Genomic DNA, 57,671 nt, shown 5'->3' with positions numbered 1-57,671 from the left:
GGCAGACATTAAGACGATATCCACTACTTCCTGCTGGATTACTTCCCGGATCTGGTCCCGGTATTCAGCCAGTGTTTTGTATTTGAGTTCCTGGTCATGACGTTCGGGTGACAAGCCAGGGGCACCAATTCCAAACGCCATGTCGGCGTCTTTTGCATCCGCGATAATAAACTCTTTGGAACCAGTAGGGTCCGCGTGAATCGACTGCAGCTTCCTGTCGAGTGATTTTTCCATCAGACAATCATTTCAATACTAAACGCAACTAAACTGAAGATAACAAAACTCAAGGTGTAAATTCTGACTCAATTCCCGCCCAGTACCTTATCAACGGTTTCCCGCAGTACTTTTCCGGACTGGGTGAGTGCCAGCTGTTCTTTCGGCCAGAGTTCGATTTCCAGATGCTGCATCACACCCGATCGCCCCATGACGGTCGGAACGGAAATACAGACATCCCGTAAACCGAAGGCACCATTCTGCAGCGAAGAGACTGGCAGGATACGACGCTGATCAAGGGCGATACAGTGCACGACATCCGCGATGCTCACACCAACCGCAAAACCGGCTCCCCCCTTTTTCTTGATGACTTCGGCTCCGCTGCCACGAGTTTTCTTTTCGACTTCGGCAATCAGGCTGGGGTTACAACCTGGAAATTTTTCGAGTGGCAATCCACCAATTTGTGCGGCAGACCAGATGGGTACCATGCTGTCGCCGTGCTCACCCAGAATCAGAGTCGAGACCTGTGTCGGAGGCACATCCAACCGGGCAGCCAGCATGCTGCGGAGGCGGGTGGTATCAAGTACGGTACCCAGGCCAATCACCTGTTGTGGAGGCAGTCCGAGTTCTTTCATTGCCAGGTAGGTCAGCACGTCCACCGGGTTGGAGACGACAAACACAATCGCGCCCGGTTTGGTTCCGACACGCTTCACATCTTCCAGAATGTTTTTGAACAGAGCCACGTTCCGGTTGATCAGATCCAGGCGGCTTTCATCTGGTTTACGTCGCAGACCGGCAGTGATCACGATCACGTCGCTGTCTTTCACGAGTTCAGTTCCGCCGGCATAGATTTTCTGATCGGCGGTTAAGGAACTGCCGTGCAGCAGGTCCAGCGCCTGGCCTTCAACCAGATCCTGATTGACGTCTACCAGGGCGATTTCCCGGACGATGCCTCCGGCCTGTAATGCAAAGGCGGCACAAGAGCCCACGAGCCCGCCACCACCGATAATACTGACATTCATGTTGATATCTTTTCTATATGATGATGTGATGCGTGTTTTATAAAATCAGGGTTCTGGGAATTATTTACCCAGAGCCGACATGACTTGATCGGTAATCGCTTTGATCAACTGATCAGAGTCTCCGTTATTGGTTGCAGGAGTTGCCTGCGTCGAAGGTTTCGACAGGTACCCGGGATAGCTGGGAGCCGGTTCGAAGGATTTCTGCTGAGGAATTCCCTCTTTATAACCATCACGAAATGCGCTGTTTCCACACAGGTCACAGTCTTCGACATGGAAACGAGGATCGTCAAATCCGAGCTTCTTCTTCAGGTCAAGCAGTTCCCGGGTTTCGTTTTCGGTGAAGTAAGTCACGCGACCCAGTTGTTTGGAGAGCAGCAGGATATTGCAGTAGGCATCCAGGATCTCTGTTTTCCAATAGGCATCTTCCAGTGATTTTCCAAAGGTCACGGTGCCGTGTCCTGTCAGGATGATCGTGTTCGTGCCCCCTTTGAGGAACGGCACTACTGTGTCAGCGAACTTCTGTCCGCCCGGTGTTTCATAAGGCGCCATGGGAACTTCACCCATGAAGACTTCCACTTCAGGCAGTACGCACTGAGGAATGGGCTCGCGGGCAACAGCGAAGGCGGTCGCGTGAGGAGGATGGCAGTGCACAACGGCTTTGACATCTGGACGTTCTTTCATGATTGCGAGGTGCAACAGAATTTCACTGGTGCGTTTGCGGGTACCGGCAATCTGGTTTCCATCAAGGTCGACAGCACAGATGTCGTCTGGCTTCATGAAGCCTTTGCAGATCATGGTAGGAGAGCAGAGCACTTCGTTTTCGCCGACGCGAATGGAAATGTTTCCGTCGTTGGCTGCTGCGAAGCCCTTGTTGTAAACGCGACGTCCGATTTCGCAGATTTCTTCTTTCAGCTTCCGATCATGAATTCCACTGTTCCATTGATTTGACATGGTTTTAGCTCCAAACGTTAAAAAAAATGTGATTTCAGTGAGGGGATTTAATTTCAGACTTGTCTCAGTAAACTTCAACCTGATCGAGTATCGCTGACACATACGCGTCAATCGGTTTCACATCAGGATGAAAGGGAGCGGCTGCTTCTGCTCCTTCGCTGACTGCAATCTGGCAGCCCGGTGAAGCACCCAGCTCATCGTAAATGACAAAGGGTTCCGTTTTTTTCTTCTTTTTTGAATTCAGCTCATCACTCTTCAAAGGAATCGCGACCAGCCAGCGGGCACCATCCAGACTGGGATGCTTGCGAGACAAGGTCACTTTTCCGATGACTTCTGCGATTTTCATAATTCTGTACTTTCAGCAGGTTAGTTGATTTCCCGGGGAATGCCTGCCTTGACGAATGTTTTGATCAGGTTTCTCAGTTCGATAAACGATTTCTGTTTGGGATTTACGCAAATCAGGTTAGGCCCCATCTGCGAGATTACATCTCTTAAGTGATTGACGTCCTGTACTGCTGCCGCACGGACCTTCTGATTTCGATTGGCCAGGCAGGCTGCTTTTTCTGCCGCGGAGGCAAACAGGACAACTCCTGCAGCATCGGCACGACACAGGCTGCTGATCGCATCTTTCACAGCGTGATCCAGTGAGGTACTTAATTCCTGTGACCAGCGTGAGCCAGTCTGTTGTTCGATGTCAGTCAGAGCATTTTCAACGGCTGACGAAGGGGTGAGCACGATTGCCCGCCACTTCGTTCCCTGCCTTGTAGAAGCAGCAACTGTCGAAGCCCGATGCACGCTGATCTGGTTCTGACGTATATAATCTTTCGCAGTGGGTGTCAGGATGGCTCCCGCGGCGATGCCGACCGAAGTTTGTCCTTTCACCTTTGCCGATAACAGATCCGCCGTGATGACTTTTTCTGTTAACACGACTGAAGCATCAGGCGAGGCTGTACCAGCGTGCTGTGCGACCTGTCCCTGGCGGGAGAGGGTCGACAGTACATTGGCGACAACCTGGTTGACTAATTCTTCAGAAAACTGCATGACTCGGTAATTCACTCTGATTCTGTATTGTTTATTCGCGATCAATGACGCCCATGGTGGCCCAGCGAATGGGAGTATTATTGGTTCCTACCATATCCCGGACAGCTGCACCGTCGGAAGTCAGCAGGACGATATCCCCTTTGCCACATCCCAGGCGGTCGATGACCAGTTCAGGAAATCCATCTGCGTTGCCTTTGATGTCCAGAGTCTGGACCAGCAATAATCGCCAGCCGGCAAGACTGGGGTGTTTTGCCGTTGCGGTTGCTCGTCCTATGACCTGTCCTGTCAACATGTGAATTTCATTCCTGCAGCGGAACTCCGCTTAATTGTCTGTTTAATTAAATAACCCGTAAGTGTCCCACGGTGGTGGAACGACGGAAACGTGTGAATGTCATTGGGTTGGTGACTCCTTCACCTGTCGGAGTGGCGATGCTGAATGATGCATAACCTTCTCCCCCGTTCCCCAGGGCGGCACCACAGGGACCATTCTGTACAAACAGAGTGGTGTCCATGATACGTCCCATTTTTGTAATCGTTTCGATGTTGCGAGAATGGATCATGCTGGTATGACGGAATCCATGTTCGAATTCTTTGGCCAGTTCAATCCCATGATCTGCATTGCGACAGCGAACAAAAGGCACGAATGGCATCATCTGCTCTTCAGGCACGAACGGGTTGTTTGTATCGGTTTCGCCGTAAAGTAATTCAGTTCCTGCCGGCACGCTGACGCCGATCATCCCAGCGAGCACGGCGGCATCTTTGCCGATCAAGTCGCGGTTGAGGATCGCGTGTCCGCCCGGTTCTTTGGGAGGAGCGAAGGCCAGCGAGGTGAGTTGTTCGACCTGCTGTGCGTTCAGCTGGAATCCACCATGACGCCCCATGGCTGACATCAACTGGTCAAAAATACTTTCAACGGCGAAGACTTCTTTCTCGCCGATGCAGAGCAGGTTGTTATCGTAGGCAGCCCCGATGATGATCGATTTTGCGGCGTTTTCGATGTCTGCGGTTTCGTCGACGACGACAGGCGGGTTCCCCGGGCCGGCAACAATCGCCCGTTTTTTAGCAGCCAGAGCGGCGCGGGCGACACCCGGTCCGCCGGTCACAACGAGCAGTGGAATACCGCGGTGATTGAAGATTTCATCTGCAGTTTCCAGGGTAGGAGTCTCGACGATCGTGACCAGGTTCTGCAGGCCAGTTGCCTGATAGATAGCCCGGTTGAAGCGGCGAACCCCTTCGCAGGCGATTTTTGCTCCGCCGGGGTGCGGGTTGACGACCAGCGTATTGCCGGCTGCGACCATGTTGATGAAGTTACAGGCCAGGGTCGGCAGGGAGTGTGTCACCGGGGTGATCGCACCGATGACGCCGAACGGGGCGTATTCGGTAAGGCTGACACCGTAGTCACCGGAGACGGCTTCCGTTTTGAGGAATTCCATGCCGGGAATGCTTTTGATCAGATGCAGTTTTTCGATTTTGTGATCGAGGCGACCGATTTTGGTCTCTTCCATTTCCATACGACCAAGTTCATCAGCCTGGCTGGTACAGATCTGTCTAACGATTTCCAGAGCCTTGGCCCGGTCAGCCAGTGTGGCGTTCAGCAGCTGCTTCTGTCCGGCAGTGGCAGCAGCGACGGCCTGATCGACACTGCGGAATACACCCCAGTCTCCGTCCGTTTGAGTGGTGGCGGAAGCGGAACCATAACCGCCTTTGTTATTGAGCTGTGATAACACTTCCTGTACGACACTACGAATGGCTTCTTCAGTCGCCTGCATAATTTATTTCTCCCCGAGTCATCTGGCATTGGACTCACAAGCTCAATGCTGCTGACTCAGTCTGTAAAATTCAGTTTTGGTGTTCCAGGTTATAGTTTTCCATCTGGTTGCGAATCCATCCGTCCAGTTTTGATTTCGTGGGCATTGAAGCAATCATGACCAGCAGCAGGATCGATACCGGGATGAAAGCCAGTTTCTGGTTTTCAACCATTACAGCAACAAGATTGATCATTGCGGCACCTTCCAGTAAGGCCAGCCCGATAATCATTCGCACCATAAAGATCTGATAAAATGTTCCCAGCATCTGTTCTTCATCCTGATTTCCCTCTTCTCTCGCTTCCTGCATTGCCTGTGTGAACTGATTCCGGGCAATCATGTTGGGAATAATCATTCGCAGCACCAGCATCAGGGCTGCGAGGCCCATTCCCAGATAAGTGATGACTGGTAATCCTTTCCCCGGTTCTTCCTTCAGTCCGATAAAAGTCACAATCATGCCGAATGTCACCACACCCATGATCAATGCGAGCCAGATGACGGTCATCATCATCTGTCGCTGTTGCAGAGTGATTTGTGGCAATTCGCGTGACATGCTGTGTTTCCGGGACAGAACGAAATTCAATCCGTCGAGTTAAATATTTCTTTAGGACCAATGTGAACCTGATCGACAATGCCGATAATGGCTGCATCGATGGGCAGTGATTTCGTCTCAGGTGTGAAACGGGCCGATGACCCCTGCACACACAATACGACTTCCCCCTGCCCTGCTCCCACAGTATCGACGACGATAAACGATCGTCCGGTGGGAGTCAGATCACTCTGGTCTTTTTCGTTGACGCGCAACGGTTCGACAATGAGCAGCTTCTGACCGATCATTGTTTCGACTTTTTGAGACGAAACAACACTACCGGTTATGCGTCCTATAAACATCGAACCAACTCCTGTAAAATCCTCTAAAGGATAACTGTATTTCTCCGGACGTTACGAACGCCCTTCGATGACTTCGACGGTCTGCCTGCCTACTACAATCTCTTCATTCGTAGGCACAACCCAGATTTGTACTTTGCTGTCGTCCGCCTGGATCTGTGCCTCGTTAGAGGCTGTTTTGTTCTTTTCAGAATCCAGACGAATTCCCGCCCACTCCAGGTTGCTGCAGACTTTTTCTCTTAAGCTGACACTGTTCTCACCGATTCCACCCGTGAAAACAATCGCATCCACGCCTCCCAGTACCGTCATGTAAGCTCCCAGGTATTGACGGATGGCTGAGTGGAACACGCCCAAAGCGAGTTGTGCCCGTTTGTGTCCGCTGGCGGCCGCTTCTTCCAGATCGCGACAGTCACCACTCAATCCGCTCATGCCCAGTAAGCCGCCTTTGCTCGACAGGTCTTCCAGAAGTTCCGCCAGGGATTTCCCGGTGGCCTTGATCAGAACCGGTAGAGCAAACGGGTCAAAATCACCCACACGGTTATTGTGAGGCAATCCTGTCTGAGGGCTCATTCCCAGACTGTTGGCTTTGGAGACTCCACCCTCGATGGCACATAAAGAACTGCTGCCTCCCAGGTGGCAGGAAATCACCTTCAGATCATCTTTACCTGTGAGCTCGGCCATACGAGAGCCGATATACCGGTGACTGGCGCCATGAAACCCCCAACGCTGGACTTCGTATTCTTCCTGCCATTCATGGGGAATGGCATAAGCACGATTTTCAGGAGGAATGGTTTCATGGAAGGCGGTTTCCAATGCGGCAACCAGCGGGATTTCAGGGAACGCCTGACGCAGTTGTCGCATTGCCCGGGCATAGGGAGGGTTATGAGCAGGTGCAATATCTGCCAGCGCCTCCATTTTGGTCAGCAATGTTTCATCGACCAGACGAATGCCACTCATGTTTCCGGCAAAGACTGCTTTGAAACCAATGCCGGCCACTTCGTCTGCTGAATCAAGACAACCCCAGTCGGAGTTGGTCAATTGCGACAGACATAAGTTGACGGCAGCTGCATGGTCGGGCACATTCTGTTCGTGCTCTTCCCGATGCGCACCAATTTCGACGAAACAATGACTCTGTTCCTCACCAATTCGATCAATGCCCCCGCGGGCAAGCTGCACTTCGGCGGGCATATCGAACAGGCGATATTTGAAACTGGTGGAACCTAAATTGGCAACAAGTACTTTCATTGCAGGAATCCATTCTGTGACTTAAAGACTGGTGTTTCGACTTCCATTTCCCCGCTGCTCACACGTTGAGTGACGGGAAGAACCAACAGTACGCATCTTACATAAAGTGTGACATCAGGCTTTCGGAGGGGCGTGCGATCACATGAGCGCCAACCAGTTCTCCGATTTGAGAAGCGGCGGCGGCACCAGCGTCAACTGCTGCGCGAACCGAACCGATATCTCCCTGGATCACGGTTGTGATGTAGGCACCACCAATCTGAATCTGGTCAACCAGAGTCACGTTGGCAGCTTTCAGCATGGCGTCGGAAGCTTCGATTTGAGCAACCAGACCTTTTGTTTCAATTAAACCAATGGCTTCAGAACTCATTTTGTCCTCGATTTTTTTAGTTGTGATGGGTTGGGCTGCATTACTCTGAGCTGCATACCAGTTGAACGTCAACTGGTTATGTTCATCGTCGTTACGATCATGTTCAGGAATGTCAGCCGTCAATGTTCATAACCCGATTATGATTTCTTGGCAGCAGTCTTGGGCAGTACGCTGGCGAGTTCTTCGTGAGGACGCGGGATGACCTGAACGCTCACGACTTCTCCAACTTTGCTGGCAGCAGCTGCACCGGCGTCAACGGCTGCTTTCACAGCTGCAACATCGCCGACGACAAAACCTGTGACCAGGCCACTACCAACTTTTTCCCAGCCAATCATCTGTACGTTGGCCGCTTTCAACATTGCATCGGCGGCTTCAATCAGGCTGATCAGCCCTTTTGTTTCCACCATTCCCAGGGCTTCCATTGCTTTCGCCATGAGTCAGTTCTCCTTTTAGAGAGTGTTAAGAAAAAAAACAGTTCGTTGTTTCTGCAGAATCCTAAATCAGGTTCTGCGACAGGTATTTAAGATATCATCTGTTCGAGTTTGCAGATGAATCGGTTGCCGATCATTGTCAGATCAGCTGTGTTTGCATTTGCAGCCTTCAGGTACATAGAGTTTCACTGAAGTGGCATGGTCGAGGTCGACGGCGTTCCCTTCATCGGTGTCGATGTGGACTTCGAGTTTGACTTCAGGGTTTTCGCGGACGACAACGTCTTCCAGGACCGTCGTGCAGCCTGCAGATTCAATTCGCAGATGCAGGTTATCGCCGTTAGAGCAGCCGTAATAAGCACAGTCGGCGGGTGACATGTGCACGTGACGGGCGGCACGAATCACGCCGAATTCCAGTTCAACAACGCCTTTCGGGCCCATCAGAACGCAGCCGGGGGTGCCTTTGAGGTCGCCACTGATGCGAATGGGAACATCGAGTCCCAGCGAGATGGTGTCGGTAAAAGCAAGTTCGACTTGAGTGTCACCACGGCAGGGACCCAGGACACGCACGTTAGGAATCATCCGGCGGCGGGGGCCAACAACGGCAACCGTCTGAGTCGCTGCGAAGTAACCATCCTGGTACAGGTCTTTCTGAACTTCGAGCTGGGCACCTTTCCCGAACAGGACTTCCAGGTGCTCCTGTGAAAGATGGATGTGTCGGGCTGAGATATTGACGACCAGCGGGTTGGGAGCAGTCTGTGGTGTGGATGCCGTCCCTCCTGTTTGCTGAGACAAAGCCTGACGAACCAGTTGTTCTACCTGCGAGCGTGAGATGGAATTGGTAAGTTGTGTCATAATATCGGATCTCAATTTTTATGATTTGGTAATGACTTCAGAAAGGGATGAATTATGTTTCGACGACTGTAAGTTCGATGCCTGCTTTGTGAATGACGTCTTTCCACTCTTCGGTAATGCCGTCATCCACGACGATGTGGTCGACCCTGTCCAGTGGACACAGATAAGCGAGAGCCGAGTGTCCGAATTTGGTACTGTCTGTCACCACAATCACTTCTTCTGCTGCTTCAAACATTTGCTGTTCTGTTTCGACTAACAGCATGTTGCTGTTATAGAGTCCGTCTTCTGTGATTCCCCCGACGCTGATAATCAGTCGTCGGACATGGACACTTTTCAGTGATTCCACTGCGGTCTTCCCTAATGCGACCCCTGTTTTAGGAAACAGGAATCCTCCGATCAGCATCAGGTCAATCTGTGGCTGATTGACCAGCAGATTGGCGATCGGGAGTGAATTAGTGACGACCTGTAACTGTTTGCCCGCCAGTTGTCGGGCGACTTCCAGAGTAGTTGTGCCTCCATCCATCAGCACGGCCTCTCCCGGAGAGATCATGTTGGCCACTGCTTGAGCAACCTGCCTTTTTTGCCTGGATGACATAAAAGACCTGTCTTCAAAAGTGGCTAAGGATTCTCCACTATAAGCAGCCCCACCTCGGGTCCGCCTGATCTGACCGATTCCGTCAAGATACTCCAAATCCCTTCGAATGGTAGATTCAGAAGCGCCCACAGAATCCATCAAATCCACAAGGGACACAAAACCCTTGTTTTCTACTATCTTTAATATGCTTTCCCGTCTTTCGTCAAGCAACATTGACATGCAAACTCCTCCTGAGACGATATAGTTCCCTGTAGAATATGCCTCACAAAGCGCTGGCTATCAATCAATATATCCAAAATACCATCAGAAACTTTCAAAAACAATCAAAATCTGTCAGTTGTTTTGGATTTTCCTAAAGACTTCATCTTACCTAAAGAGAATATTCACTTTAGGGCGGAATTCATTAAAGTCTTCCCAGAGTATCTGTCTTGTTTCCTGACCAGGCTGCATCAAATCCGGAAAAATCCAGGAAGCAGTCAATCTGTGGTACCTGAAGTGAGCCGGTTCCGAAAATAACATTTGTTCTGAATCCCCGGATTATCGCTGTTGATCTGAATGTCTGTCCTCGAATTCAGGCGTTTGCAGGCAGGTTTGAACGCATTTTCTTCCGATGAAGTTTTAAGTAACAGCGTTCGTGCGCGCCAGGATGGTGTGCAGATTGGGCCATTCATGGAGGACCAGGATGAAAATCGGATTTCCTGTCACAGTCGGGTTACTCACCGCTTTGATCAGCGGGTGTGCTTCCAGTCCCGATCGACAGATCACCGAACTGGGTGAGTCGAAGCCAGTATCGATTGCACTTTGCGATCCCTCTCCGGTCAAAGTTAAAAGAGATGATTCTTCTCAACTCCCTGCCTCAACTGACCCTGAAACAAAGTTGGTTGCACACGAGCAGGCGGAAGAACTTCCATTCGCGGAATACGATATCCCTCTGGTCCCTGTTTCGGGTGCCTTAGAAGCTCACCCGCAAACTTTTTATAGTTTGAGTGATCTGGAATCACTGGCTCAGGCGAATAATCCCACATTGATTCAATCAGCAGCTCAAGTTGAAGCCTCTCGAGGTGCTGCTTATCAGGCGGGGCTCTACCCGAATCCGGTGGTTGGTTATGCCAGCGATCAGATTGGCATTGATGGAACGGCAGGAGAGTTACAGGGGGCCTTCGTCTCGCAGGAATTCGTGACAGGAGGCAAACTGAAACTGAGTCGGGCCAAGTGGACGCAGCAGATCTGTATTGCCGAAACGAATCTTTCGGCTCAGTATACTCGGGTGCTCAATGATGTCCGCATTCATTTCTATCGTACTCTGGCTGCACAGCAGATGCTGTCGGTTCACCATCAGTTGCTGGCAAATGCTCGGGATAATCTGCAGACTCATAAAGAGATGCTCAACCTGGGGCAGACTAATCAGGCGGGGTTGTTACAGGCAGAGGTCGACTTGCATCGCGCCCGGCTGAAGCAGATGGCGGCGGAGAATAATCTGGAACAGGAGTGGCGCGACCTGGTCGCGATGGTGGGAACTCCAGAGCTGCAGTGTACCATACTCAAGGGGTCGCTGGAACCAGCGACTGAAGTGTATGACTGGAGTTCAGCCATGCATCAACTTCTGGAAAACAGTCCGGAGATCGTAGCTGCCTGGGAACGGGTGCAGCACGATGAGATTACCGTGGAACGTGAACGTGTCCAGCCGATTCCGAACATTCTGGTGAATGTGGACTTCGGTCACAATTTTGAGACCAATAACAATGTTGCAGGAGTCACCGCCGGTCTGCCTCTGCCTGTATTTGACCGCAATCAGGGGACCGTTGATCAGGCGCTGGCTGATTTGAATCAGTCGCGTGCCAATGTAAAGCGTCTCGAGTTATCATTAATGAGTAAGCTGTCAGATAAGTACCGAGATTATCGAACGGCGCGGCAGCATGTGGAAACCTACCGGAGTGAAATGCTGCCTAAAGCAAAAGAGGCATATGATCTGCTGCATGAAAGTTATAAGCGCAGGCGTGCCCCCTGGCCCGAAGTGCTGATGGCTCAAAAGATCTATTACGATCTGCAGGCAGAGTACATCATGAGCCAGTTACAGTATCATGAAAGTGAGATTGCGATTCGAGGTATGTTGCTGACGGGGGGGCTGGAAGTTCCGTCAGCTCCGATGTCCGGCGGGCACATCGATGCGGTACCGAAACCGCGTTAAGCAAAGCATGATTCCCGAAACGCAGAAACTGAAATCAAGGAAAGGTCTACCAATGGGTTCACCCAACGATCGTCGGGATTTTCTGAAGCATGGAGCAGCAGCGACAGCCGGTTTGTTTGCTGCGAGTGCTACTATGGCCAAAGCAGCAGAATCTGCGGATACCGGTAACAGTCGGGCAGAAGGCGAAGCATTTCCGCGCATGCATCCGGGGCTGGGAGGACCGATTGGCAGCCCCACGGACCGGGGAAAGCTGGTGCCCGGATTGAGGGAAGCGGGACAGGCACCCGTGAATGTGATCGCACCGGATCTGAAAACGACCTGGGGTAAAATCGTGAACGGAGCGCGCGAATTCCATCTGCACGCGATGCCGGTCCGACGGGAAGTGCTGCCGGGAATCTGGATGGACGCTTATGGGTTTAACGGCCAGTTTCCCGGGCCGGTCCTGGAAATGTATCAGGGGGAGCGAATCCGGATCGTGTTTCGTAACGATCTGCCCGAGCCGACCACCCTGCATTCACACGGTCTGGAACTTCCGATCAGTTTTGACGGGATACCGGCTGTGACTCAGGATCTGGTCAAGCCGGGCCATACGTTTGTGTATGAATATGATGTGCATCAGGAAGGCAGCTATTTTCTGCATCCGCATGTGGCAATGCAGGAAGCGATCGGCATGGTAGTGCCCTTTATTATTCATCCCAAAGTCGCCTATGAGCCGACCGTCGACCGTGATTTCGTATTGATGACTCAGCAGTTTGCCATGCTGCCCAATGCTCATATTCCCAATACGATGTCGATGGACTGGAATTTTCTCACGATCAATGGTCGTTGTGGTCCCTATACCACTCCCCTGGTCTGTAAACTGGGTGAGCGGATTCGGATTCGCTTTCTGAACTTCAGTACGCTGCATCAGCATCCGATGCATTTGCACGGGCATACTTTCTGGGTGACGGGAACGGAGGGGGGACGAATTCCAGAGTCGGCCTGGATTCCAGGAAATACGGTGATTGTAGGTGTGGCGCAGTCGCGGGATGTGGAACTGATAGCGAACAATCCCGGTGACTGGGTACTGCATTGTCATATGTTTCATCACATGATGAATCATATGGTTTCACAGGTCGGGCCGATCATTCGTCAGAAAAAAGATGACCCTGGATTTAAGGTTCCCGGTTATCCGCAGATGATGAAAGGCATGTCGGATATGAAAGTGCTTCCAGAGGGTGAGGAACTGCCTTTTGATGATTATTCGATGCCGATGACCACAGAAGACATGCGGAAGATCAATGGACGTCGTGAAGTTCAGGGAATGCGGGAAGGCTGGTTCAAAGGAGTGAAAGGGCTGTTTACGGTGATGCGTGTGCTGCCTCCCCATCTGTACGATAAGGTCATGAAGACGGACGAACCGATTCCGCCTAACTCCAGCACGCCACTCAATCCACCGCCAGGCAGTCAGAAGCTTTGATTCAGGTTCGCTATTCAATCCTGAATAACGGTCCGCCGTTCGACGACTGTAATTTTACCGGCAGCGAACAGGCGAATCATTTCCGGATAGAGTTCGCATTCTGCCTGGAAGACATTGGCGGCGACCTGGTCGGGAGTGTCGGTTCCTGATACGGGAACGGTTTTCTGGCCGATAATCGGGCCGTGGTCATACTCGTTGTCGGCGAAGTGGACGGTACAGCCACTGACCTTGACGCCCCGCGCCACGACGGCTTCGTGTACCTTGTGACCGTAAAAGCCATGTCCGCAGAAAGCGGGGATGAGAGCCGGGTGGATATTCATCACGCGGTATTGAAAGTCTTCCGGAATATGAATCAGGGAAAGATAACCAGCCAGGGTCACCAGATCGGCACCAACTTCGCGACAGAGGCCGAAAATGGTTGTACTGAATTCGCTGATATCCTGAAAGTCCCGGCGGCGAACGACCTCGCAGCGCAGGCCGGCGGCTTTTGCCTTAGAGACTCCTCCACAGTCAGGTCGGCTGGCAATGACCAGTGGAACTTCAATATCGAGTTCACCAGCGTCTCGTTTCGCCAGGAAATTGGTGAGTGTCGTGCCGCCTCCCGAGATGAGCACGGCCAGTTTCAGGGGGCGTTTCGGTGAAGATTCGGTCGTGTGATCCACGTTCATACTGTTAGAACAATACTTTTAAATTATAAAACGAATGGGACTGTCAAGTACCTGAATCGTCTTGGGGTTTCGATTCAGAAGTTTTGGTTTCCGGTGTTTTATTTTCCGGCTGTGTTTTTTCCGCTGGCTTTTCCAACTGGTTGAAATCAACCTGGTCCTGAGTTTTCTGGAGTCGTCTTTCGCGGAATCGCTTGTCGCGCTGACTGGTTTTCCACATGGCGATTGCAATACCGGCAATCAGGATGACCAGTGTACCGGCCAGAATTTGCGAAAACAACCGGCTCCCCCGTTCGTCGACTGTCCGAGGGTTCCATTCCAGTTGTTTTGCCAGAATCAGGGGGGCGACGCGCGACGTATCTTGTGCGTTGTAGACGTACATCTTAAACAGATAGCCGGTTACTGTAACGTGGTCGATGACGTCGGTTCCTTCCGGCAATCCGTTTTTTAAGGCGGGAGGAACTTCCGTGCAAATGACGACTGTGGGATTTTGTTGTGAATCATCGGTAAACAGCCAGGCTTCATAGAGAGTTTTAATCCCATACTGGTTGTCATCTGCTGCCGGATAATGGATCAGTTTGCGGACACGACCTGTCAATGTGACGAGTCGGCCTTTGTAGCGATCACTGTTTTTGAAAAGATCCAGGAAGACAGGAATCTCCTTTTCGGGATGATCGCGGAATGATTTGAGTTCGGAACGGCGCTGTTGCAGGTTGAATTCGGCCGCCTGTTTCTGATCTTTCAGGCTGGTCTCGCGCAGGTGCTTGAGGACGTAATAATAGAGGGCCTTCTCATCATCCATAACGCCACCAAAGACTTTATCTTTGACTTCATTGAATAGCGAAGGAGCCAGTTGATCGGGAAATGGTCTGAAGGGATCTGACTGGGGTTCATCTGCCGATACGGTCAGTGGGGCTGTGACAGCCAGGCATAGAGTGGCTCCCAAAATTCTGATGTAAGACAGCATATCCTGCTCCCAGGGTTTCACTTCTTTAAGTTCTTTAATATAACAGTATTATGGCAATTGCCTGCTGAACCTATTTTGTCGAGAGTCCATCGATTTGTCGAGGTTAAAAATAAATAGCAGCGAGCTGAGATGCTGAGCGTAATTCCTTATTTGACAAGAGGTTTTGGCGTCTCAAAGCCGGGAGAGAGCATTGACACAAAACAGAGGATCTCTATAATTCCCTTCAATCGCAGACAGACTAAATGCTGCCGATTGCTTGAATTATTATTGAGTAGAGCGATCCCCCATTCAGAAAGTTATGTCATTGCAGGGTAGTCGAGAAGATTTTCTCTGCTTTTTTTCAAGGTATATACTGAATCCAATTGTTACGGAGACAACCAGTAATGGCTGAAAATGTTTTGGAATTTACTGATGCGAACTTCCAGTCTGAAGTATTGGAAGCATCTGAACCTGTCCTGGTCGATTTCTGGGCTCCCTGGTGTGGTCCCTGCAAAATGATGATGCCCACCATTGAGGAAATCGCCAGTGATTATTCAGGCCGCGTTCGCGTCGGAAAATTGAATACAGACGAGAATCCTGGTATTGCATCGGCCAGTAGTATCAATGCAATCCCGACAGTAATGCTTTACAAGAATGGTGAAGTGGTCGAAAAGTTTGTAGGTGTGACACCAAAAGAACGTTTTGCTGCTTCGCTGGACAGCCAGCTATAAGCACGAGTCTTATAAGCTGTGTGATATAGATTCAGAGTGGGCAGAGGAGTTGTTGATACTCCTTCTCTGCCCTTTTTGTCATAAGTATATTCGCGTTATTCCGGATTGGATGTTGCATTCAGGAATTGGATTCCACAGCTTCAATCTCGATTTGAGTAACGTCGCGAGACGCTTTTCAGGGAAAGGAATCCCGGCATGAGCGAAGAAACCCGGCCCGACCAGAAATCTCAGGCACCCTCATCGTTTTCAGGTATAAAACGTCCTGCCAGTGACACAGCCGACTCACTTCCGTTGAGCAGTCCTCCGGGAGTAGAACGCCGCGCGGATGCGCCCCATTCATTCACTGAACCGGGAAGCCTGCCAGAGAGCTCTTTCTTCAGTGATCAGAAACAGAAGGAGTTGGAAGAAAGCCTTTCGCATGCAGCGCAGGCGGCAGAGATCCAGACTCAGGGAGCTGCAGAAGCGGGCGCTTCACTAACCGGTGCCGAGTTGCTGTCCCAGGCAGGGGAAATCGCAAATTATCTGAAGTCCCAGTTTTCCGAGATCAGTCGCCGCGAACAGACTGTCACCAGTCAATTGAATGAAATCGACAATGAGCGTCGCAAAATTCGCATGTGGGTGGGACAGATTGAGGAGCAGTATGACGAACGGGAAGCCAGCGTTCGCGAAAAAGAAACGGAACTGATTCGCAAAGCTGTGGAGTGTGAAAAGCTGGCGAAGACCGTGCAGCGGGAACAGGAAAAAGTATTCGCAGCCCAGGATTCTCTGGAGCAGGAACGCGCAGAAATGCGAGACCAGATCCTGCGGGAATTTGCGGAACAGCGGGAATCGCTGGAGCGACAGCGACTGGATCTGATCAACGAACAGAAACGGATTCGTGAGCAGGTCCTCGAATCGCTGTCTGAGCAGCGCAATGAACTGGAACACGACCGCGCTGAGTGGCAGGGAGTCAAACAGACAGAACTGAACCATTTGAAACGGGAGCGTGAAGTTCATGAAGAGGCGGTACGGAAAGTCGAAACAGAACTGACTTCACGGAAAGAAAAATTCGAACTGGAGCTGAAAACCAGACAGTCAGACTGGGATTCGAAACGCCAGGCGGAACTGGAGGCTTTGGAATCCCGCAAGCGGGACTTTGTGATCAGTTCCGAAGAGATTGAGCATCAGCTCAAAATCCAGCGGGAAGACCTGCAGCGCGAATACGGTGCGCGTGAAGAAGAATTTGATCAGAAGCGGACCTTGATCGAGAACCGGATCAAATTTCAGGAAAACCACCTGCTGCGTCTGCGAAAGCAGATTGAAAAAGAACAGCATGAATTCCAGCGCCAGCAACAGATTCAACAACAGCAGCATGAGCAGAACGAGCGGATTCACATTCTGCGGATGAAGCAGCTGGATCGGTTCCGTGATCTGTTGCAGCAGCGCGAACAATCGTTGACCAAGGAACGCGCACTGCATGCGGAACTGCGTCGCTCTGTTGAACGCTACGAACAGAACCAGAAGCAGAGAATGTCAGGCGAGTACGAAGTCTGGCAGAAAGAGCGGGATGCCCAGAAAGCAGAACTGCGACGGCAGCATGACATGCTGGCTTTGCATGCAGAAAATCTGGAACGCCGCCGCGAACGGCTGGATACGTTGCGGGCAGAAGTCGAAGAGACGCATCGTGGTACCCTGGAAATGAGACTGGCCCTGGAAGAAGGCTGGGCGCAGTTGACACAGGTAGAAGGTGATGAGGCAGCCCGCGAACGGCTGGAAAAGGCCAGGGAGGCACTCGCTGCCCACTATCGACAGTTGCGTGAGTCGCTGTCTGTCGAACGTCAGGAACTGGATCATTCCCAGGAACTCTTTCATCGTCATCGTGATGAATTCCGACAGGAGCGCCAGGATCTTTCTGAATGGGTGGCAGAACGCGACGAGCAACTGCGTCAGCGCAGCGAACAATTGCGATTTGAAGCGGAGCAGCTGGCAGTTCGCGATGCGGCCTGGGGGCAGAAGCGGGAAATCTGGTTGCAGGAGAAAGTATCTGCTGAAGAAATTATCCGCAATTTACTGGAGCAACTGACCGAATTGTCTGTAGGCCAGGGAGCAGCAATTCAGCTGGCAGCAAAAAAGAACCAACAGCCACAGGGGCGGGACGCAACGGTAAAGCCTGCTGAGATTGCATCAAAAGAAACAGATTCCAGGAGCATTGAAGAGATTCTGGACCCGCGGGATTAACGCAGATCTTTCCAGGCATCCCAGCAGAGGAACAGTACCAGTCCTGCGGAAATCAGGAACATGATGTCCATCATGGTGCTGCCCCGGAAGGGGATTCCCATTGCAATGTCTACCAGGGCGAGTAATGCCACGATTCCGGATACGGCCATTGAGCCCATGATCATTTTTTTGGGTGCATCCGCCATGGCGATTCCCGTTCCTCTCTACTCATGCTGAAGCTGTATGATTTATGGATGTCTGTCTGAGCTGTACTTTCAGAAAATAAATCAGACCCCGAGTGAGCTCTGTTTTTGTTTTTCTAGAGCGCCTCACATTTAACCGTAGCGTCTGTCAATTTAATCTACGCAGCCCAAATGGACCTGGAGACGCTACCGCAAAACTGGCCACAGTCTAAGTATAGCTTAAGGTCTGGTGTAATTTCCAGTCGATTCTTGTGTCAGAGTTTCTATAGTGAACTCGAATCTTACCCGCGACTGGAACGGGACCGATAAAACCGCTACAAAGCCGATATTCAGCAGCTCAGGAGAGCGAACAGAGTTCGATAATATGGCCATCGGGGTCATTGACGAACGTCTGTGTAGCCCCATCCGGTCTGGACTTGGGAGGGGAGACGATGGGAATCCCCTGTTCTACGGCTTTCTCGTATGCCTGTTTAGCATCGTCCACCTGAAAAGCAAAATGGTGTGTCCGCGTATTCTGCTCGGGGTTGGCATTACCTGCCCGACCCGACTGATCGTGTTCAAGGATCAGGTGGATCTGCTGATTTCCAATCTGAAACCAGTGTCCGTCGAAAGTAAACGCGGGCCGGGGAACATGATCCATGCCTAGAAAATCGACATAGAACTGGCGGGAAGCTTCCAGATCCTTGACAACCAGTGTGATATGATCAAATGACTGGACCTTCAGATTATCAGTAAGGGCAGAATCACTCATGTGTTGCATTTTCTCCCGTATCGAAGTGAATCAGGATGCGGCGGAAGCCATGATCGGTTCGCCGACACTCCAGTTGGCACCATCACGGACGATGTGTCTGTAGAGTGTATCGCGTTCTACAGGGATGCGTCCTGCTTCTTCAATGAGTCGGTGTAACTGCTCGACAGTCAGACCTTCGGGTGTTTTGGCGCCGGCGTCATGGTAAATCAGTTCATGGACGACGGTACCATCCAGATCGTCTGCACCGAAGCTCAAAGCGGTTTGCGCCGTCTTTTCTCCCAGCATGATCCAGTAAGCTTTGATGTGATCAAAGTTGTCGAGCATGATCCGGGACAAGGCGATCACTTTCAGGTCCATCAGGCCGGATGGTTTTTTGATTTCTGACATCCCCGTATTTTCGGGATGAAATGCCAGTGGGATGAATGTCTGGAATCCACCTGTTTCATCCTGCAGTTCCCGAAGGCGGCAGAGATGATCGACGCGGTGTTTTGCCTGCTCGTAGTGTCCATACAGAATGGTCGCATTACTGCGGAGACCCAGGTTATGTGCTTCGCGATGAATTTCGAACCAGCTTTCGGCGTCCGCCTTGTGTTCGCAGATCTGTTCGCGGACTTCGGGATGAAAGATTTCCGCGCCGCCACCCGGCATACTGGAGAGACCGGCTTCCATCATCTGTTCAAGAACCCAGCGGACCGGCTTTTTGGTCATGAAGCTGAACCAGTTGATTTCCACGGGAGTCCAGGCTTTGATGTGCAGTTCAGGGTATTCCTCGTGGATGATGCGAACTACATCAAGATACCACTCAAATTTCTTCTGATGATGCAGACCGCCAACCACGTGAATTTCAGTAGCACCGGTGCTGCGTGCTTCCTGAACCCGTTCGCGGATCATGTCATCGGTGAAGGTGTAACCGCGGGGAGATTTGAGATCCGCCCGGAATGCACAGAACTTGCAGCGATAAACACAAACATTCGTGGGATTCAAATGAATGTTGGTATTATAAAACGCAAAATTGCTGTTTTTGCGTTCGCGTATCCGATTGGCCAGATCACCCAGCGTCAGAATGTCGACTTTCTCATCGAGGAAAACGCCTTCATCAAAGGTGATGCGTTCTCCCGCGTCGACTTTGCGGGTAATGAGCTCCAACTGTTCCTGTTCGTTTTGATTCAGATTCATCAGACTGACTGTTGATTCTTTTCGTTGTTGGGATATCAGATTAAGTCTCTGGTGGTCAGGAAGACCACTCAATGAAAGATTGCTTCTATTATTGCGTTTCAGAGCCTCTTATGCGAGCCAGACGTCAATCAATCCCACAAAGAACAATCCAATACTGATCACGGCGTTCACATGAAAAAAGGCGAGATTAACACGTCCCAGATCATCCGGATTCACCAGTAGATGCTCATAAACCAGAAGTCCGGCTACGGCCAATACCGCGATTAAAAAGGGGATTCCCAAGGCAGCAACATACCAGAGGCTGAACAGACAGACGATCGTCATGAAATGACTGAACATAGCGAATCGCAGCGCTTTTCTGATCCCCCAGCGGGAGGGGATACTGGACAGTCTGGTTTCCTGATCGAAATGAACATCCTGACATGCGTAGATGATGTCAAATCCACCGACCCAGAAAAAGACAACCGCTCCCAGCAGCAGCGGTTCCAGGGACAGACTGCCGCGAATGGCGATCCAGGCAGCGATTGGGGAGAGCATCAGAGCGGTAGAGAGCCAGTAATGGCAGAAGATCGTGAAGCGTTTCGCATAGGAATATCCCAGCAGAAACAACAGGACGGGAATCGAAAGATAGAGTGGCCAGCGATTGGGCAGAAACAGGAGTGTCGAGGCGATAAATGCCAGCGAAGTCAGGATCGTAAACATTGTGACGGTACGGACACTGATCAGACCGGCGGGAAGATGACGGCCTTGAGTACGTGGATTTTGCGCATCGATCTCACGGTCAACGAGCCTGTTGAATGCCATGGCTGCGGAACGGGCGAACAACATACAGAGCAGAATTCCCACCAGTTCCTGCCAGCGAACCTGCTGTCCGCGCCAGGCCAGAACCGCTGATAAGAGGGCAAACGGGAGAGCAAAAATCGTATGGCTGAAACGAATCAGTTCCAGCAGAAGGCGCAGTCGGGCCAGCATTACATTGATCCGGTAAACAGTGGGAAAAGATCCTGCCGGGCAGGATTGAAGCACGCAATTGGATGCTGTATCTTAGCGGATGGGGAGATGACACCCAACCCAGAGCCTGCTGAAACTGTCAGTGCTCCAGAGGAAATCGGGATCAGACCAGAGGCTACCTGGTCGGAAAGGTGTTCAGGGAAGCCACATAATTCAAAAAGCGTTCATCGACGCCGGGAATATTACGGGGGAGCCGGGCACTTAGGACTTCCGGTTTCTCGTTGCTTTTCAGCTCCGCCAGATATTCAAGCAGCGTATCTCTGGTTTCCGGAGTGCTGTTCAGCATGAAATGAACCCAGGCCCAGGCTTCCTGGTAATCGACCCGCTGCATCTGTGATACTTTTTCCAGCTGTTCCAGCCGTTTCATATCGGGTTTCCAGCCATTATTCAGCGCTGCGGAGAGTCGTGATGCATGGTCTCGATTGATCTGACCGGGGGTATTACCGGCGACTTCAAAATATTCGGCAAGACCTTCATCGAGCCAGAGGGGGACGGTCTTCAGACTGGCATGTAAGAGACCGTGCGTGAATTCATGTCGCAGGTCTTCCTGGATACGATCTCCCCAGAATGTGTAGACGGCGAGTTCCTTCGGTGTACCAACAAAGTAAGCGCGTCGTGGTGGCAATCCCGGATAGGTTAAATCGAGGTAATTGCGGTATTCTTCCTGGTTCGAAAACAGATAAACGGTGACCTGTTCGCTGTTCAGAGGAATATTCAGCGTCTCAGCAACATCTTCGCGCAGTTTAATCAGATCCTGAAAGAGCTCGTGGTCCTGTCCCAGTTTAAAATCACTGAGCACAATGAGCTGCTCCGCACTGACACTATGCCGGGCAGGTAGATGGACGGTCTGATTTTTGGCAACCGAGCGACAACCGGAAGAAAGCAACAGGCAGCCCAACACACAGACATTCAAAACGGCTGCTTTGAATGCGACACGCGACATCATGTCTGAAGTCTTGTCCTGACTGACGGGGTTTTCTGGTTTCACGATTGGTTGTGTTATCTCATGTGGCAATGAAAGAAGTTACTGGAAGGTCAAGCAGATTATTTGTAGCGATGATCAGGAGTCGCCTGTCGGGCAGCTGAACGTTTTTTATCTGAGCTCTGAAACAGTCCGTCGAAGATACTGCCATTCGATGCAGATTGGATGATGAGATTTCCTTTTCCATTCTGGATCAACGACTGCGCAAGTTGGGGATGGCTTTTCCAGGTGGCTGCCCGCCATTTGCGGATGTCAGCGTAGGTATCCTGCAAACCCACTTGTGATTTGGGGATAAAGAGCCAGCCTTCCCTGGATTGGACAATATGATATTCAAAGGCAGCATACATGCCTCCTGCTCCTATGAGCATGAAGATCAGTGCCGCGATGATTCGGCGCATCTTAATCACTTCCTTGTGTTTCTTAAAACTGCTTCGCCTCAGTTCAGGGGCGGAATCATCTCAGAATCCGTAAAACGCGGCAAGAGTGAACTGTCTGTTTTCGGTAAAATGTATGTACGTTAGTCACTCTCTGGTGGTGGGTTTCCAAAGACATCACCGGGCCGGATCTGTTTTCCACACAAAAACTGACTGATTTCCATGGCACGTTTTCCCTGGGGCTGGATTTGTCTGATTTCCAGCAGACCGTCCCCCGTGCAGAGAACGACACGTTTTGTGCTGCTGAAAACGACTGTCCCCGGCGTGAATTCCCGCGATTGAGGTTCGATTTCCAGCGATTCCAGAGCTTCTTTTGAGAGTTTTTCGACATCCAGAATCAGTAATCTGAGTGGTTCATGACCAGATTGCAGCAGAAATGAAAAGGGGCTCGGCCAGGGTTGCATGGCGCGCACGTGGCAGGCAATCTGCTCGGCTGTCTGATTCCAGTCGATGGCACCTTCCTGTTTGTCGAGCGTGGGGGCAAATGTGGCGGCAGCATGATCCTGCGGGGTTTCTACCAGAGTTCCCTGTTCGATCTGGTCGAGGACATCCATCGCCAGGGGCGCAGCCAGTTCAGCCAGTCGATCCTGTAACATACCGGTCGTTTCTTTCGGATCGATGGGAGTTTCCACCATCGCTGCGACAGGACCGGAATCGAGAGCACGTTCAATCCGAAAGAGGGAGACGCCGGTCATCGTCTCGCCATTTCGAATCGCATAAAGAATGGGGGCAGCACCGCGATAGGCCGGGAGCAGAGATGCGTGCAGATTGAACGCACCCAGGCGGGGCAGATCGAGGAGTTTTTGTGAGAGGATCTGTCCATAAGCGGCGACAAGCAGGACATCTGCTTTCAACTGGCTGAGTTCTTTCAGGGATTCAGGTGTATTAATTTTCGCAGGCTGAAAAACGGGTATGCCATGTTCCAGCGCGAGTTCTTTCATCGGGTTTTTATGGCGGTGATGCCCTCGCCCTGTGCGATCAGGCTGCGTATACAGTCCGAGGACCTCGTGTTGAGAATCAATGAGTGCCTGAAAGGCGGGGATGGCGAAAGTGCCGGTACCCATCATGACCACTTTTAATGCCACTGTGGTGTCTCCTCATAGCGGACCGGTAAGCAATAGAAAGGGAAGCAAAAAGTTATGCTGGACCCACAGTTGAACTGTAAACTGAATGCGCGATAATCTACAGGCAGACGATGGTTTTTCAGCCCAGTTCCTGTTCGAGTTGCGCCAGTTGATTGCGAATTTCTTCATCAGGCGGGTACTCACCCGTCTCCTGTTTGTGACGAAATTCTGATTCGAAATCGGCAATCAGTACGTCGATTTCATTGCGTTTGGCTTCTACCATCCGGTCAGGGAACATGATGCCTTCAATATGATCGTGTTCGTGTTGCACGGCGCGGGCGGCGAGATCATCCAGTGTGATTTCAAACAGCTGTCCGTTCAGATCATAGGCTTCGACTGTGATTTCTTCCGACCGTTTCACATCACCATAAACCTGAGGCAGGCTCAAGCAGCCTTCTTCCCCTTCCGCAGTTCCTTTACGCTTCGTGATCTCGGGATTAATGAACACGAATTCTTCTTCCGGTTCATTGGGGTCCGAAGTGAGATTGATCACGAACAGGCGATAGGGCAGCGCGACCTGATTGGCGGCCAGGCCGATTCCCCGTGCTTCGTACATAAGATCAAACATATTCCGTACAATATCACGCAACTCGGGTGTGATACTTTTAACGGGTTTGGATTTCCAGCGAAGGGCCGGATGCGGATAATTAACGATTTGCAAAGCAGGCATAATAACAGATACCCGGTGGGGTATGATACACAGACGAAGTTCCAGAAACCAAAAGACCCTCAATCTGCTCGCAGGGAATGCGCAGCATGAAAGACGGATCACATTAGTACCTGTATATCAAGGCTGAACTGTAGATACAATCCATATCTCTGCGAACAACAGGTTTGTTGCAGTATTTTGTTCCACCCGGACCGTGTCCCCTACAGGGCGCACTTTCACCTGCCTGTCGGCCTGAACCAGGCCGAGATGATAGAGCGCCCGGGAGTAGTGAATTCCCGGGAGCTGTTAATACATTGGCAGTGGATCCAGTGGTGCGTAGGCCGTTGTAGGCACAGATCCCTGAATTACAGGAGCACTGGCTGTTGACTGATAGGTATCGTAAGTATTGTACGCTCCCTGTGGTGCATAGGTGGGGGCACCAACACCGCAGTTACCGGTTGAACAGCCACCGCCACCACCACTAAAGGGGGCCATTGTGGGGCCGTAATTACAGCTGCCACATGAGCCATATCTTCCGCACTGGCAACCTGTTGTCAGGGCGATCAACGCGAGACCCAGCATCGTAATTCCGAAACGTTTCATGAGTTCAATCCTTTTCTTCTACAAAATAGCGAGTGAAAAATTCAATCGCTGAAATCAAGCTTTCATGGGGAAAATCAGTTTTTACGAAGCAGCAGCAGCTGCAAAATTATTGAAGTCAAATGGAATCAGGCTGGAAGAGACTCCCGCCCAATGTGCAGTAAATCCGCCGGGATGGCGTTCGGGGTTGTTGGCGAACGCGGTAACATCATCTCTGATCTCATTCACACCCCGATATAAGGCAACCGTGGCTGAATGCTGGCTTCTCCAGATCTGCAGCCCGGGGCTGAATCCTTCGAAGTTTCCTGAGATAATGGTTTCCCAGCCGGTGGAAAGTCGATTGATACTGACAGAGAATTCACTTCTCAGTTTCCACCAGCGAAAGAATGTATCGAGTGAAGTTATCCAGACCAGCGACATCTGTTTACGGTCCAGTTGAATGTCCTGGAATAACTGACTGAGTTCTTCGCGTGACGAAACAGACGACAGCGAAACCGGTAATCCCTGGCGATATCTGCTGATCAGTTCCACACGCAGTTTTCTCTGAGTTTCCGGATTTGATTCGGCCTGCCATTCCGCTTCTGATTTGCAATGCAGCAAATCCAGCGACACAGGTAAGGGGCTCATCACATTAGAGAATTCGCGAAAATCATTTCCGAGTGCGGATTCATCATAACAGATCACACCCTGGTAGGGATAAGGATAATCTCCCAGGCGGATCCAGGCGCCTCCCGACTGTTGAATGCGTGTTTTCAGTTGAACCACAAACTGTGAGTTGAACTGTTCTACTCCGGAGTTGGCTTTTTTAGCCAGTTCCGGAATGGTGCGGCCAATGCCTGTCTTATTATTGAATTCTGCCAGATCAATGATGGGGATCCTGCAGCGAGAGAGAATCTGCAGTTCCTGTTCATTGAAGCATTTCTGAGAACCAACCAGCAGAAGATTCCAGCGGGATGACTGATACCCTGTCAGATAAGTCAGATCGTCCTGAAGTTCTGTCACCGGCAGTCCCATTTCGCGCAGTCCTTTTACGACAGGAGTCGAAACTCCAGCCAGCAGGATCGGATAATCCGGTAAGTGACGCGAGACGGACATGGTTTCAATAGTCTTTACAAGAAATGATATGGGGTGCTGAGTAAATTCGTTTCCTCGAAAACAAATCACTGCGGTATCAACTCGAAGTGTCAGGTGTGAATCAATTGATGGGTAATCAGTGTGGGAGGTGAGTGACCAGCCTATAGAACAGGCGCAGAGATCACTAATGTGAGGCGGGAAGATATTGCTTTTCCAGATTCAGGTCAATACGAAAGAATGAAATGAAATCAAAAAGCGTCAAACCTTTAATCTTTTTTCCATTTTCAATCTGTTTTTTGAAAAAATATTGATTCGCTGCAATCAAAAACAGGGCAGAATTATCTTCTGAAAGAGTCAGCCAAGTCACCTGGATTCTTGAAAGGGGTAACGTTTTCTGCACGCGAAACGTCAAAATGAAACAGGAGAAAACAGTTCAACGGGCACCATGAATTTCTCTTTAAAATTGGGGTTGGTGAAAATCAGGAATGCCAACTATAATCCGCCTCTCGCGAAACAAATGGATTGGTTTGCGGGAACAACTTTTGTAGAACTACTGAGATGTCAAATGGTTTCGTTCTGAGCAAGAGTTTACAGAACGAAGACTTTTACTGACTGATATAACAACAACGTCTAAGCATGGAGGCGCGGCGTGGAAACAGTTCTGGTTATTGGACTTGAAACGGTTGCCGGAGCAAATATTGCAACCTGTTTATCCAGTCGATATCGGGTTGTCGGATTAACTTCAGCTTCACCAGTTTCCATCCAGGGATGTGAAACTCATACTTATCAGGAAGACGATGTCGAAACAGCCGAGCACTGGCTGTCGATGGTTCGTCCCAACTGGGTTGTCTATTGTGGCGTTGCCGCGAATTCCGCCTGGACTGTTGATCCTGAAAAATTTTCAACAAAAGATCCTGTGCTCGCAGTGCGTAACTGGGTGAATGCTGCTGAACTGCATTCGTCCCGCTTCACACATATCTCTTCTGATGCCGTCTTTACAGGGCCCTGGATGTTCCATGAAGAGGACTGTCAGGGGCTGTGTGAAAGTCGACAGGCAGAAGTACTGCGGGCCATTGAACGTGAAGTCAGTCTGTGTGATAACTCACTGATTATTCGCACCAACGTGTTTGGCTGGACTCCTGCCGCTTATGGTCAGGGACAGATTGAAAGCCTGGTACAGTCGCTGGAAAACGGGTCATTTTCCGAGCAGGACTGCTATCGGCATGCCACGCCTTTACTGGCAACGGATCTGGCAGCGATCATCGAACACGCTTATCAGGAACGATTGACGGGGACCTTCCATGTGGCGGGTGGAGAACGAATCAGTCCGATCGAATTTGTGCAGCGGCTGGCTGCCACATTTGGTCTGACGGTGCCGGTACTCCCCCGTGCTACTGTACTCAATGAACGCACGACAGGTTTTGCGAACGGCGAAACTTCACTGCATACACGTAAAATTCGTCGGTCACTCAGCATTTCGATGCCGATGCTGGATGATGGATTACAGCGACTGTTCGATCAGCAGCACAACGGTTATCTCAACCGGTTGAACAACGCTCCGGCTCGACTCTATGAGCAGGAAATTGCTGCCTGAACCAGGTCAAAAGAATCAATAAGAAAACCCCTTGCCAGAAATGACAAGGGGTTTTCTTTTATTTCAGGCCAGAATTTTTGTGACAATTTTCGCTGGATTGACTCCGATCAGTTTTTGATCGAGCCCCTGGAAGCGAAACGAAAGTCGATCCGGATTCAGTCCCAGCAGGTGCAATATCGTGGCGTGCAGGTCGTAAACGGGGACTTCATCTTCGATTACATTGAAGCCAAAATCGTCTGAACCACCAATGGTGGTGCCCCCTTTGATCCCGCCACCGGCCAGCCACATGGTAAAGGCGTTGGGGTGATGATCGCGACCATCATTACCCCCCTGCACCATCGGGGTACGGCCAAATTCTCCCCCCCAGACCACGAGGGTGTCCTGTAACAGTCCACGTTGTTTCAGGTCTTTGATTAAAGCGGCAGAAGCCTGATCGGTGGCTTTACAATTACTTTTTAATCCGCTGACCAGTCCGCCATGCTGGTCCCAGGATTCATGGAAGAGTTGTACACAGCGGACCCCCCGTTCTACCAGGCGACGGGCCAGGAGACAGTTATTTGCGAACGAGGTTTTGCCTGGTTCTGCACCATACAGATCGAGTGTCTGTCTGGTTTCCTGGCTCAGATCCATCACATCAGGTGCACTGGACTGCATGCGATAAGCCATTTCAAAGGAATTAATTCTGGTTGCAATTTCGGGATCGCCAACCTGATCAAGGTGTTTCTGGTTTAATGCCTTGAGTGTATCCAGAGAATCACGTTGCAGTTGTGCAGAGACACCAGGAGGATTCTGCAGATAAAGCACGGGTTCCTGCCCTCCTCGGAACATGACGCCCTGATGCGTGCTAGGCAGAAAGCCACTTCCCCAGCAGGAACTGCCGCCACTGGGGCCTTTGTTTCCTGAACTGAATACGACAAAGCCGGGAAGATTTTTCGATTCGCTGCCCAATCCGTAAATAGTCCAGGCACCCAGGCTGGGTTTGCCGAACAACTGGGATCCGGTGAGGGCCTGTATCTGGGCCGGCGCATGATTGAAAGCGTCGGTTTTCATACTTTTTACAATTGCGATGTCGTCAACCACTTTTGCCAGGTGCGGCAGGATTTCCGAAACTTCCGCTCCACATTCTCCATGTCTTGCAAATTTAAATTTCGGACCAAGGAATTTGGAATTGGGATTGATAAACGCGGCCCGATATCCTTTTAAGAGGTCTTCTGGCGGCAATTGACCGTCGAATTTGCCCAGCACCGGTTTATTATCAAAGAGCTCCAGGTGGCTGGGCCCTCCCCCCATAAACAGGAAGATGATATTTTTTGCCTTGGGAGGATGGTGGGGCTGATGCGGTGCCAGGGGATCTTGAACGGCACCAGCTTTTGAACCGGCGGCATAACCGGATTCCTGGAGCAGTTGATTGACGGCAATCGCTCCGAGGCCGACTCCACATTGTTCCAGAAACCAGCGGCGGGCGATGGGATGTGCCGGGTGATTCAAGTGATTCATCAGTCTTACCTGTTCAAGTTTACGCGTTGATTCGATGGTTGGCTATTCTTTAGTGATGGTTTCGTCCATGTTGAGTAATACCCGCGAGAGGGCGACCCAGGCAGCAAAATCCGTTGTAGCATCTTTGGTCTTTTTCTGGTTGGAAATCTGTTTTGCTTCTTCGGGATGGTCGACAAAATAGTGACGCTGTCTGTTCAGGAACTGAGACAGTACCTGTTTTTCCTCCGCAGACGGATAACGGGATACGCAACGCCGAAAGGCTGTTTCGATCCTCGATTCCTCTGAACCTGAATTGGCTGAGAGTATTGTCTCTGCAAGCCCGACAGCACATTCCATAAACAGGGTTTCATTCAGTGTGGTTAATGCCTGCAGCGGTGTATTGGAACGTGTGCGTTTGACGGTAGAAATATCACCATTGGGCGCGTCAAATGCCTGGAGCATGGGGTAAGGAACCGAGCGGAACCGGAACGTATAGATCGCGCGGCGGTAGCGTTCGGCATCTTCTTCCACATTCCACGTTTTCGGTCCATAACTGGCCGGTTTGTCGAACAGGAAGGCAGGAGCAGGCGGATAGACAGAGGGGCCGCCAATTTCCGGATTTAACAAACCGCTGGCCTGTAACGCAATATCCCGGACGATTTCCGCGTCGACACGATACCGCGGTCCCCGCGCCAGCAGGCGGTTGTACGGATCTTTAGCATATAATTCCGGGCTGACCCGGGATGACTGCTGATAAGTTCGGGAAGTTACAATCAGTGTATGCAGCTTCTTCAGGTCCCAGCCTTCATCCATGAACCAGACAGCCAGCCAGTCGAGCAGTTTTCGATGTGTCGGTGCAGCTCCTTGAGAGCCCAGGTCTTCACTGGTGGAAACGATTCCCTGGCCGAAGTAGGCCTGCCAGACCCGGTTCACAATCGCGCGGGCTGTCGTCGGCGATTGACGATCAACAAGCCAGCGGGCAAATGTCAAACGATCGACGGGGGTATCTGCGGGGAGTGTGTTCAGGAAACCGGGCACACCTGGCTGCACCACCTGCTTTTGTTTGAGGAAGTCGCCACGATCCAGCAGATGGGTTTGCCGGGGCTGAGGACGTTCCTGGTAAACCAGCTGAGTAGTACCTTCCGGATGCTGTTTCCAGATGGTTTCGATACGCTTATTTTCCGCAGCCCATTCCGGGATTGTTGTTCGCCAATAGCTGAAGATCTGGGCCTGTTGTCGAGGGGTTCGTTCGGCATCGGGAATCGTCAGAATTTCTCTGACTCGATCAGGGACCGGATCAGCGTGTGCATTCGGACTATTACTCCAGGAAATGCGAAAGCGGCCGAGATTCATGGTTTGATTATTGTCACTGTTCCAGCCACCATGCATCTGAACAAGACTGATGGTTAATCTACTGCCTTCCGGGTAGCCGAATGGCTTTTCAGCGCGAAAGACTGCTTCGTGGGGCTGGTTCTGTCGCCCTGGTCCCGCGTCGATTCCCCAGGCGGTTGAGTTGTCTCCATCAATCGCGTAACTGACAGGTCCGGTAAACCCGCGGACTCCTTTTTTGTCTTCATAGGGATACTGCAACTGCAGTCGAGGGTTACTGAAATCGGCGGTGGCTTCTGCGAATTTGATGCTGGTTTTCTGCTTGGGGGCCTTTAGATCTGCGACAGACAGCTTGATATCGGTGAGAGCGCACAAACCGGATGTGGCGCGACCCGGTCCTCCTGCTGGCAGATTGGGGTGGTTTAACAGCTCCAGACGGATGGCAGTGATCTCGGAGGAGTCGGTCTCAGCTTCAAAGTTTGAGGTGAATCGGGATGGTGCATAACCCTGTGCCAGCATGGAATGATCGGGCTGTTCAAAGTAGCGCTGAGAGTTGCTGTCAATATTTTTCAGTTTCAATACATGCCAGACTGGTTGGTTCTGCTGTATCTGTTTTTCCCAGGCAGCCAGGCGTTGCGGCCAGTCGGGTGATGTGTTTTTAAGCGACTGTTCAATCGACTTGATTTCGATCAACAGTTTTTCCCGCTGCTGTTGTTCTTCATCTGTATATCCCCGCATGCTGGCTTCATACGAGTTGTTGATACAGGCAAAAATCTGATAGTAATTTTCATGCGTTAACGGATCGTATTTATGCGAATGGCACTGGCTGCATTGCAGGGTCAATCCGAGAATACTTTTTCCGATTGTGTCCATGCGGTCAAACATGGCAGCCATCCGAAATTCTTCAGGGTCGATACCCCCTTCTTCATTGAGCATGGAATTGCGCATGAATCCGGTGGCAATTTTCTGATCTTGTGTTGCCTGAGGAAGCTGATCACCGGCGACCTGTTCAATGACGAACTGATTGTAGGGCATGTTCTCATTTAAGGCATCAATCACCCAGTCTCGATAAAGCCAGACTTCGCGGGGGGCATCTTTTTCATAACCGTTGGAATCGGCGTAGCGGGCTGCATCAAGCCAGAGACGTCCCCAGCGCTCTCCATAATGAGGAGAGGCCAGCAGGCGTGCAACCTGTTTCCGGTACGCATCGGGACTCTTGTCGGAGAGAAATGTATTGATCTCTTTAATGCGTGGCGGAAGGCCAGTCAGGTCCAGACTCAACCTTCGCAGGAGCGTTGTCTGGTCTGCTGGTTCAGAGAATGAAAGCTGCTGCCGTTCCAGTTTTTCCAGTACGAATACATCAATGGGGTTTTGAATTAATTCTGGTTGTCTGACTTCAGGTAATTCTGGTTTCACTGGTGTCTGAAAGGCCCAGTGCGAAGCCCAGGGAGCGCCGTCTTCAATCCACTTTCGGATTTTTGCGAGGTCAGATTGGGATAGTTTTTTTCCCGAATCAACGGGCGGCATACGTTCGCTTTCATCCGAGGCAGTCATACGTTGATAGAGCAGGCTGTCAGCCGGTTTACCCGGTACGATCAGAGCCTGCCCATTGTGCTTTGCAAAGACTGTTTCTTTCAAATCGAGCCTGAGATCTGCTTCCCGATGTTCGGGATCAGGGCCATGACATGAGAAACAGGCATCGGAAAGTAAAGGTCGGATATCGGTTGCAAAGTCAAGGGGTTGATCGGAAGTGAGGGGAGTTTCCGCCACGACGTTTTGATACAGAATGCAGGCGACAGCGACACTGAATACTGCGAACAGGCTGATCGTTCGAGCGACCATGATCTTCTCTTTCGGTCTACGGAGAAAGGTCAGAAATCGGAACCGTTACAGGAAAAAAGCGAGGCGGCTTTGACAAAACGTGAAGTCTGGTCAGGCAGGCTGCAAACCCGGATTTTCTGTGAATCGGAATGATTTCTCAATCTCAAAATCAAACACGAGTGAATACCGGTCCGCCACTTTCCTCAAAGTGGGGGTAGCTCATTGTGGTTCTAACACTTTTTGAGCAGGCGACTTAGGAATCGGGTTACTCATGCCGATTCCTGAGATCTCTTCTGTGATTATACGAATGTGGCAGGGAGAAATTCAAGTTTTGTCTCAGTCAGGCGGAATGAAACGCAACACATTTTTATGAAGCTCTCTGCAGAAGTCTAACTGTATATTCATGAAACACTAATAAAAGGTGCGTTTTGATCGATTTTGCTACACATTATTCATTTCTTCTTAACGTAACGGGGGGAAAAAACTTCACAGTAGCACGATACCGTATGACCATCTGAGAAACACAGCCGGCAAACTATTTTTCAGATACAAATTGTAAATCGAATTCGAAGTGAGTGAATTTTAAGAAATCTGAGTGAGTCAAAAAAAGTCAAGGGGGGGAGCAGTTCAGTTTCATACATCCAGTGCCAAACTGATGGGGATGGCCTGTTTCTTTCAAAATCAAATTTAATTGTCTTAAGCCTTCATTGTTCGCGTAAAACTGTACAAAACACTTTTTCAAAAACAGGAAACACAATGCAAAAATCACGTGCTCATAACACAAAACGATCAGGTTTTACCCTGATCGAACTTCTGGTGGTGATCTCGATCATCGCTTTACTGGCTGCTCTGCTGATTCCAGCAGTATTCGCAGCTCGGGAATCTGCACGGTCTTCACAGTGCAAAAGTAACTTGCGTCAGTTCGGTCTCTCCATGCACTCTTTCGCATCAACAGACCCCAGTGGTCGTTATTGCACCGGTGCTTATGACTTCCGTCGTGATGGATGTCCTGACACCTGGGGTTGGGTTGCTGACATGGTTAACAGTGGTGCCGGTCTTCCTCAGAAGATGCTGTGCCCCTCCTCCACTCTGCTGGGATCTGAAAAACTGAACGACATGATTGGTGTTGCTAACACCAGTAACAAAGACTCTGCACCGATTGCTCGCTTGAGCGAAGGTATTTGTGCCACCTGGACCAGTGGAACAGAAGGAACAGATGCACGTCTTCTTCAGGTTGCCAAGTTGCTGGAAGACGGATATGGAACGAACTACGCATCCAGCTGGTTCCTGGTCCGCTCCGGCCCGAAAACGACTGCTGGTGTCACTGCATCAGGTCTGAAGGGATTTGGCGGTTCACTTGGACCCTTGACGATTCGTCGTCTGGATTCTTCCCGAGTTGCCTCTTCAGCAGTTTCTTTCATGGGTTGTGGTGCTCCTGGTGATGTGGGCGAAGCTGTGTTGAGTCACTCGATACCTGGTTTTCTTGATTCGGGTGAACGTCTGGCAGAATCATTTAACGATGGTCCCGGAACATGGGATGGAACTAAAGTCGCTCTGATGCCAGGTGGTACTAATGTGGTCAACGCCACTCCTGCCGAACTGCCTGACCCGAACCGAACTGGTACCCCTGGAGTTGACGGAAGCTTGTGGTTACAGGATTCACGCGACTGGTTTGCATGGCATGGTCGTGGCCGCAATAAAATCTGCAACATCCTGATGGCTGACGGCAGCGTGAAAGCAATCGTTGACCTGAATGGCGATGGCTTCCTGAATCCCGGTTTCCCCGCTTCTGGTACCGGATCAGGATACACAGATGGCACTGTAGAACTGCGTCCTTCTGAGTGCTTCTCTGGCCCCTGGCTGGATGCACAGCTGACCAAAGGAAACTTCGAATAAGCTCGAAGCTTCGATTTTACTGTGACTAATGTAAAACGCGAGTGGCTGGTTCTGAACCAGTCACTCGTTTTTTGTATTGTTGACCTGAGAGAAGTGCAGCAGTTGTGATTGCCCGGTCTTGTTATGAAAGGATGTCTTTGATCACATGTCCGTGCACATCGGTCAGGCGACGATCAATACCGTTTTGTCGGAAGGTCAGTTTTTCATGATCAATGCCGAGTTGATGTAAGATTGTCGCGTGCACGTCATAACACATCGTGGGGTTCGCCGGGTCAGCGGGTTTGAACGACCATTGATCCGATTCACCGTGAGTCGTGCCCCCTTTGATGCCGCCCCCGGCCAGCCAGTTAGTGAAGACAAACGGATTATGATCGCGCCCTTTGCTGCCTTGACTGCAGGGCATTCTGCCAAATTCCGTTGTCCAGAGAATGATGGTATCATTGAGCATGCCTCGCTGTTTCAGATCCTTGATCAACGCAGATGCTCCGATGGACATGCCCCGCCCTAGGGGCCAGTGATCACGTTTGATATCTTCGTGCGAATCCCAGTTGCGGCGGGGATGGCCATTGTCTGCTCCGGACCAGATCTGCACGAACCGGACTCCCTGTTCCAGCATGCGACGGGCCACCAGGCAGTTTCTGCCGAAATAAGCGATCTCTGCAGCTTCGCTGATGCCTTCCTGTACTGCGAAGTCAACGGTATCGAGGCCGTACATCTGAAGTGTGCTTTTTGTTTCGCCGGAAAGATCAAGGACTTCGGGTGCCTGCAGCTGCATTTTGGCGGCGAGTTCATAGGATTGAATCCGCGCATTCAGTCGAGAATCCCCCGTGCGCTGCTGCTCGTGTTTCTGATTGAGCTGTTTGAGCGCATGTAAAACATCGCGGTCACTTTTTCGGGTGATAAAGTCATTTTCAGGGGGAAACAAATTGGAGATGGGGGTTTTGGAATTCGGACGAATCATGGTTCCCTGGTTACTGGCGGGTAAAAAACCAGCTGACCAGTTTGCGGCTCCATTGGGAGCAAAACCGCGTGGGTCGGGCAAAACTACGAACGTGGGCAGGTTATCGGTCATGCTGCCGAGACCGTAGCTGATCCAGGCACCCATGCCGGGAAATCCAGGCAGAATGAATCCGGTGGCCTGCATGAATGTTGCGGGACCATGCACATTCGACTTACTGACCATATTGTGAATGAAAGCCATATCGTCGACGCAGTCTCCCAGTGGTGCGACGCATTCATTCAGCCACTTGCCAGATTGACCATACTGTTTCCACTTCCAGGGAGCCTGCATGGTTTTGCCCGGTGAAGACTGAAAGAGCTGTACCTGTTCGCCGGGATCCCAGTTGTTGCCATTCTCTTTAATCAGTTCCGGTTTGTAGTCAAATGTGTCACATTGACTGGCGGCACCCGACATGTAAAGCTGGACTACACGCTTCGCTTTTGGCGGGTGATGCAGTATCTGGCTGCTGGTCTGAGGGGTTGCCAGCAGTTGGTCATTTTGCAACAGCGAAGCCAGGGCAATTCCTCCCAGGCCACCGCCGGCGGACATCAGAAACTCTCGACGATCCATGAGATCACTTTCTGCGTGTTTGATTAATCAATAAAGATAAATTCGTTGCTGTTCAAAATCAGGCGACAGACATTTTTCAGTCCGTGCTGTTCGCCGATCGTTTTTAGAATTTTCAGTTCATCCGGCTCTGGTGACCTGCCCAGCGCTGTTTGAAATGCCTGACTGATTTGTGTCGACAATTCGTCTGACTGCGCCTTGATATGCTCTGCAAAAAAGACTGACATGCCGATCATAAACTGGTCGTTTAACAGTGAGAGCGCCTGGAGTGCGGTCAAGGTTTCAATGCGTTTGGGAGTGATCTGCGAAGGGTCCGCACAATCCAGCGATTCCATAAACGGGTCGGGAACTGAACGGACGATGAACCGATAAATAGAGCGACGATGTTTTTCTGCTGTCGTGGGATCATACTTTTGATAGAGATAATGAGGGGAATGCTGTGGCTTTTCCAGTACAAACAGTCGGTCACCCGGTCCATACATTTCGAGATCCAGTTTTCCACTGATCTGCAGGACGGAATCGCGGAGGGCTTCTGCTTCCAGTTTGCGGCGGTTCATGCGCCAGAGCAGACGGTTATCGCCGTCAAGCTGATTCCCTTTTGGACTGGTGCGTGATGATTGCCGATAGGCGGTGCTTAAGACGATGAGTCGATGCAGATCTTTGAGAGACTGACCTTCATCACGGAAGCGACTGGCCAGGTAGTCAAGCAATTCCGGATGTGTAGGTTTGGCTCCCATTTTGCCAAAGTCATTCGGTGTGTCGACGATGGCTTTACCGAAATGATAGAGCCAGACACGGTTCACAATGGAACGCCACGTGAGCGGGTTGTCATGACTGGTAATCCATCGGGCCAGTGCCAGGCGACGGGTTGCTTCGTTGTCTGGATCCTTCAACTGAAAGTCACCGTTGAGTTCGTCGATCAGATTCGGGGCGGAAGCAGTGACTTGCCGGATTGGTGCTTTTTCACTTCCTCGACTTAGCAGATACACAGGACGTGGCTGGCCTTCCGTCGGTCGGAAATTTCCTTTGGCGGGGAAATCGGTGGTCGCTGCAAAGACTTGCTGTGGATCCGGCAGTTGATCAAGATTGGCCTGTGTCAGTTTGATTTTACCGGACAATTGACTGAGTAACTTCTTTTCATCTGCCGAGGTCAGGCTGGCAAGGAGCTCATCCCGTTGCTGTTTGAGTTCTGTGATATCTGTATTAAAGTTGAGACTCTGATAGTATTTGCCGTCAACCAGATTTTTGCGAGCCCAGCGCGGATGAGCTTCGATTGAGTCCAGAGACGTCAATTGTGCCTGCTGTGCCAGATTATTACCATCCGGGGCAAAAACCTGAATTTCCCCTAGAGCAAAAATGAAATCGTTTGAGCGGGGGGCGAGTTTTGTCGCTGTCATTCTCAAGTATTGAATATTCTGCGGTTTCAGATCGACATCAATGTGGCGGGATTTCGGGTTGGGGAAGTCCTGCTGAGTATGATCTGCGATGACGGTTGCCGACTGGAAGTCACTGGTCTCTGAGACCTCCAGTTTGAAACGCCGAGGAAAACCGAAGCCCGCTCCGATATTATTGTGATTGTCGAGGGCCGGGATTAATGTGATTTTCTCAACTGTCAACGGCTGTTTGAAATTGAGTTGTACCCATTTGGGAGTTTTATCTGATTTTTCAATCAGGCTGTGATATCCATATTGATTGCCCTGCCCCTGCTTGGCGAGCGTGGCCTGTTTGATCTCCGCTTCCAGCCGTTCCAGTTCTGCGCCGCCTCGTTTCCTGATTCTGGTGTCGAGTCGTTGATACTCACCCTGATACTTTTCCAGCGACGCCTGCAATGATCTTCTTCGTGAAGCGGTCTCAGGATCCGGGTCATAGCTGCGCTCGGCCCGGTCGATACCGGCAAAGACTGCCTGCAGGCCGTAGTAGTCTTCCTGTGAGATCGGGTCGAACTTATGATTGTGGCAGCGGGCACACTGAACTGTGAGACTGACGGTGGTGTTCATGACGGTGGCGACCATGTCGTCGCGGTCGAGGTTACGGGTGATCTTTTTCTCGATCAGTTTTTCGCTGATTTCAATCTGGCCGACCCAGTCGAAGGGGCCCGCGACGATGAATCCGGTCGCGGGTACGCCGTCTGGTGAGTGGGGTTTGAGGAGATCGCCGGCCAGCTGCTGCTGAATAAATTGCCCATATGGCCGGTCTTCATTCAGTGAGCGGATGACGTAATCCCGATAAGGCCAGGCGTTTTCGCGGAGTTTGTCTTTGTCGTACCCATGTGTGTCCGCGTAATGAACCACATCCAGCCAGTGCCGCGCCCAGCGCTCCCCGTAACGGGGGGAAGCCAGCAGTCGGTCGACGAGTCGCTCGTAAGCACGCGGATCGGTGTCTTTGACAAACTGTTCGATTTCTTCCGGTGTGGGAGGAAGTCCGATCAGGTCGAAATAGATGCGGCGGATCAGCGTACGACGGTCAGCGGGGGGGGAATAATTCAGCCCTGCCTGGCGAAGTCTGGCCAGCAGAAAGGCATCGACGGGGGTGCGGACCTGCTTTTGTTCTTTGTCGGGCAACTCAGGCAGAGCCGGTTGTGATAACGGTCGAAAAGACCACCAGTCATGGTCATTGAGCTGGGCTTCCTGAATTCGATGCTCCGCAGGCCAGACGGCACCAGCTTTGATCCAGTTGCGAAGTATTCCAATTTCCGTTTCGTTGAGCGGTTCCCCCTTTTTGGGCATCTCCGGTTCGGGGCCTGCGACATAATCGAGTAGTAGACTTTCCTCCGCGACGCCGGGGGTCAGGATGCGTCCATTATCGCCTCCTTTCAGAGCACTCTGTATCGTCTCCAGCGAGAGACCGCCATCCTTTGTGCTGTCGTTATGACAGCGAATGCAGTGCTGCTGCAGGATCGGGGCGACCTGTTCTTTAAAATCAGGTGCAGCGCGCGTTGTTGGGACAGCAATTGTCAGAAAGAGAGCCAGGCAAAAGAGTCGTGAAACAAAGAATGGAGGAAGAGCAATCATCTGTTTTTTCTATCTCTCAGGAGTGAGAAGTAATAGTTCATACACGTGAGCTGTGTCTGCTCTGACTTTTTCATTATAAACGACAGGGGCATTCAATGTATGTTTGATTTGAAAAACTAACCTGAGTCAGGCGTCCCAGGGGATAAATTGAGAGATGCCAGAGTGGAGCAGGCGATTCTCTATTTGGTTTCCAGATCGAAAAGCTGTTGATTATTGCCCTCTTTGAGCGTGACTGTCAGTTCCGTTTGCCTGTTGAAGCGGGGAGGGATGCCATTTTCATATTCGGTAACCATTGTTTCACCATCGGTATCCAGAATCTGTTTGCCGGTAGGAATACTGGAATCAATTTCCACTTTATACTCTCCCGGGCTGGGGCCAGTTTCTTTAGGAATGACAAATTTTCCCGATTCAATTTTCGCACCCGCAGAAGCCCCTTTGCCGGCAGGGATAAATGTGATGACCCCCTGTTCCACCGGAGTGCCATTCAGAGTCACAATACCTTCCACCTGGGTTCGCTCGAATGCACTCTGGTTGTTACAACCTCCCAGCCCGATAACAGCTGCGCTGTATAACATCAACATAAGACAAGTCTGTGTTTTCATTTGTTCAGCCCTTCTTGGAATCTTCAGGATTCCTTTAAGCAGGTCGTATTTGATGGATGTTCAGGAAGTGAGTCGATGCGAATGGTTTAAAATTCGCCGATCACTTCTCCACCGCTCATGCTGCTCAGGCTTTGCCAGGTGTTGAGATCAATATTATCAGAGACGAATCTGACAGCACCGTCACACATCAGTGCATGCACCCCGCCCACGTGCAGACTTCGTGAAGCATTGCTGCGATCATTTCCCGCGATAGAGCCTGTGCAGGGAAGTCGATCTCCTTCGGAGACACAGTGCGTGACCAGATCGGGAGCCGAACTGTTGGGACCGACGCGTGTCATGACGACACTTTCCGGTTCGTCATTCCAGATCCAGGCTCGATAATCGTCTGCACCCGTGGCAGGCTTCAGCATTTCCAGCATGGCCAGGGTGTTGCTGGAACCATCGGTGATATCCCGCATTTTAGCTCCGAATGCATTTTTGAACGGCGCAGGTTTGATTTGAGTTCCAAATGTGCCCTGCCCCCAGTTGACACCATAGTTTCCTCGAATACTTCCATCCGGATTGGAATTCCAGATGGCATCTCGATCGGTAGGGCATTGCCAGACAGGAATCGGCACCAGCCTCACACCGTTGCCGGCGGGTTGAGGATCATGCACGGTAGCGTGCCAGTTCTGGTTATGATCGTACAGGTTGTATATGTTGGCTTTATCGAGAAAAGGCAGCAGATGCAGGCAGAAAGGAGTTCGTTTTCCTGAGGGAGAGGATGGCGTCACAACTCGATATATCATTCCCGGGGGAAACAGTTTATGTGTTTCGTGATAATTATGTAGTGCCAGTCCCAGTTGCTTTAAATTGTTTTTACAGGTACTGCGGCGGGCTGCTTCGCGTGCCTGCTGAACTGCAGGTAGTAGCAGGGCGATCAAAATCGCTATGATGGCGATGACGACCAGCAATTCAATTAAAGTAAACGCGGAACGCATGCGATAATCATGTTTGCGAGCGACGAACATAAGTTCTCCTTGGGTTGAATCAGATGAAAATAAATCGGGATAGAAAACAGAACTCCTTGGATATGAGGGAAATAACAATCATCGAAACTGCATTTCAGAAGGGAGAACAGTAAAAACGCAGCAGGCCCTCAATAGGTATATGGCGCGCTGAGTGGCCGGTTCGTACCAGAACTTTCTGCTTTTTATAAAAAAAATGCGGAATTCATAATTTTCCAGTACCAATCAGGCAGACTGCGCGCCACATACTATAGAAGGCAGCTTCGTGGGTTTGCTCCTGCGCGCATATCTGTCGCCTGAATGTTTTCTTCCGTGCTCTGTGACTGGATAGATTTTACCTCGCTATGAGTAAGCATTTAGACAATCCGGTCATGAGTGAAGAGTTCTTTCGACTGTTCTCGCGGGAAGACCGCAAAATCTATGGATTTATTCTCGCTTTAGTACTGGATGTCTCTGCTGCGGAAGACATCTTCCAGGAAACATGCGTTATACTGTGGAAAGAATTTCCGGGATATGATTCTGATCGCAGTTTCCTGAACTGGGCGAACGGAATTGCATTTAACCAGGTGCGAAAATACAGGCGGAAGTATCAGAATAAACGGCTGATCTTCAATGATAACCTGGTAACGGAACTGGCGGAGGACGTTTCGAGCATGGTGGAGGAACAGAGTCAGCGTCAATTGGCGCTCACGCAGTGTATGCAAAAGCTAAGTCCGCGCGAACGTGATCTGATCGACGCGTATTACGGAGACCGGGAGACCGCGGCCACAGTCGCCGACCGCTGGAAATGTTCCTCTCATGCGATCTACAAAACAATCAAAAAAATCCGGAAAGTATTATTTGATTGTGTCAACCGCCGTCTTTCCAGTGAGATGACTTCATGAAAAAATCTGAATCCATACTGCCGGAGCAAATTCTGGAACTGGCTGACGCACAATGTTCGGGGATCATCACTGAAGTAGAGCTGGCAGCCCTGGAGCAGTTGCTGACGGAGCATCCCGAGTACCGTCGCGAATATCTGAATTACGTGTTTCTGCATATCGGGCTGGCGAGTGCAGCAAAATCCGCACAGTTACCGCCTGCTGAAGCAGAAGCTCCCACGATTCCACAGAAACCAAGGCGTGTGCCTGCCCGGTTTCTGCTTATACCATGCTTCAGTCTGCTCGTCTGTCTGTGTGCGGTCGGGCTGTTTCTCTCCTTACAGAGTGCACCTCAAAAGGCTGGTGCGCCTGATATCGTGCAGGATCGGTCTCAATATTATTTTGATGAAAATGCTGTCCCTCCCTCAGAAGTCGCTTTTGTGCAGTCGACGCTCCAGGCGAAATGGGAACTGCTGGGCAAGAATCCGGTGATGACAGATCACTTTCAGCCGGGCACTGTGAAAGTGACTTCCGGTAACGTGGACTTTGCTTTTTCGGGCGGTGCCGATGTTTCCCTGACGAGTCCTTCCCTGTTCGGTATGGAAGGCAAAGATCAGGGGACACTTTTTTCCGGGAAGCTGCTCACCCATCGCTCAGATGGCAAAGCTCCCTTTAAACTGGAAACGCCCAGTGTGGAACTGATCAATCGGGGTACCGAATACGAAGTCAGTGTGAATGAAGAGTCTGAAACTTATGTGCATGTTCTGGATGGTCAGGTTGAAGTGAAGCTCCGCGGACGTTTACCTCGATTCTACTGGAATTTCGATCAGAGAGAATCGGAGTCATTACAGGATGCGATAGGCATGGGAGCAATTCGTGCCGGTAAAAATGCAGTGCGGGTGGAAGGCATCATTGGCAGTGGTGCGATACGGTTTAACAATCACCCTGATGCGAGTCTGCTGCTGGGTAATGGGGGTGGCAAGGAGGTGGGGACCGGTGATTATGCGGTTTCGACAGGGGTGACTATTGAAGCCATGGTGATCTCTGAGTGGGAGATTTCAGATCATCAACCTGCAAAAAAGCCTTATGATTATGATGAAATATTTCGTAAAGAGGATGGCAGCTACCGGATACTGTTGAGTTTTCAAAATGATGAAAAAGCCGGTGTATCTCAGATTCCTGTAGTGAAGGGAGGTCCGTGTCTGTCATTTGGTCTGTTTTTGTCGGGCATGGGTTACAGCGAACTGGATATGCCCCTGGACGGGAAAGAGGGACGCCCCACGCTGGCTGAAATGCGAGATGGCAAGCCACATCATATCGTTGCCACTTATAATGGCTGGACGGGAGTGAAAGCCATTTATATTGATGGCAAGCTGCGAATGAGCCATCGATTTCCGGTCGGCACGATGATCATCAGCGGTGGTTCGACCCCCGCGGTGATTGGTAACCTGATTACCTCCGATTTTGAATCATTCGTAGGCCGCGAGCCATTTAGTGGCGTGATTGATGAAGTCGCATTCTATGATTACGCACTGGATCCGGCGACGATCGCCGCTCACTTTGAATGCGTCAAAGCGGGCAGAGATTATTTTGAAGGCCAGTTGAACAAATTTGTGTTGCAGGAAAAACAGGGTAAAAACATGCTGCTCAACAAGGGGCAGAAGATGAGATTCTCTGCAGAGACCGGGGAACCGGTGCTGTAATCGGATTGATCATTCCTCCAGTGAATTGTGGCGGGTTTCTTTGATAGTGAGGGTGATACAGAAGGAAATCGCGGCGATGCCGGAGAGGTACCAGGCGATGGAGAGCGGATTACCGGTCGAATGGACGAGCCAGGCAGCGACCATGGGGGCAGTGCCTCCGAAGATCGCAAACGGAATATTATAGCTCACGCTGGCCGCACTGACGCGAACGCCACGTTTGAAGAGTTCGGTAATCGTCGCAGGGATGGCACCGGCGAAACAGGCGACGAGAACAGCAAAGCCGATCTGTCCGGCGAGGATCATCTGGTAATGCTGGTGGTGCATCAGCCATAATAGAGGATACGAAAACAGTGTCACTCCGGCTGCGCCAAACAGCAGTAGTGGTTTGCGACCATATTTATCGGCGAGCATTGCTGCGAACGGAACCATCACAGTTAAAGCAGCCATGCTGATGGTATTGATGTCGAGTGCCTCCGCGCGGGTTTCGCCCACTTCTTCTACCAGCCAGGTGGAAAGATAAATGAAGACGGTATAAAAGGTGACCGCGTTCATCATATTCAGGCCGGCTGACTGCAGCAGTTCTGTTTTATAGCTGGCCCAGGCCTGTTTGAGAGGTGAGTAGGCTTCCTGTTCAGAGAGTTCTTCTGCAATCGGCTGATCGGGGATGCCATGCCGGATGAAATAACCGACGAACGCGACGAGCACACCAGCGAGGAATGGAATCCGCCAGCCCCAGTCCATGAGTTGCTCATTCGTGGTAAACGTGTTGATTAACGCACCGACGGCGGAGCCAAGCAGAATGCCGCAGGTGGCGCCGATCATACTCCATGAACCAAAAAAGGCACGCCGTCCTGCAGGCGCGTGTTCGACGAGGAAGACGAACGAACTGGTATATTCTCCGCCGACCGAAATGCCCTGAATCATTCGGAGTAGAACCATCATGATCGCAGCGTACATACCGATCTGAGCGTGTGTGGGAAGGATGCCCACGAGCATGGTGGGAATCGCCATCATCAACACTGAAAGGGTCAGTGCTTTCTTACGGCCGATGCGATCGCCGATGTGACCGAACAGCACGGCGCCGACCGGTCGCATTAAAAATCCGGCAGCGAACGCACCGAAGGCAGCGATCAGCGAGACCCGGGGATCTTCCGACGGGAAGAAGAGTTTGCCGATGGTGGGTGCGAAAAATCCATAAACGGCGAAGTCGTACCACTCCAGAATATTGCCAATAAAGCCGGCCGCCAGGACCCGGATCTTTTTGGTATCCGTTTCTTCGGGTTTCATACGCGGAGCCACGGTCGACATGGAATTTTTATCCTCTGATGGGATGTGGTGAGATCAGGAAGACTGAATGCGTTTGCAGTTTAGGTAATTCGAAATCATGTGGGAATGCGGATTTTCGGGAAAGCGACGAGAAACGTTACTGCTGTCTGCTGATTTGGGACAATTGATAGAAAATCGTAGCAGACATGCAAAGAAGTATCAGGCCGCTCAGAAAGGGGATGAACACCGAAGGACCTTTGGTACGTTCTTGCCAGGCTACAATTTTCTGGATGGCTTCTGTTTTACAGTCAAGGCCTTCCAGTTCGAACTGCAGGGCATCTTCCATCATCAACGGTTGAATGTGAATGGCTGCTGGAATGAAACAAAGCTGGAACAGGCCGACTAAGGTCACCACGATTGTGTAGTTTCTGAGTGTTACGATACGGGAATCCAGATCGGATGGTTCCATGAGCGGGTATCCTGTAGCATTTGTGATGGACTATAACGGGCTTATTTCCGCATGAAATTTTGATACGTCAATCCCCGCATCGCGGATGTCTTCGATGGTGACGGGGGAGATGCTGGTGTTGAATGCTTCAATGGATTCCAATGCTGGAAACTGCAGGAGAATTTGTTTCGCCTGATCGGTGACGCGGGTGTTTGACAGGTTAAGCATTCTGAGTGCCGGTATTTTGCTGAGTTGTCGCAGCCCCTCATCACTGATTTGCGTGTCTGACAAATCCAGATAATCCAGTTTCGGAAGTTGACTCAGAACTTTTAATCCGGAATCAGTGATCTTTGCTCCTGGCAGGAACAGGGTTTCCAGGTTTTTCATTGTTGCCAGATGTCGGAGCCCCTGATCTGTTATCTGAGACTGGTCTAACCTGAGTTGTGTGATTTGATCCAGTTGGGATAATTGCAAAGCTACGGCATCATTAACTGCAGTTCCCTGCAGATCGAGTTGATAGAGTCTCTTCATATTCGCCAGTTTGGCGAATGCTGCCGCTTTAATTTTCAGATTTCCCAGGCGAAGAGCACGCAGATTCGGGAACTTTGATAATTCCTGCAGTCCTGCACTGCTGACATTGGTGTTACTGAGGTGCAGGTAAACCAGACTGGCATTGGGAGACAGATTCTTCAGTCCCTGATTTGTAAATCGTGTATCAGACAAGTCCAGCATTTTCAATTTCGGGAAAGTGTTCGGAGGGAGTTGATCTCCTGTGATCGCCAGGTGATGCAGTCCGAGGGTTCGTAGCGAATTCATCTCAGCCAGTTCATTCAAGCCATTATCTGTCATGGATCCACCCGTAATACCGAGGTGTCCCAGCTTCTGTTGCTTTAAATATGTAGCTCCCTGATCCGTGATGATGGTTGGATTGTGGGGGTTGCCTAATGTGAGGTTTTGAATGGAGTGCAGATTTCCCAGTTCCAGAAGAAAGTCATCGTCGACCTGAAAGCTACCGGAAGGACGCGTATACACACTGTAGATGTTTCCCCAGAATGCGTGTGTCTGGGGTGAAACCGACCACCAGTCTAGCTGGGTGAGTAGACTATTTTTAAATCTTATTTCTCCGTCATGCTGGATTACTTTTTCGGCCAGTTTCATGGCACGCCAGCGTTGCAGGCCTTCCGGGATCAACAGAATGAAAATACTGACGGAAAGAATCAGCCACAAAGTGCGAACGCTCAACCCTGACTGTGAAACAATATTTGGTTTTTCGTTCAGGGGCAATTCCTGATGGGCTGTCATAGCTGGTTCTTTGTAGTTGAGTTCTACTCAGCGAAAAATGAGTTCGAGTTTGCTATCGAATGGTTTCAGATTCGGATTCTCAGACTGTGTTCCCTCTTCTATCTTTTTGAATAACTGATCCATTGATTCGGACAGATATTGCTCGCGTGGATTGAATCCTTCAATGGTTAAAGAGGGATTGCGGTGCAGCAGTCGTGCGACTCCGGCCTGGGTGATTTGGGTATTACTGATATCCAGGTACTTGAGGCTTCTCATGCGGCTGATCGATTCGATGGTTTTATCTGAAGCATCGGAATCTGACAGATCCAGTCTGATGACATGATTCATTTCTTCCAGTACCGTCAGATCTGAGTCAGCGATCTCACAAAATCTGAGTTGTACATAAATGATTTTATGAAACGGCTGAAGGAAGAATTCTTTCAATCGAAAGGTCAGTTCCAGATTAGAAAGCATGGGAGGTATGGGGGTTGCTTCGGGGCTGCAATAAATATCCAGGCGTGTGGTGCCACCCAGGTTTTCGATCCGTGACTGTAATTGACGAGTGCTGTTGGGCTTCAGGAACCAGAAACAGGCCACACAGAGAATGAGTCCGGAGATGATGAAAACTTTTCTCTGATGCCTAAAACAACGGGGCATGGCAGTTTTCCGAAAGGCGATTCACTGGAGAATAGAGATTACATGAATATACTTAACCGTGAAGTATCCGAATTGAAATTTTCTGTCGGTGTTTCTATTTCGTAGAATCGTGTCTGATATCACGGTTTGAAATTAGTTGAGTCATGATGATGATCACTGCTCTTCATTTTGTTACGGAGTCAGAGCCGGGATGCCGATGGTGCGGCCGTAGGCCTGGCTGAGTTGGTCGACGGTTAAGCCGTAGGCGCGTTGCAGGCTGTCCTGCCAGGTGAGTCCTTCTTTGATGCCGTTGAAGAAGAGTTTGAACTGTTCCGGGCTGGCTTTGAGCATGAGTTGAATGATCGCGCTGGCAGAGCCGTACTGCCAACTGTCGAGACGCTCGTTATTGAAGAACTGTCCGCCGAACGTCTGGACCTGTTTCAGGCGATTCGCTGCTTCCACCTGACGGAAGCGGACTTCTCTGGAACTGGGGACGACCATCATGGCGATCCAGTCGGCGATACCTTCGTTGATCCAGGTCGGGATGTTGACGGTTGATTTATAGCGATGAATATAGCCGTGCGCGGTTTCGTGGACGAGGACGGCTCCGAAGAAGTTGGGATCATTGCCTCGATAGCAGGAGACAATGACTTTTCCATCACCGTGCGAGTGGCAGAGCCCGATCGCGTTGCCGGTTTCCGTGCGGTTGTAAAACTGCTGTTCAAATTCCAGGAATGCCTGTTTGGCGATGAAGGCGACAATCACTGCTTTGCCGCGCCAGATGTTATGACCTGGCTTGAAACCGAATGACTGGCCGAGCAGTTCATTCATTTTGTCGAGCTGAACCAGGTAGGGGGCAACCTGGTTGGCGGGCATGTCGGTATAAAACAGGAAGTACCTGGTTTCATATAATTTCATGTTAAAGGAAGCGTAGTGTTTGCCAACTTTGTCGAGAAACTCTTTATATTCGTTGACATATTTCAGTTGTTCCTCTTCGGGGATCTCTTCCCAGAACTCTTCGTTGGAAGCTTTGAGTTTTTCGGAAATCGCTGCGTTCTTTTTGCTGAGATCTTCCAGCAGGGCTGCTTTGATCGAGGGGAGATACTGGAACTGATAGAGTTTGTCTTCTACCTTCATCTCGTCCAGGCGTGTGACCAGCAGACGCTTACTGCGCGTGGCGTTGGGGGCTTTGACTTCGATCGATTTGATCTGACTCTTGTCGCGGCCCGTCAAGAAGCGGGTGATCTCTACCCCCTGCTCTGCTTTCCCATTGGATGCGGTGATGTCAGCCGTTTTGCCGATCAGCTGTTCGACTTCTTCGGCGTTGAGAGCAAATTCCATAACAGCCGCTTCCAGCGTATTCGCGGGACTCGCGTTGAGACGGGTAGTGCGTCGCTGTGCAACTGCCTGATTCGCTGAGACTGCCAAAACCAGCAGCAGCGTGAATAATCCGGCGATCCGTGTGTGGAGAACAGCTGAAACAGGGCGAGGAACCATCATGAGTACTCGCTTTCTGAGATGAAATGGAAGACGTGACGCTTTAATGCAGAATACTTCTCTCTATCGTCTGCCGATCTGGAACAGTTGTCAAGTAGTATCTGCTATGTGTGGGGCGAGATTAGGGGAATCCATGTGGGTAATCCATCCAGGTTTCCAGGCAGGCCTGAATAAGCTTTGCGAGATCAGAGGGCTGTAATTGATGCCTGAGGTTCGGGAGTGGGGAGTAATTGTTTCACCGTCTGGGAATGGGACCGGAAATGCTGAAATCGGGAGGAATTGGTGAAATCAATAAAAGTTTTTTTTGGGCTTGTGGTGCTGGAAAACAGGCACTTCCAGAATGATTCACCTGTTCTGAAGGTGGCTTGTCAGGAGATTATTGTTCACTCAGCTTGTTTTATTATGGGGGCCGGTTAGAATCGAATCTTGCGGCTGAGCTACCTGAACCAGTTGTTTCGGGAGACGCCGCATTTTTTATTTTTTAGGAATCGGAAAAGAAGATGGCTGAAGGTACAATCAAAAAAGTGACACAAAAGGGATTTGGGTTTATCGACACAGAAAGTGGAAAAGACCTGTTCTTCCACTCGTCTAACCTCGAAGGTGTGTCATTTGAGCAGCTCTACGAAGGGCAACGCGTTTCCTTTACAGAAGGACGTGGGGAAAAGGGACCAAGAGCAGAAAATGTTAAACCTATCTAATTCTAGTTTTACTAGAGAAGAATGGTAACATTCAGAAACTCAGAGAAGCCGGCGCAAAAACGCCGGCTTCTTTTTTTTCATCCACATGATTTAAAATGAACGCCGTCAGACTTAAGTCAGACGCAGTCGCTTACGGGCGAAGTCGATGGCATCAATCAGGGCGTCGATTTCATCTGTGGTATTATAGAATGTCAGGCTGGCCCGTACGCTGGCCGCAATGTTCAGATGCTGATGCAGAGGCATGGTGCAGTGATGCCCGTGTCTGACGGCGATGCCTTTGCGGTCCAGGAGTGTGGCGAGGTCTTCGGGATGAGCCCCTGTGATGTTAAAACTGAAGATCGTTCCTCGCTGTTCCAGTTCCTGCGGCCCATAAATCTGTAAGCCGGGAACTTCGCGCAGTTTCTGCAGTGCGTATTCGCCGAGGAGATGCTCCTGTTCCTGAATTGTGTCAAAACCCAGTTCAGTGATATAGTCGATGGCAGTTCCCAGCGCGATGGCATCCGTGATTGCAGGCGTTCCCGCTTCAAAGCGGGCGGGCAGACTGGCCCAGTGAGATTCGTCGAGGCGCACTTCCGAAATCATATTTCCTCCATACAGGAACGGAGGGAGATTTTCGAGCAGCGCCTTGCGTCCATAGAGGACACCAATGCCTGACGGGCCAAACAGTTTATGACCCGAAAAGGCAAGGAAGTCGATTTCGCTGCCGACGACATCCACTGGCTGATGGGGAACACTTTGTGCACCGTCGACAAAAATCAGCGCACCGGCTTCATGGGCTCTTGTTGCCATTTCCCTGATGGGGTTTATTGTTCCCAGCACATTTGACATGCCTGTCACGGCCACAAGTTTTGTTTTCGCAGTAAGCAGACCCTGGTAGTGATCCAAGTCAAGGCGTCCCTCGGGTGTCAACTGGATGAATTTGAGGACGGCCCCGCGTTCTCTGGCGATTGCCTGCCAGGGAACGAAGTTCGCATGGTGTTCCATTTCATTGAGGATGATCTCATCACCGCCTTTAAGGAAGTGGCGGCCCCATGCCTGGGCAATCAGGTTGATTGACATGGTTGTCCCTGAAGTGAAGATGATTTCTTCAGGTAACTCTGCACTGATGAAGGATTGAATTCTGGAGCGGGCCGCTTCCATTTCCGTGGTAACACGATCTCCCAGTTGATGGACGCCGCGATGTACGTTGGAATAATACTGCTCGTAGACTTCAGTGATTTTATTGATTACCGAACGGGGGCGCTGCGCGGATGCGCCACTGTCCAGATAGACGAGTGGCTGCCCGTTGGGCAGTTTTTGATTCAGAATCGGGAAATCGTCCCGAATGGATGTGAGATTGGCGACCATTACTGCCTGCTTCAGACTGTTAAATATTTATGTGGTTATTCATCAGGAATTTTAACACGAATTCAGCCAATGAAAAGGGAGCCGTGTAAAAGCGATTTTGTGTCGATTTTCAGTAACTTCTGACACGCCAGTAGTTTGTTACTGGCAGGACACCGTTATTCGATTTGAAGTTCGGAGATTGCTTACCGGGACTGTTGAGTGTTCATCTTATTGTCCTGGTGGCTTTACTTAAAATATGAGAGAGCCGTCTCAGCGAATGGAGTTGAGAAAACTGGATATGGGGGGGAATAATGATGTTGAGTTGCAATGAACATAGAGCAGCATTTTCGGTTCGCCATGAGAATGCAATGCCCGTTTTGTGCGCGAAACTGGTGAGAATGTGGTATCAGTATGGTGAGCTAGTGGTTAAGAGAAGGTGAATTATTGGCATGAAAATGTCGCTTTACGCTTATTTAAGACTGTATATCCGGAACGGTTTTACGGGAATGAATTTCAGATTTGTCTGCCGCCCGTGGGTTTTATGGTGGTGATTTTGGCAGGTGGGCTTACTGGCAGTTTATAAAAAAACGTGTTTTCACGCATAGACAATAAAAAAAGCCCTGTGAACAGGGCTGGAGATTCGATTCTTCGGGACTGGAATTCCGATTTATCAGTTTTACCGATTTATTTTTTGGGAAGGAGCCGTTGTGCTTTGGAGATGCGATAACAGGGTTTTCCCATCTGGTCCTGTTTTGAGCCATCGATTGAGCCATCCAGCAGTACAACATCGCCGTTGGTAAAGCGGTTCAGTTTACCCTGATCGATGAGTACGATATTGCCGCCAAATTTATCGGATTTGTCAGGAGTGGCATTGTAGGTGATGTTCCAGGATTTTTCCTGTTCGTCAAACTCAATGATTCCCCGTAACCAGCGGTAGTTTTGTTTATCATAGTTAAAAGGAGAGGGGGAGTGCTGGCTGCTGCCGACGAGCAGATCGAATGAAGCGGGTTGGAATTTAGCGGGCTGCTGGAAGGACTCGTCTCTGATCAGTTGAGGTCCTGAAGCGGATCTCTGGTGGTCGGCATGACTGACTTGTCCCGTGGCTGGTTTCATGGTTGAACTGTTGTTCGGTCCAAAAGTTTCATCGCTACCGTCATTACCTGGAAATGGATTGACAGGAGTTTGAAAATCCTGGCTGCTGTCAAAAGAGTTCTGATTGAAAGTGTCGTCAGCAGGCGTGGGATTGGCATCGAATTTTTTAGGATTCGCACCGAAGGCATCGTCGCCACTCTCGAAACTCTGCTGCTGAACCGGGTTCTGGGGTTGTACGGGATTGGGAACACTGAAGCCTTCGTTTTTATTTGAATCAAATTCATTCCCTGATGGCTGGAATTGATCCGGCTGTTCGAACTGGTCGGGTAGCTGATTGTTCTGAAACTGATCGCCGCCACTCGGACCGAACTGATCATTCATCTGGTTTGAAATGCCGGTAGCTGGCTTCGGACTCGAATTACTTTCGAAGGTATCTCCAGAATCTCCCGGGAATGCGTTGCCGGTGGGAGTAGGGTTACTGTTGCCCGGGAATTCATTATTTAAAGGCTGAGAGTTGGGTTGAATCTGGTTGGGATCCTGGTAGCTGGGAACCGCCTGGCTGCCGGGAAGGTTATTATTGACGCCACTGCCGGGATTGAGATTTCGTCCTGAAGCGGTTGAATTGGCATCAAAGGGGGTTGCTGCACCGGGATTACTGTTAACGGGCTGCTTCCACTGGGAATCGACGCCATCATAGTTTGTATTATTCGTGTTTCCTGGAAACGCGTCGCTGTAAGCCTGTGAATTCGGGGAGGGGAGCGATCCCTGTGGTGGCGGAACCGGTTGACCGAGTTCTGGTTGCACGGGATAACTGCCAGGAGGGTAATTGCCGGGCATTACTGTTCCAGGGGCCATCTCGTAAGGACCAGGAGCTCCATAGGGGCCAGGATAAGTTCCACCATAGGGATATTGATGATGGGAATAGCATCCGGTGACAGCGCAGCTCAGAAGAGCGCACCAGCTCATATTAAAAAGATAACGTATCGACATGATAGGGTCCTTAAAGTTCCAAGTGCTTTCCCGGAAGAGACTGGTCATCTGCAGATAAGGGAAAAATCTATGGACGGGATGCCTGCTGAAAACAGGATTTCGGGAGTTTTTGCATCACATTCAGCGGGGATTGATGTGAATCGTCTCTGCGGGGAGACAACAACAAAAACGGTCTCGTTTCCAGTAAGCGAGCGGGATTTTAGGGAATCTTGAATATGTGTCTATACCGAAACCGCGATTCTGATTCGTCCTCTGGAAAAGTTGGGAAGAAAATCCGCGTTCCAGCCTACTTTGCGTTTGGTTTTTGTAATCTTTACAATAGAACCGAGAGAATTAGAACAGAATCCGTCACTGATTAAAGAGTACGTATGCCGTCGCCCCGCTTGAAGCTGCCTGTGATCCAGAACTGGAACTGCCATAACTGTGGTGGTTGCTGCAAACAACATGAAATTGAGATCACGGTTGAAGAAAAAGAACGAATTGAAAAGCAGCGCTGGGATCTGGACGAATCGATCCCCGCGGGCAAGCCAGTGATTGAAAAGCTGGGTCTGTCTCCGACAAGCAAGCGGTATCGACTCGCTCACCAGGCAGATGGTTCCTGTGTATTTCTGAATGAACAGGGACTGTGTCGTATACATGCGAAGTTTGGAGAACCCGCCAAACCACTGGCCTGTCAGGTCTATCCATATGCGTTTCATCCGGCGGGCAATGATGTAGCTGTCAGTCTGCGATTCAGTTGCCCTTCAGTCGTTTCGAATCTGGGCGAACGTGTTGATCAGCAGGAACCTGCCATTCGGAAGATTGTAGACCAGGTACTTCCGAAACGTCGCAAAACTCCTCCTGCGCCGGGGTTGAACTCCCGGGAAACGGTGAGCTGGCCTGATACTCTGAAAGTCGTGTCAAAATTAAATCAGTTTTTTCAATCAAAAGAGACACCGTTTGAGATTTGTCTGCTGCGCGCGATCGGCTTTGTGGAACTGATCGAATCTTCTCGATTCGAAACGATTCGGGGGGAGCGACTGGAAGAGTTTCTGGAGTTGATTTTTCAGGCTATTCTGCAGGAATACCCTGCCGATCTGAAATTGGAGCCGGTGGTCCCCAGTCGACTGGGTGGGATTCAGTTTCGACTACTGGTAGCTCAATACGCCCGAAAAGACACGTATGCGGAATCCTCTCGTGGGCTGGGACGACGCATTGCATTGCTGCAGTCTGCGTTGAAATTCACACTGGGAACAGGACGGATTCCCAGTCTACAGGAACGGTTTTCGCCGGTTCCTTTCGCGCTGGTGGAGCAGCCTTTTGGTGGATTACCATCAGAAAGCGAAAAATTGTTTTTACGATATTATCGGGTGAAGATCGAAGGTCTGCATTTTCTGGGAGCAGCTTACTATGATATTCCTTTCGCAGAAGGATTTAATCACCTGGCGTTAATGTTTCCCGCAATCATGTGGATGGCGCGCTGGATTGCCGCGGGAGAGGGTAGAGCGAACTTGAAACCGGAAGATGTGAATGAAGCAATGGCGATTGCCGATCATCATCACGGCTACTCACCCGTATTTGGACTGCCGCATTTTCGGAGCAGGGTCAAAAACCTGTCTCGTTCTCAAGATATCAATAAACTGATCGGCTGGTATAGTCAGTAGCCAATCCGGTCTTTCCGTTCAGGAATCTCTATAGAGTTCGACGCCTTTCCAGAAGGCGATTCGATTTTTGAGCTCTCCATACTCTTTGAGTGGATCAAGATAGTACCACGCGGCATCACGATTGATTTTGTCATCTACAACCACATCGTAGAAGAATGCTTTGCCTTTCTGGGGACTGATAGAAGTCGATGAGCTTTTCTTAAGAAAGTTGCTGTTAACGGACTCGAGTGGAAAGTACACATCTCCGTCAACGATGACGGTATTGTCAGAATCTACCAGTATTGCCTCATTCCAGATCGCTTTAGGCACACCTTACTCCTCATCGCTAAGTACATATGAAAGGAACTTATCAACGAAATGAGAATGGATTGGAATGAGGTTGCCCAAGAACATCCTAGACAAGTTTTATCTGAAAACCATAAAAATTCTAGAAAAAAATGCTCTCTTTACAGAAATCAATGCAGTCAGACCTGATCTGGCTTATCTGAGAAATGAAGGGGATCCAGTGAACATCAGGATTCTTGACTGGTATCGTCAGGCACTCCTCGAGGACTGTAGGAGATGATCCCGAGTTCCCATTGCTTGCGTTTAAACATGTTTTGTGAGTTTAAAGTATGGATAAATGAAGCATCTTTTCGCTGGTAGGAAATCAGTCCGCCATCTTCGAGTTCCACGACAAAGATCAGTTCCTGCTGATGTGCTGAAGGATACTGTTTAATTTCAATCTCTGCCGAACCAAGCAGTTCTGTGATGGTTCGGGAAGGCTCTGCCTGACTGAGTGTAAACCGTCCATTGGTATTGGGAATCTGCTCCCATTGATAGCGTTTCAGCAGGTCTTCGATTTTCATTTTGATACTGGCAGCTGGATGGAGAATTGATTGAGAAAAGGAACCATTCACTAAACTTCTGAATTTCAAGTTTAGAAAGTTGTTGCTGAAATTAAAAGGAGAGGAAAATGCTGTGAATTATCAGAAGGCAGTATATAAAAAAAATGATGTTTCTCAGGAAGAGAGACACCATTTTTAAATATTCTCAATTGTCAGCTCAAATGATCAGATCGTTTAGATTTCTGAACTTGAAAGCCAGGCTTCAATTTAAATCGTCTGGTGAAGTCCGTCCGAGGGAATAATTTCCCTCGGACTTGACGTTCACGATTTTTGAAGCTGCCCTTCGGACCTGATAGGCCAATCTCGTAGTGTCGAGATTACAGAAACCCTCAAATCTAACTAGTTGCAGCAAGACTTGGGAGCTGGAGCACAGCAAGTTGGTTTAGGAGCTGGAGCACAGCAGGTTGGAGCTGGTGCACAGCAGCTTTTCTTAACTTTGCAGCACTTAACCTTTACTTTGCAGCAACGGTCTTTGCAACGATTGAACATTTTACCGCAACGGTCTTTACATCCTCGCAGGAAACCTCCGTTGAAGAGCTTCTTGTGACCACAGCATGAGTCACAAGAGTTGCAGCAAGACTTGGGAGCTGGAGCACAGCAAGTTTTAGGAGCTGGTGCACAGCAGGTCTTTGGAGCTGGAGCACAGCAGGTCTTTGGTGCTGGGGCACAGCACTTAGGAGCTGGAGCACAGCAGGTTTTAGGAGCTGGGGCACAGCATGTTGGTTTAGGGGCAGGAGCACAGCATCCTTTACCCAGGAAGCCAGCAGCTTCAGCATTAACACCAGCACAACAAACAACCGCTAAAGCGGCAACATAACTTAACAATTTCATTTAGGCAATCTCCAAGGATTCGCTTCGTGGACGGTCGTGAGGTACTCAATCACGGTTGATTCAGATGAGGTTTTCCGATCAACCTGGGAGTCCATAGCCTCACGTAATTAAAAAGGTAAACCTGAATATTTTTTCGGCCAGATTCCTCAGAGAGTCCTTGAAGAAACATGAAATTGTCTACTCTGCATGCAAAGTGGGTCCTGAAAATACGCTTGTATCGATTATGACGGCCTTGGTTTAAGTACTGTCAAAGGTGAGCGGGTTCGGATTGTAACTCGTTCTGAAGAAGAGTGTTTGTATGTATATTTGCCTGTCTGCATTTGAGAACATTGAGAAGCGTCACGTCATATTCTGGAAAAAATACTACAGCCGACGAATCCAGAGGCTGTATATGAGTTGTAATCAAAGCGGGGGTGTATACGATTGTGTTATAGACTGGCAGTCTGCGATCCGCTGCGGAAGTTGATCTGGCCTTTTGTTCAATGTGATGGGGGCTTTATGAAAAAAGTGTTTGTTCTAGAGGAGCGGGCACACATTGTATCTGAGCTTCAATGGCAGTTTGAAGGTGAAGTTGACTGGCAGATTCGCGGGTTTTCTGCCGAGCTCGATTTATTTCAGTTCGTTCTGCGGGAGAATTCGGAAGAATTTCTGGTCATACTTGATTTAAGCATAGGCAAGCAGATCTGTCTGCAGTTTTTACAAAGGTTTATGGGATCGCGTGGTTCTTTTCCGGTGATCATATTCTCCGAAGATCCAAAGTTGAATCTGGAATGGGCCTTGCGGGAACTGGGAGTCTTTCATTTACAACTTGGAAGTCTGGAACCAGAGCGAATCGCGAAAATCTGCCGCTGGCATTTTGATCTGCAGAAGCCAGAACTGTCAGCTCCCTTGCAGATTGAACAGTGACCCGATTAAAAACCTGATTCGTACCTGGTCGGCGTTTCAGACAGCAGAGTCAGATTCTCAGAAGAACACCAAAACGTTCCGACCACCCGTTCAACAGATACTGATAAAATACAAGGAAAGCAGAAAAAGCTGATGGCGAATGCTGAACTGAATGAAACGAATCTCAAGAGTTGTCTCTCTTCTGTTGTTGATCCCGTTTTCGAAAAACCTCTGTCTGTCTCCGGATTTATAAAATCAGCGATTGCAGATGATTCATCTCGGGTATCGGTTGAGATTGAACTGCCGGTTCCTTCGTATCCGAAAGAGTCTGAACTTTCAAAGTTGATTCAAACGACAATCCAGCAGGCGTTTCCCGATTGTCAGGATATCAGCATCAAATACAGTGCGAACATTCGCGGCAAGCAGTCGGGTGGACGTATCGGGCTCAATGTGAAAAATATCATTGCTGTTGGCGCCGGCAAAGGTGGTGTTGGCAAGAGCACTGTCGCAGCAAGTCTGGCTTATGCATTACAGCAGTTTGGTGCCCGCGTGGGACTGGTCGATGCTGATGTCTATGGTCCCAGTATTCCGCATCTGGTAGGGACCAGTGAAAAACCTGTTGCGCAGGAATTTCAAAATAAAGACGGGCAGGCAGTCACCCGCATTGTTCCGGTTGAAGCCAGAGGACTTAAAGTGATGTCGATGGCATTCTTTGTGGAACCCGATCAGGCAGTGATCTGGCGCGGACCGATGTTGCATAAGGCGATTACACAATTCCTGCAGGATACTGAGTGGGGAGAACTGGATTATCTGATTATTGACATGCCACCGGGCACAGGAGATGTCTCACTCACACTGTCGCAGTTAATCGATCTGGCAGGTGCTGTCGTGGTCTGTTCTCCTCAGAAGGTTGCCTTACTGGATGCTGTCAAAGCTGTCCAGATGTTTCGACAGGTGAAAATTCCCGTGCTGGGTATCGTCGAAAATATGTCGGGAGATGTTTTTGGACGCGGGGGAGCGCAGGAGAAGGGTAAAGAACTGCAGATTCCCTGTTTAGGTGAAATCCCCATGAATGCAGAGATTCGGGAAAAATCGGACTCGGGCAATATTTCGGAATTGTTGACTGAAGGGCTTGAATCTCAACAGTATCTGCTGAAAGTCGCAGAAAATACTGCCATTGAAATTGCGCGTACCCTGATTGAAAAACCTTCAAGACCCCCCTTAGAAATACTATAATAGAGCTGGAGACTGAAATATCTGTTCGGCCTCTCGAAATAAATTACCTGCTCTATAAAATGAAACTGACATGTCCTCGAAACAAAACTCTCAAACAGCAGATAAAACTCAGAACATGATTACCATTGACGAATTGATCGAGGAGTTTGAATTCCTAAATGACTGGGAAGAACGCTGTGACTTTCTGATCGACCTCGGATTTGAACTTCCTGCCATGCCCGAGTCTGAAAAGACCGAAGAAAATCGGGTCCATGGGTGTCAGAGTATGGTCTGGCTGACAACAGAACTTAAGAACGCAGATGGGGAGAATGTGCTGCATATTAATGCAGACAGTGATGCGTTGATTGTGAAAGGGCTGATTGCAGTCCTGCTGGCAATCTATAACGATAAAACACCAAAACAGATCTTGAAGACAGATGTCAGACAGTATTTTTCACATCTTCAACTGGATAAGTATTTGAGCTCGCAGCGCAAAAATGGATTGTTCGGA

At 50.2% G+C, this 57,671-nt stretch carries 54 protein-coding genes (2 of these 54 running past the window's edge); 13 read left to right on the top strand and 41 right to left on the bottom strand.

What is annotated here, in order from left to right:
- The 14 genes from GmarT_RS24665 to GmarT_RS24600 all read right to left on the bottom strand — a co-directional run.
- On the bottom strand, window positions 1-234 hold the start of the coding sequence (locus GmarT_RS24665) for a hypothetical protein (protein ID WP_002647068.1). 984 nt of this gene lie to the left of the window's left edge; 234 of the gene's 1,218 nt are visible here — the first part of the coding sequence; it begins with the start codon at window positions 232-234; the stop codon falls past the left edge of the window.
- 68 nt (window positions 235-302) lie between these two features.
- Complete coding sequence (locus GmarT_RS24660) at window positions 303-1,235, bottom strand: malate dehydrogenase (protein WP_002647069.1); 933 nt, start codon at window positions 1,233-1,235, stop codon at window positions 303-305.
- A gap of 60 nt (window positions 1,236-1,295) precedes the next feature.
- The gene (locus tag GmarT_RS24655; RefSeq protein ID WP_044238452.1) at window positions 1,296-2,186 is read right to left on the bottom strand and encodes a class II aldolase/adducin family protein; all 891 of its coding nucleotides are present in this window, start codon (window positions 2,184-2,186) and stop codon (window positions 1,296-1,298) included.
- A gap of 64 nt (window positions 2,187-2,250) precedes the next feature.
- Complete coding sequence (locus GmarT_RS24650) at window positions 2,251-2,532, bottom strand: EutN/CcmL family microcompartment protein (RefSeq protein WP_002647071.1); 282 nt, start codon at window positions 2,530-2,532, stop codon at window positions 2,251-2,253.
- Window positions 2,533-2,552: 20 nt separating this feature from the next.
- A complete protein-coding gene (locus GmarT_RS24645) occupies window positions 2,553-3,227 on the bottom strand; it encodes a hypothetical protein (RefSeq protein WP_002647072.1) in 675 nt (224 codons plus the stop codon).
- Between the two features lie 31 nt (window positions 3,228-3,258).
- A complete protein-coding gene (locus GmarT_RS24640; RefSeq protein WP_002647073.1) occupies window positions 3,259-3,519 on the bottom strand; it encodes a EutN/CcmL family microcompartment protein in 261 nt (86 codons plus the stop codon).
- 46 nt (window positions 3,520-3,565) lie between these two features.
- Window positions 3,566-4,996 (bottom strand): aldehyde dehydrogenase EutE, encoded by a 1,431-nt coding sequence (locus GmarT_RS24635; RefSeq protein ID WP_002647074.1) that lies wholly within the window; start codon window positions 4,994-4,996, stop codon window positions 3,566-3,568.
- A gap of 70 nt (window positions 4,997-5,066) precedes the next feature.
- Window positions 5,067-5,585 (bottom strand): hypothetical protein, encoded by a 519-nt coding sequence (locus GmarT_RS24630; protein WP_002647075.1) that lies wholly within the window; start codon window positions 5,583-5,585, stop codon window positions 5,067-5,069.
- A gap of 26 nt (window positions 5,586-5,611) precedes the next feature.
- On the bottom strand, window positions 5,612-5,923 hold the full coding sequence (locus tag GmarT_RS24625; protein WP_044238456.1) for a EutN/CcmL family microcompartment protein: 312 nt from the start codon (window positions 5,921-5,923) through the stop codon (window positions 5,612-5,614).
- Window positions 5,924-5,974: 51 nt separating this feature from the next.
- On the bottom strand, window positions 5,975-7,165 hold the full coding sequence (locus GmarT_RS24620; protein ID WP_002647077.1) for an acetate/propionate family kinase: 1,191 nt from the start codon (window positions 7,163-7,165) through the stop codon (window positions 5,975-5,977).
- Window positions 7,166-7,262: 97 nt separating this feature from the next.
- Window positions 7,263-7,532 carry a BMC domain-containing protein gene (locus GmarT_RS24615; RefSeq protein WP_044238516.1) on the bottom strand — a complete coding sequence of 90 codons (270 nt, stop codon included), beginning with the start codon at window positions 7,530-7,532 and terminating at the stop codon, window positions 7,263-7,265.
- A 137-nt stretch (window positions 7,533-7,669) separates the two neighbouring features.
- The gene (locus GmarT_RS24610; protein ID WP_002647079.1) at window positions 7,670-7,966 is read right to left on the bottom strand and encodes a BMC domain-containing protein; all 297 of its coding nucleotides are present in this window, start codon (window positions 7,964-7,966) and stop codon (window positions 7,670-7,672) included.
- Between the two features lie 141 nt (window positions 7,967-8,107).
- Entirely contained in the window at window positions 8,108-8,815 is a 708-nt protein-coding gene (gene pduL, locus GmarT_RS24605; RefSeq protein ID WP_002647080.1) for a phosphate propanoyltransferase, read from the bottom strand.
- A gap of 52 nt (window positions 8,816-8,867) precedes the next feature.
- Window positions 8,868-9,623, bottom strand: a complete 756-nt coding sequence (locus tag GmarT_RS24600) for a DeoR/GlpR family DNA-binding transcription regulator (protein WP_044238520.1) — start codon at window positions 9,621-9,623, stop codon at window positions 8,868-8,870.
- Between the two features lie 469 nt (window positions 9,624-10,092).
- Between GmarT_RS24600 and GmarT_RS24595 the strand changes: the two genes are divergently transcribed.
- Together GmarT_RS24595 and GmarT_RS24590 are read left to right on the top strand one after the other, a co-directional pair.
- Window positions 10,093-11,598: a TolC family protein gene (locus tag GmarT_RS24595; RefSeq protein ID WP_002647083.1), complete on the top strand. Its 1,506-nt coding sequence runs from the start codon at window positions 10,093-10,095 to the stop codon at window positions 11,596-11,598.
- A 52-nt stretch (window positions 11,599-11,650) separates the two neighbouring features.
- Window positions 11,651-13,057, top strand: coding sequence for a multicopper oxidase family protein (locus GmarT_RS24590; RefSeq protein WP_002647084.1), 1,407 nt, complete (start codon window positions 11,651-11,653; stop codon window positions 13,055-13,057).
- A gap of 14 nt (window positions 13,058-13,071) precedes the next feature.
- Here the strand turns inward: GmarT_RS24590 and purN are convergent, their stop codons facing one another.
- Together purN and GmarT_RS24580 are read right to left on the bottom strand one after the other, a co-directional pair.
- Entirely contained in the window at window positions 13,072-13,725 is a 654-nt protein-coding gene (gene purN, locus GmarT_RS24585) for a phosphoribosylglycinamide formyltransferase (RefSeq protein ID WP_002647085.1), read from the bottom strand.
- A gap of 43 nt (window positions 13,726-13,768) precedes the next feature.
- The gene (locus GmarT_RS24580) at window positions 13,769-14,689 is read right to left on the bottom strand and encodes a hypothetical protein (protein WP_044238460.1); all 921 of its coding nucleotides are present in this window, start codon (window positions 14,687-14,689) and stop codon (window positions 13,769-13,771) included.
- 383 nt (window positions 14,690-15,072) lie between these two features.
- Between GmarT_RS24580 and trxA the strand changes: the two genes are divergently transcribed.
- Together trxA and GmarT_RS24570 are read left to right on the top strand one after the other, a co-directional pair.
- Window positions 15,073-15,399 (top strand): thioredoxin, encoded by a 327-nt coding sequence (trxA, locus tag GmarT_RS24575; protein ID WP_002647087.1) that lies wholly within the window; start codon window positions 15,073-15,075, stop codon window positions 15,397-15,399.
- Between the two features lie 195 nt (window positions 15,400-15,594).
- Entirely contained in the window at window positions 15,595-17,616 is a 2,022-nt protein-coding gene (locus tag GmarT_RS24570; RefSeq protein WP_002647088.1) for a coiled-coil domain-containing protein, read from the top strand.
- On the opposite strand, the gene GmarT_RS24565 is transcribed toward GmarT_RS24570, so the two are convergent.
- The 10 genes from GmarT_RS24565 to GmarT_RS24520 all read right to left on the bottom strand — a co-directional run bounded on the left by GmarT_RS24565 (window position 17,613) and on the right by GmarT_RS24520 (window position 25,620).
- The gene (locus tag GmarT_RS24565) at window positions 17,613-17,801 is read right to left on the bottom strand and encodes a hypothetical protein (protein ID WP_002647089.1); all 189 of its coding nucleotides are present in this window, start codon (window positions 17,799-17,801) and stop codon (window positions 17,613-17,615) included. The genes GmarT_RS24570 and GmarT_RS24565 overlap by 4 nt on opposite strands.
- Window positions 17,802-18,135: 334 nt before the next feature.
- Window positions 18,136-18,549 carry a VOC family protein gene (locus tag GmarT_RS24560; protein WP_002647090.1) on the bottom strand — a complete coding sequence of 138 codons (414 nt, stop codon included), beginning with the start codon at window positions 18,547-18,549 and terminating at the stop codon, window positions 18,136-18,138.
- Window positions 18,550-18,579: 30 nt separating this feature from the next.
- On the bottom strand, window positions 18,580-19,725 hold the full coding sequence (gene mqnE / locus GmarT_RS24555) for an aminofutalosine synthase MqnE (RefSeq protein ID WP_002647091.1): 1,146 nt from the start codon (window positions 19,723-19,725) through the stop codon (window positions 18,580-18,582).
- A gap of 108 nt (window positions 19,726-19,833) precedes the next feature.
- Window positions 19,834-20,697 carry a UbiA-like polyprenyltransferase gene (locus GmarT_RS24550; protein WP_002647092.1) on the bottom strand — a complete coding sequence of 288 codons (864 nt, stop codon included), beginning with the start codon at window positions 20,695-20,697 and terminating at the stop codon, window positions 19,834-19,836.
- A 154-nt stretch (window positions 20,698-20,851) separates the two neighbouring features.
- Entirely contained in the window at window positions 20,852-21,682 is an 831-nt protein-coding gene (locus tag GmarT_RS24545; RefSeq protein WP_149303372.1) for a DUF1570 domain-containing protein, read from the bottom strand.
- A 98-nt stretch (window positions 21,683-21,780) separates the two neighbouring features.
- Complete coding sequence (locus tag GmarT_RS24540) at window positions 21,781-22,116, bottom strand: hypothetical protein (protein ID WP_002647094.1); 336 nt, start codon at window positions 22,114-22,116, stop codon at window positions 21,781-21,783.
- Window positions 22,117-22,235: 119 nt separating this feature from the next.
- Window positions 22,236-23,237: a methionyl-tRNA formyltransferase gene (gene fmt / locus GmarT_RS24535; protein WP_002647095.1), complete on the bottom strand. Its 1,002-nt coding sequence runs from the start codon at window positions 23,235-23,237 to the stop codon at window positions 22,236-22,238.
- Between the two features lie 118 nt (window positions 23,238-23,355).
- The gene (gene def / locus GmarT_RS24530; protein WP_002647096.1) at window positions 23,356-23,946 is read right to left on the bottom strand and encodes a peptide deformylase; all 591 of its coding nucleotides are present in this window, start codon (window positions 23,944-23,946) and stop codon (window positions 23,356-23,358) included.
- A 285-nt stretch (window positions 23,947-24,231) separates the two neighbouring features.
- Window positions 24,232-24,528, bottom strand: a complete 297-nt coding sequence (locus tag GmarT_RS24525; protein WP_002647097.1) for a hypothetical protein — start codon at window positions 24,526-24,528, stop codon at window positions 24,232-24,234.
- Between the two features lie 81 nt (window positions 24,529-24,609).
- Window positions 24,610-25,620 carry a hypothetical protein gene (locus GmarT_RS24520; RefSeq protein WP_002647098.1) on the bottom strand — a complete coding sequence of 337 codons (1,011 nt, stop codon included), beginning with the start codon at window positions 25,618-25,620 and terminating at the stop codon, window positions 24,610-24,612.
- Between the two features lie 628 nt (window positions 25,621-26,248).
- Between GmarT_RS24520 and GmarT_RS24515 the strand changes: the two genes are divergently transcribed.
- Entirely contained in the window at window positions 26,249-27,193 is a 945-nt protein-coding gene (locus tag GmarT_RS24515; RefSeq protein WP_002647100.1) for a sugar nucleotide-binding protein, read from the top strand.
- Window positions 27,194-27,256: 63 nt separating this feature from the next.
- On the opposite strand, the gene GmarT_RS24510 is transcribed toward GmarT_RS24515, so the two are convergent.
- Both GmarT_RS24510 and GmarT_RS24505 read right to left on the bottom strand, forming a co-directional pair.
- Window positions 27,257-28,690, bottom strand: a complete 1,434-nt coding sequence (locus tag GmarT_RS24510; RefSeq protein WP_002647101.1) for a DUF1501 domain-containing protein — start codon at window positions 28,688-28,690, stop codon at window positions 27,257-27,259.
- 42 nt (window positions 28,691-28,732) lie between these two features.
- A complete protein-coding gene (locus GmarT_RS24505; protein WP_002647102.1) occupies window positions 28,733-31,840 on the bottom strand; it encodes a PSD1 and planctomycete cytochrome C domain-containing protein in 3,108 nt (1,035 codons plus the stop codon).
- 735 nt (window positions 31,841-32,575) lie between these two features.
- Here GmarT_RS24505 and GmarT_RS24500 point away from each other — a divergent pair.
- A complete protein-coding gene (locus tag GmarT_RS24500) occupies window positions 32,576-33,715 on the top strand; it encodes a DUF1559 family PulG-like putative transporter (RefSeq protein ID WP_002647103.1) in 1,140 nt (379 codons plus the stop codon).
- A 121-nt stretch (window positions 33,716-33,836) separates the two neighbouring features.
- Here GmarT_RS24500 and GmarT_RS24495 read toward each other — a convergent pair whose 3' ends face one another.
- From GmarT_RS24495 to GmarT_RS24480, 4 genes are all read right to left on the bottom strand, one after another.
- Window positions 33,837-35,285: a DUF1501 domain-containing protein gene (locus tag GmarT_RS24495; protein ID WP_002647104.1), complete on the bottom strand. Its 1,449-nt coding sequence runs from the start codon at window positions 35,283-35,285 to the stop codon at window positions 33,837-33,839.
- Window positions 35,286-35,308: 23 nt separating this feature from the next.
- Window positions 35,309-38,293: a PSD1 and planctomycete cytochrome C domain-containing protein gene (locus GmarT_RS24490; RefSeq protein ID WP_002647105.1), complete on the bottom strand. Its 2,985-nt coding sequence runs from the start codon at window positions 38,291-38,293 to the stop codon at window positions 35,309-35,311.
- A gap of 179 nt (window positions 38,294-38,472) precedes the next feature.
- Complete coding sequence (locus tag GmarT_RS24485; protein WP_002647106.1) at window positions 38,473-38,895, bottom strand: hypothetical protein; 423 nt, start codon at window positions 38,893-38,895, stop codon at window positions 38,473-38,475.
- Between the two features lie 86 nt (window positions 38,896-38,981).
- Entirely contained in the window at window positions 38,982-39,905 is a 924-nt protein-coding gene (locus tag GmarT_RS24480) for a DUF1559 domain-containing protein (protein WP_002647107.1), read from the bottom strand.
- Window positions 39,906-40,246: 341 nt separating this feature from the next.
- Between GmarT_RS24480 and GmarT_RS24475 the strand changes: the two genes are divergently transcribed.
- Together GmarT_RS24475 and GmarT_RS24470 are read left to right on the top strand one after the other, a co-directional pair.
- Window positions 40,247-40,786, top strand: a complete 540-nt coding sequence (locus GmarT_RS24475) for a sigma-70 family RNA polymerase sigma factor (protein WP_002647108.1) — start codon at window positions 40,247-40,249, stop codon at window positions 40,784-40,786.
- Window positions 40,783-42,465 (top strand): LamG-like jellyroll fold domain-containing protein, encoded by a 1,683-nt coding sequence (locus GmarT_RS24470; protein WP_002647109.1) that lies wholly within the window; start codon window positions 40,783-40,785, stop codon window positions 42,463-42,465. The genes GmarT_RS24475 and GmarT_RS24470 overlap by 4 nt, the downstream gene beginning before the upstream one ends.
- 9 nt (window positions 42,466-42,474) lie before the next feature.
- Here GmarT_RS24470 and GmarT_RS24465 read toward each other — a convergent pair whose 3' ends face one another.
- The 5 genes from GmarT_RS24465 to GmarT_RS24445 all read right to left on the bottom strand — a co-directional run bounded on the left by GmarT_RS24465 (window position 42,475) and on the right by GmarT_RS24445 (window position 47,596).
- On the bottom strand, window positions 42,475-43,773 hold the full coding sequence (locus GmarT_RS24465) for an MFS transporter (RefSeq protein WP_002647110.1): 1,299 nt from the start codon (window positions 43,771-43,773) through the stop codon (window positions 42,475-42,477).
- 115 nt (window positions 43,774-43,888) lie between these two features.
- A complete protein-coding gene (locus tag GmarT_RS24460) occupies window positions 43,889-44,200 on the bottom strand; it encodes a hypothetical protein (RefSeq protein ID WP_002647111.1) in 312 nt (103 codons plus the stop codon).
- Window positions 44,201-44,230: 30 nt separating this feature from the next.
- Window positions 44,231-45,481: a leucine-rich repeat domain-containing protein gene (locus GmarT_RS24455; protein ID WP_002647112.1), complete on the bottom strand. Its 1,251-nt coding sequence runs from the start codon at window positions 45,479-45,481 to the stop codon at window positions 44,231-44,233.
- A 27-nt stretch (window positions 45,482-45,508) separates the two neighbouring features.
- Window positions 45,509-46,117: a hypothetical protein gene (locus tag GmarT_RS24450; protein ID WP_002647113.1), complete on the bottom strand. Its 609-nt coding sequence runs from the start codon at window positions 46,115-46,117 to the stop codon at window positions 45,509-45,511.
- 171 nt (window positions 46,118-46,288) lie between these two features.
- Window positions 46,289-47,596, bottom strand: a complete 1,308-nt coding sequence (locus GmarT_RS24445; RefSeq protein ID WP_002647114.1) for a hypothetical protein — start codon at window positions 47,594-47,596, stop codon at window positions 46,289-46,291.
- 497 nt (window positions 47,597-48,093) lie between these two features.
- Between GmarT_RS24445 and GmarT_RS24440 the strand changes: the two genes are divergently transcribed.
- The gene (locus GmarT_RS24440; RefSeq protein WP_002647116.1) at window positions 48,094-48,291 is read left to right on the top strand and encodes a cold-shock protein; all 198 of its coding nucleotides are present in this window, start codon (window positions 48,094-48,096) and stop codon (window positions 48,289-48,291) included.
- Between the two features lie 111 nt (window positions 48,292-48,402).
- Here GmarT_RS24440 and GmarT_RS24435 read toward each other — a convergent pair whose 3' ends face one another.
- Both GmarT_RS24435 and GmarT_RS24430 read right to left on the bottom strand, forming a co-directional pair.
- The gene (locus GmarT_RS24435) at window positions 48,403-49,638 is read right to left on the bottom strand and encodes an aminotransferase class V-fold PLP-dependent enzyme (RefSeq protein WP_002647117.1); all 1,236 of its coding nucleotides are present in this window, start codon (window positions 49,636-49,638) and stop codon (window positions 48,403-48,405) included.
- A gap of 663 nt (window positions 49,639-50,301) precedes the next feature.
- Window positions 50,302-51,699: a hypothetical protein gene (locus tag GmarT_RS24430; RefSeq protein WP_149303369.1), complete on the bottom strand. Its 1,398-nt coding sequence runs from the start codon at window positions 51,697-51,699 to the stop codon at window positions 50,302-50,304.
- A gap of 368 nt (window positions 51,700-52,067) precedes the next feature.
- On the opposite strand from GmarT_RS24430, the gene GmarT_RS24425 reads away from it, so the two are divergent.
- Window positions 52,068-53,342 carry a YkgJ family cysteine cluster protein gene (locus tag GmarT_RS24425; protein ID WP_002647120.1) on the top strand — a complete coding sequence of 425 codons (1,275 nt, stop codon included), beginning with the start codon at window positions 52,068-52,070 and terminating at the stop codon, window positions 53,340-53,342.
- A gap of 18 nt (window positions 53,343-53,360) precedes the next feature.
- Here GmarT_RS24425 and GmarT_RS24420 read toward each other — a convergent pair whose 3' ends face one another.
- A complete protein-coding gene (locus GmarT_RS24420; protein WP_002647121.1) occupies window positions 53,361-53,651 on the bottom strand; it encodes a DUF427 domain-containing protein in 291 nt (96 codons plus the stop codon).
- Window positions 53,652-53,854: 203 nt separating this feature from the next.
- Entirely contained in the window at window positions 53,855-54,241 is a 387-nt protein-coding gene (locus tag GmarT_RS24415) for a hypothetical protein (protein WP_002647122.1), read from the bottom strand.
- Between the two features lie 1,317 nt (window positions 54,242-55,558).
- On the opposite strand from GmarT_RS24415, the gene GmarT_RS24405 reads away from it, so the two are divergent.
- The 3 genes from GmarT_RS24405 to GmarT_RS24395 all read left to right on the top strand — a co-directional run.
- On the top strand, window positions 55,559-55,966 hold the full coding sequence (locus GmarT_RS24405; protein ID WP_002647125.1) for a hypothetical protein: 408 nt from the start codon (window positions 55,559-55,561) through the stop codon (window positions 55,964-55,966).
- A 132-nt stretch (window positions 55,967-56,098) separates the two neighbouring features.
- The gene (locus GmarT_RS24400; RefSeq protein WP_002647127.1) at window positions 56,099-57,181 is read left to right on the top strand and encodes an Mrp/NBP35 family ATP-binding protein; all 1,083 of its coding nucleotides are present in this window, start codon (window positions 56,099-56,101) and stop codon (window positions 57,179-57,181) included.
- A 70-nt stretch (window positions 57,182-57,251) separates the two neighbouring features.
- Window positions 57,252-57,671: the 5' portion of a SufE family protein gene (locus GmarT_RS24395; protein ID WP_002647128.1), read on the top strand. Its footprint extends 51 nt past the window's final position; 420 of the gene's 471 nt are visible here — the first part of the coding sequence; the start codon lies at window positions 57,252-57,254; its stop codon lies off the right edge, out of view.

The sequence above is a fragment of the Gimesia maris genome, assembly GCF_008298035.1.
Lineage (GTDB): Bacteria > Planctomycetota > Planctomycetia > Planctomycetales > Planctomycetaceae > Gimesia > Gimesia maris.
This window is presented reverse-complemented; position numbering and strand designations above follow the sequence as displayed.

Excerpts from the sequence above, each read along its gene's own strand:
- GmarT_RS24580 (WP_044238460.1), bottom strand. The coding sequence starts at position 14,689 with ATGCTGTCTTACATCAGAATTTTGGGAGCCACTCTATGCCTGGCTGTC.
- GmarT_RS24525 (WP_002647097.1), bottom strand. The coding sequence starts at position 24,528 with ATGAAACGTTTCGGAATTACGATGCTGGGTCTCGCGTTGATCGCCCTG.
- GmarT_RS24570 (WP_002647088.1), top strand. The coding sequence starts at position 15,595 with ATGAGCGAAGAAACCCGGCCCGACCAGAAATCTCAGGCACCCTCATCG.
- GmarT_RS24505 (WP_002647102.1), bottom strand. The coding sequence starts at position 31,840 with ATGGTCGCTCGAACGATCAGCCTGTTCGCAGTATTCAGTGTCGCTGTC.
- def (WP_002647096.1), bottom strand. The coding sequence starts at position 23,946 with ATGCCTGCTTTGCAAATCGTTAATTATCCGCATCCGGCCCTTCGCTGG.
- GmarT_RS24425 (WP_002647120.1), top strand. The coding sequence starts at position 52,068 with ATGCCGTCGCCCCGCTTGAAGCTGCCTGTGATCCAGAACTGGAACTGC.
- pduL (WP_002647080.1), bottom strand. The coding sequence starts at position 8,815 with ATGACACAACTTACCAATTCCATCTCACGCTCGCAGGTAGAACAACTG.
- GmarT_RS24540 (WP_002647094.1), bottom strand. The coding sequence starts at position 22,116 with ATGCGCCGAATCATCGCGGCACTGATCTTCATGCTCATAGGAGCAGGA.
- GmarT_RS24445 (WP_002647114.1), bottom strand. The coding sequence starts at position 47,596 with ATGATGGTTCCTCGCCCTGTTTCAGCTGTTCTCCACACACGGATCGCC.
- trxA (WP_002647087.1), top strand. The coding sequence starts at position 15,073 with ATGGCTGAAAATGTTTTGGAATTTACTGATGCGAACTTCCAGTCTGAA.
- GmarT_RS24610 (WP_002647079.1), bottom strand. The coding sequence starts at position 7,966 with ATGGCGAAAGCAATGGAAGCCCTGGGAATGGTGGAAACAAAAGGGCTG.
- GmarT_RS24520 (WP_002647098.1), bottom strand. The coding sequence starts at position 25,620 with ATGTCCGTCTCGCGTCACTTACCGGATTATCCGATCCTGCTGGCTGGA.
- GmarT_RS24485 (WP_002647106.1), bottom strand. The coding sequence starts at position 38,895 with ATGAAAACACAGACTTGTCTTATGTTGATGTTATACAGCGCAGCTGTT.
- GmarT_RS24615 (WP_044238516.1), bottom strand. The coding sequence starts at position 7,532 with ATGAGTTCTGAAGCCATTGGTTTAATTGAAACAAAAGGTCTGGTTGCT.
- GmarT_RS24480 (WP_002647107.1), bottom strand. The coding sequence starts at position 39,905 with ATGTTCGTCGCTCGCAAACATGATTATCGCATGCGTTCCGCGTTTACT.
- GmarT_RS24460 (WP_002647111.1), bottom strand. The coding sequence starts at position 44,200 with ATGGAACCATCCGATCTGGATTCCCGTATCGTAACACTCAGAAACTAC.
- GmarT_RS24660 (WP_002647069.1), bottom strand. The coding sequence starts at position 1,235 with ATGAATGTCAGTATTATCGGTGGTGGCGGGCTCGTGGGCTCTTGTGCC.
- GmarT_RS24495 (WP_002647104.1), bottom strand. The coding sequence starts at position 35,285 with ATGGATCGTCGAGAGTTTCTGATGTCCGCCGGCGGTGGCCTGGGAGGA.
- GmarT_RS24500 (WP_002647103.1), top strand. The coding sequence starts at position 32,576 with ATGCAAAAATCACGTGCTCATAACACAAAACGATCAGGTTTTACCCTG.
- GmarT_RS24595 (WP_002647083.1), top strand. The coding sequence starts at position 10,093 with ATGAAAATCGGATTTCCTGTCACAGTCGGGTTACTCACCGCTTTGATC.
- GmarT_RS24405 (WP_002647125.1), top strand. The coding sequence starts at position 55,559 with ATGAAAAAAGTGTTTGTTCTAGAGGAGCGGGCACACATTGTATCTGAG.
- GmarT_RS24630 (WP_002647075.1), bottom strand. The coding sequence starts at position 5,585 with ATGTCACGCGAATTGCCACAAATCACTCTGCAACAGCGACAGATGATG.
- GmarT_RS24640 (WP_002647073.1), bottom strand. The coding sequence starts at position 3,519 with ATGTTGACAGGACAGGTCATAGGACGAGCAACCGCAACGGCAAAACAC.
- GmarT_RS24620 (WP_002647077.1), bottom strand. The coding sequence starts at position 7,165 with ATGAAAGTACTTGTTGCCAATTTAGGTTCCACCAGTTTCAAATATCGC.
- GmarT_RS24465 (WP_002647110.1), bottom strand. The coding sequence starts at position 43,773 with ATGTCGACCGTGGCTCCGCGTATGAAACCCGAAGAAACGGATACCAAA.
- GmarT_RS24655 (WP_044238452.1), bottom strand. The coding sequence starts at position 2,186 with ATGTCAAATCAATGGAACAGTGGAATTCATGATCGGAAGCTGAAAGAA.
- GmarT_RS24545 (WP_149303372.1), bottom strand. The coding sequence starts at position 21,682 with ATGATGTCGCGTGTCGCATTCAAAGCAGCCGTTTTGAATGTCTGTGTG.
- GmarT_RS24565 (WP_002647089.1), bottom strand. The coding sequence starts at position 17,801 with ATGGCGGATGCACCCAAAAAAATGATCATGGGCTCAATGGCCGTATCC.
- GmarT_RS24600 (WP_044238520.1), bottom strand. The coding sequence starts at position 9,623 with ATGTTGCTTGACGAAAGACGGGAAAGCATATTAAAGATAGTAGAAAAC.
- GmarT_RS24430 (WP_149303369.1), bottom strand. The coding sequence starts at position 51,699 with ATGTCGATACGTTATCTTTTTAATATGAGCTGGTGCGCTCTTCTGAGC.
- GmarT_RS24470 (WP_002647109.1), top strand. The coding sequence starts at position 40,783 with ATGAAAAAATCTGAATCCATACTGCCGGAGCAAATTCTGGAACTGGCT.
- mqnE (WP_002647091.1), bottom strand. The coding sequence starts at position 19,725 with ATGAATCTGAATCAAAACGAACAGGAACAGTTGGAGCTCATTACCCGC.
- GmarT_RS24400 (WP_002647127.1), top strand. The coding sequence starts at position 56,099 with ATGGCGAATGCTGAACTGAATGAAACGAATCTCAAGAGTTGTCTCTCT.
- GmarT_RS24510 (WP_002647101.1), bottom strand. The coding sequence starts at position 28,690 with ATGAATCACTTGAATCACCCGGCACATCCCATCGCCCGCCGCTGGTTT.
- GmarT_RS24550 (WP_002647092.1), bottom strand. The coding sequence starts at position 20,697 with ATGCTGGCCCGACTGCGCCTTCTGCTGGAACTGATTCGTTTCAGCCAT.
- GmarT_RS24635 (WP_002647074.1), bottom strand. The coding sequence starts at position 4,996 with ATGCAGGCGACTGAAGAAGCCATTCGTAGTGTCGTACAGGAAGTGTTA.
- GmarT_RS24590 (WP_002647084.1), top strand. The coding sequence starts at position 11,651 with ATGGGTTCACCCAACGATCGTCGGGATTTTCTGAAGCATGGAGCAGCA.
- GmarT_RS24450 (WP_002647113.1), bottom strand. The coding sequence starts at position 46,117 with ATGCCCCGTTGTTTTAGGCATCAGAGAAAAGTTTTCATCATCTCCGGA.
- GmarT_RS24645 (WP_002647072.1), bottom strand. The coding sequence starts at position 3,227 with ATGCAGTTTTCTGAAGAATTAGTCAACCAGGTTGTCGCCAATGTACTG.
- GmarT_RS24475 (WP_002647108.1), top strand. The coding sequence starts at position 40,247 with ATGAGTAAGCATTTAGACAATCCGGTCATGAGTGAAGAGTTCTTTCGA.
- GmarT_RS24490 (WP_002647105.1), bottom strand. The coding sequence starts at position 38,293 with ATGATTGCTCTTCCTCCATTCTTTGTTTCACGACTCTTTTGCCTGGCT.
- GmarT_RS24650 (WP_002647071.1), bottom strand. The coding sequence starts at position 2,532 with ATGAAAATCGCAGAAGTCATCGGAAAAGTGACCTTGTCTCGCAAGCAT.
- GmarT_RS24560 (WP_002647090.1), bottom strand. The coding sequence starts at position 18,549 with ATGAGTGATTCTGCCCTTACTGATAATCTGAAGGTCCAGTCATTTGAT.
- GmarT_RS24435 (WP_002647117.1), bottom strand. The coding sequence starts at position 49,638 with ATGGTCGCCAATCTCACATCCATTCGGGACGATTTCCCGATTCTGAAT.
- GmarT_RS24455 (WP_002647112.1), bottom strand. The coding sequence starts at position 45,481 with ATGACAGCCCATCAGGAATTGCCCCTGAACGAAAAACCAAATATTGTT.
- purN (WP_002647085.1), bottom strand. The coding sequence starts at position 13,725 with ATGAACGTGGATCACACGACCGAATCTTCACCGAAACGCCCCCTGAAA.
- GmarT_RS24440 (WP_002647116.1), top strand. The coding sequence starts at position 48,094 with ATGGCTGAAGGTACAATCAAAAAAGTGACACAAAAGGGATTTGGGTTT.
- GmarT_RS24625 (WP_044238456.1), bottom strand. The coding sequence starts at position 5,923 with ATGTTTATAGGACGCATAACCGGTAGTGTTGTTTCGTCTCAAAAAGTC.